Below are 57,671 nucleotides of genomic sequence, written 5' to 3'. Positions count from 1 at the left end.
ACCTGTGGCGACCCGCGGCGCCCCTCATCGCCGCCGCCCTGCTCCTGAGCCAACCTTTTGTCATGGTTGATACACCCCTCCCCCTCTGGTCCGCGCTCTGGCTCTGGGTCCTTCTGTGGGACGACTTCCGCACGCCGTCAGGCACTCCCCAACTGCCGGAACGCCGGATATTTCGCGAATTCTTCGGGTTTACCCGCGTTTTGGTTCTTTGTTTCCTGGGCTACCGCATCAGCAACGATCCCTTCATCGGCTTCACCCTCGGTCCCTGGCTTTTTGCCGCGAGCGAATGGATGCGACACCGGGTCTTGCAAAAACAAGCCAACCAAACCCCGGCGCCCGATCCCCTCCTGCAGGACCGTGTTTTACGGAACCTTTTTCCCATCATGCTCGGCTGCCATTTGTGGTTTTGGATCGTTGCCCTACAAACCTCGCGGGCTCAGCCGCTTGCCTTACTCCCACTCTACGGCTTGCTCCCCCTGGTATTCCTTACCGCCGATCGGCTGGCGAGCCGGGCACTTTTCACCCTGGGTCTGCTGGGTTTCGCCTACGCCAACATCGCGGCGGCGGTTCAACTCCAACCCATCCACTTTCCGAATTTGTCAAGCGGGCACCTTTTGACAGTCGCCCTGGTTATGACCCTAACGGCTTTGGGCCTGGCCGCCCGACTGCTGCACAAGGAGGCCCGTTCATGAACCAAGCGCCCACCGTTCCGGGATCCCCCGATCTGCACAACCTCTTGCAGCGTGCCCTCACCCTTTGCGGCTTGCTGATTTTGCCATTGTGCTTCGCCGACCTGCTCCTCAACGGAACCCCGAACCAAATCCTTCGCGGCGACCGGCTCCTCGGCCTGGGCTCGACCTTGACAACGTGGGTTGTGTTGCGGCTGAGCCTCCCGCGCACATCGAAAACGGCCGGCTTCCTCCGACACGCGGTCGCCACCCTTTGTCTTTGGAACCTCGGCCTGTTCTTGCTGCCCGGGGAATCCACCTGGTTTTATGTGTTGGTCACCCCGGCTTGTGTGTTTTTGTTGCTGAGCGAACGTCACTCCAAGGTCGCGGCAAGCCAAGGTGACCGGTTTGCCGCGGTCGCCGTATTCGCTTGGGTTTTGGCCGTGTTCGCCGCGGACGCCGTTTGCCGCCTATGGCTCGGCGCACGTTTCATCAAAGCAAGCCCCTTTGCCCACGACACACCCGTGGTTCTGTTGTGTGGCTTGGGCCTGCTCCGCCTCGCGGGTCGCCTGGGTCGCGTCGGCGTCGCCCGCATTTCTCACGAGGATTCGTCGCGAGAAGCTGAAAGCCTTGTGAGTACGAAGATTACGACCAAGCGCAAACGGAGCGGGGCCGACCTTCGGCGTAGCAGCGCTACGTCGAGTATTGCTCGACAGAGTAAAGCGGATGGCCGCCCCCCTCGTAATCGCATGGGTTTCATGCTTCGCAGCAGAATTCCTTGTGAGAAATGCGGGCTAGCCCTGCTGGGTAGCGCGCTGGTGGGTTTGGCCGCACTGCTCACCGCGGTTTCGCTGTCCGGCGGTGTGCTCTCCGCGCCCATCACCACACTCCTGGTGGTGGTGATCTTACACGCCCTGACGGCGCCGCTATTGTGGCCCGAAACACCGCCGTCCTGGTTCACCAGGTTCACCCATCTCAACCATAACGAAGCGATTCGTTTCCGAGGCCTGCTCTACGGCCTGCTCAATACGGTTCTCCAAAGCGCCGCGGTTTTGATTTTGGTCAAGGGCGCCCCCGATCCGCTTAACGCCCCAATCTTGGTTCTGATCGCGGTGGGTTGGCTACACGCCTACCGCCACCTTTCCCTGGCCGCGGCCGTATCCCAAACGGCGCTCTTTTTGTTCCCCGCGGGTCTCTGGCTTTTTCCCACAATCCCCATCACGCTGCTTTTCCTCGCTTGGTGCGTCCTGCTGGGCACCTGCCTCGCGGTACGCCGCCACCCCCGCCCGGAGATCCGACGACGTCTGGTCAACCCGGTGATCAGTTTGGTCTTCACCACGGCCTTCATCCATTTGACGGTAACGTCGTTCCCATCGCCGACGGCGCTGTGGATTGGCGCGGTTTTCGGGATGATGTGGTTGGCGTTACCCGAACGCCCCTTCGCCACAATCCCCTTGCGATTCAGTCTCCAGAGCTGGACTTTGATCACCTGGTTCGCGGTTAGCTGTCTGTTCCGCGGCTTTAACGCGGACCAGCTTATGCCTTGGTCCATGGCACTCGCGTTGCCACTGTTGCTGTTGTTGGTCCCCGCGCCCCCGCGTTTCGCGGCCTTAGGCGCCGAGGCCGGTCGCGCCGGCTTCGGCCTCGCGGCAACCGCGCTCCTCATTGCCGCGGCAGCTTTCGTGCTGCAACCCCATCGGTTTGAAGCCCGCCTCCTCCCCTTGCTGCTGCTGTTAACGGTGCCTGCCATCGCCGTCGCCTTTTTCCTAGGCCGCGCGATGGAAGAACAGGGTCGTTGGCAGCGAGCCGCCGCCTGGGCGACGGAGATCAGTTTGTGGCTGCTGTTCGGCGCCGTTCGCCGCTACCTGGATGTGCAGCAGCTTCTCGCGCTCGGCACCCCGCTCGACGCCTACCTGTTACTCGGGATCGGCGCGGTTGCGGCGGGCATTCGCGAGGTGTTGCAGCGCCAAAAACACGCCTTGCGCGGCACCCTGCAACGGGCCGCCCACCTCTATGCCTTGCTCGGCTGGGTGGTGGTGATGTGGATGGGTTTCACCCAGGACGCGTGGCACCACGGCGCCATGGTTTCCCTCCTGCTCGCGGGCATGTACTTCGCCTACGCACGCACCCAACACCGTCGTTTGATCCTGGCGGCGGCGGGTTTCGCCAACCTCGGCCTGGGTATCTTCCTCTCCAATCAAGGCATGCATCACGCACTATTTTTTGTGGTTCCCGCGGCCGTCACGGTCCTCGCGCTCACCCAAGTGCTGCGCGACGAACTCGACGAAAACCAGGTCAAACTGATTCGCCTGATCACCTGCTTGGTGTTGTTGTGCACCTCGGCCTTTTTCAACCTAATCGACTTCCGCGATTCGCCGTGGTTCCCCGTCAGCGCCGCAATCATCGCCGCGCTGGGTGTGGTTGCCGGCATTAGCCTGCGCATCCGCATCTACCTCTACCTAGGGGTGGGCTTTTTCATGCTCAACATCGTCACCACCCTGGTCCATATGGTGATGCTGCAACCACCCGATGCCGTCAAGTTGGCGGTCGGCATGGTGTTCCTGGGCTTGGGTTGCCTGTTCACCGGCAGTTTCCTGCTATTCCAAATGAAACGCCGCGAACTCCTGCGCCGCTACCAAGCCCTGCGCCTGGAACTGTCCGGCTGGGAATAACCCCGGTTATCGATTCACCCCGATAAGCCGGTCTTCCTTGGGCGCGAAAACCTTTGTCCAAAGCAGTGCAAACCTTGAGTAGCTCGAAACTTGGGTTTCCAAATGCTACAATGATGTTTCCCACGGATAACCCTCTAAGGAAGAAGCATGAGCGGAGCAGACGCGGACAAACCGCCCGTCATCGGCTCGCGCGTCGGCCCCTATCGCATTGTGCGCGAATTGGGCTCGGGCGGCATGGGTGCTGTTTATTTGGCCGAACGCGAGGACGCCGTCGTGCACATGCAGGTCTGCGTCAAGCTCCTTCACGCCCATCGCACCACCCCCGACCTGCTCAACCGTTTCCAGCAGGAACGCCAACTCATGGCCAACCTCAACCATCCCCACATCGCCACGCTCTACGACGCGGGCCAAACCGAGGACGGCCGCCCTTACATCATCATGGAGTACATTGAGGGACAACACATCGACACCTGGTACCGGGAAACCCGCCCCGAACCCCCCGTCCTACTTGAAACCTTCCATAAGGTTGCCGAGGCCGTCGGCGCCGCCCACGCTCAAGGCGTGATTCACCGTGACATCAAACCTCAAAACATTCTGGTGACCCGCCAAAACATTCCCAAGTTGCTTGACTTTGGTATCGCCCAACTCGCCGACACCCCCGCCGCGGCAACGCTTCAAACCCATTGTTTCGGACCCATGACCCCGGCTTATGCGGCACCGGAACAGCTTCAGGGTCTTGCCGTCTACCCCACCACCGACATTTACGCGCTCGGTCTGGTCCTCTTGCAACTGCTCAGCGGAAAAACACCGTACGAACTAGGGTGCAGCCCGCGCGAAGCCGTCGACCACCTCGCGCAGGGCCGTTGGCGGCAAGCCATGCCCCCCAATGGAAAAGACGCCTTGGACATGATTGCCCAGGCCTTATTCCCAACCGTGGATTCAGGCGCGGCCGGCCCATCGCAAACCCACACCGCCGGCACCTCCGAAACCGAAACCAAGGCCGAAAAAACCGATTCGTCGGATCACGCCTTCCCCGCGGCGCTCGCTTACGTCCTGCGTCGCTGTCTCGCCGAATGGGGCCACGCCCGGTTTGTGGACGGCAACAATTTGGCCACCGCGCTGAAGCAATTACAAACCCAGTTACTGCAAAAAGGTGGTCTGGCAACAACACCGGGAAAAACCTTGGACGCGGTCTTTTGGTTCCACGAACGAGATGCTCAATCGGTGGCACGCATCGCCGAACAGCTCAGAACACGGGGGGTAGCGCGGATTTGGCCCTCACCCAAAGAATCGGCGGGCGGCACGCCCAGCAACCGTGCTTGGGAAAACGCGATGGCCAAAAGTCAGGCCTGTGTGATTTGCCTGGGGCCGGGATCGCACACACCGTGGCAAGCCCAGCCCGCTTTACGCGACGCCCTCGCGTTTTACGCCCACGAACTGTTCCTTGTCCCCCTGCTCCTGCCGGGAGCCGCATTTCCAAGGAAGCAGAGTGCGTTGCCTGGATTTTTGCGGGACAGGCAATGGTTGCGTGCCGGCGATGCCGGTGAAAGAAACTTGGACGCGTTGGTCGCCGCCGTACGCGGCGGAAAACCGGCCCCGACGGCGGCGCGACAACCAACCGGGATTTGCCCTTTTCGCGGCTTGGAGGTCTTTCGCGAGGAAGATCAGCATCTCTTCTTTGGCCGCGAGGCCGTCAGCCAACAAGTCTTCGAGCACCTCGTCGCACAAGGTTTTTCGGCCGTGATCGGTCCATCTGGGAGCGGCAAGTCCTCGATTATCCAAGCCGGGGTGGTCCCCTTGCTGCGCGAAACCGACACCACAATTATGATGACCGCACCCGGCGCATCGCCCCTTGCTGAAATCGCTTTTGGTTTTAGTGCGCACCTCCGTGACTTGGGCAAATCCGCCCCAGTTGAACCGCTGCACCAACGCCTTTGCGCCTCCCCGGAAGCCTTGTTTTCCATCACCCGCGAAATACTTACCGCGAGCGGCAATTCCCGATTCTGCCTGGTCATCGACCAATTCGAAGAATTGTTCACGCTGGCGGCACCAGAAGAGACAGGTGCATTTTGCGAGGCCCTTTGCCAAGCCGTCGCCAAACCCGAGGGCGGCTTTCAGGTCTTGCTCACCATGCGCGCCGATTTTTTGGGCAAATGCGCCGCCTACCCGGACCTCAACAAATACGTTGTCGAGCACCTGATCCAAGTCGAAACCATGCATCGGAACGACCTCATCCGTGCGATTGAGGAACCCGCCCGCCTGGGCGGCTTGCAATTGGAGACCGGTTTGTTGGACCACATGCTCGACGACCTCACCGGCGCCTCTGGAGAGTTGCCACTGCTGGAACATGCATTGTTGGAACTGTTTGAGCGACACGAGGACGGTTTACTTACCTGGTCGGCCTATCAGGCCGTCGGCGGGATCGCGGGCGCACTGGCACGCAGGGCGGAACAGGCCTTCGCCGCCCTATCCCCCGAAGCACAACAGGGCCTGCGCAAAATGTTCACCCTCTGCTTGGTCCACCCCGGCGAAGGCGCCGAGGATACCCGTCGCCGCGCCACCCGCGCCGAATTAATCGCGGTCGGCGGCGCCGGCGCGGAAACCCTGATCGACCGCTGGACGGCCGCCCGGCTGCTGTCCGGTACCCACGACGCCACCCGTGACATAACACTGGTCGATGTCGCCCACGAGGCCCTCATCCGCAATTGGCGCCGTATCGGCGAATGGATGACGGAAGATCGCGAAACGGCGCGTCTGTTCAACCGATTGCGCCACGCCGCTGCTGAATGGGACGCGGTCGGGCGCGACGACGACCACCTTTGGCGCGGTGGTCTGCTGCTCCCCATGCGTGACTTAGCCACGAGTCACGGCGATCTGTTCGGGCCGATCGAAACGGCGTTTGTCAAGCGGTCAATTCAAGCCGAAGCCCAAGAAAACCAATGGAAACGCCTGCGGTGGATGATGATGAGTGGTTTGGGTTTGGCGAGCACGGTCCTGGCCGTTTTTGCATTTTGGCTTTTTTTCAAGTCACAGCGATCAGAAGGCGACGCCTTAGCCGCCAAAGAACGCGCGGAGTGGGCACACACCCAGGCCTTGATGGAGAAACAGCGGGCGGAGGAGCAAACGCTGACGAGTCACTACCACCTGGCCCTGGCGTTTAATGAAAAAGCGGGCATCGCCTTGGAAGACGGGCACACGATGGAAGCTTGGCTGTATACACTGGCCGCGCTCAGCCAAGAAATCCCGAGCCACCAAACCCTTCCCGAACCGGTCGGCCGCTTCGGCGACCCGCGTTTGGCAACCAACAATCCACTGCTGTGGACCACCCCGGCGGCACCGCCTTTGGCCAAGGTCGCGGCCGATTCGGCCGGACGGGATTTGGCATTGGCCGACCGACAAGGTTTTATTCGCTTGATGGACCGCCGCACGGGTCGCCAACGCGCCTTGCTTGACCAAGCGCATCACGGCATCTCGGTGTTAGCCTTTAGCCCCGGCGGCACCACCTTGGTTGCGGGTTCACCCCATGGCGAGCTGTACTTCTGGCACCCGGACCAAAACGGCATCCACCTCTTTCCCGGTCGTCACGAGGGCCGGGTTACCGCGCAGGCCTTCACGGAGGACGGGCGCCGGCTCGCCTCCGGCGATGAATTAGGCACCATTTTGATCCACAACGTGGGTGAAAACATCCTCCAACGACGCTATCAAGCCCAGGGTCCCATCAACCTGCTCTTGATCACCAAAAGCAGCCTGTTTTTCACAAACAAGGCCGGCGAACTGCTTCACCTCAACCAAAACGCGCCGGAAACCCAAGAACCGAAAGGCCTGAAACGACCGGGTTCGGCGCCGGTCGTCGGCCTTGCCCGCAACAAACACGGCGGTGTGTTAAGTGTCGATAAACACGGAGGCCTCGCCCATTACAGCGCCGCGGGAACCCTGCAAAAAACCCAACAGCTCAACTCCTCGGTGACATCCACCGTCACCACGGGCTCGGGCCGGTTGATGGCTATGGGAGACGGCCCGGCGGGCCCCTGGCTGTGGGACGGTCGCACGGGTGAGACACGCCCCGTGACCGTCCCCCACGGTCTACAGCCGGCGGCGTGGCGCGACAACACCCTGATCGGGCTTGACGAAGACGGGCGCTTGCACCAGATCGATGCCGACGGAAAAGAGGTCACGACCTTGATCGGCTTCACCGACACGGTTTGGGGTGTCGCCATTTCGCCGGACGGCGCCACCTTGGCCGGCGCATCTTGGGATAAAACCCTGATCCTGTTCGACCTAAAAAGCGGCCGCCAACGCGCGATCCTGCGCGGCCATAGCTCCCACGTGGTTGGGGTTGCCTTCTCCCCCGACGGTACCCGCCTCGCCTCCGCCTCCGCCGATCACACGGTGCGCCTGTGGGATATCACAACACCGGGAAGCCAAACAGCGCCGGTCGTCCTTCAGGGCCACACGGGCGCGGTGATCGAAGTGGCTTTTTCACCCGACGGCACCCGCCTCGCAAGTGCATCACGCGATCACACCATTCGTCTCTGGGATCCAAGGGTTCCCGCCGAACGCGCCGCACGCGGGGTCTTGCGCGGTCACCAAGGTCCGGTGGTCGGCCTCGCTTACGCCGTGGACGGTACCCGGCTGGCTTCAGCCTCCGCCGATCACAGCGTCCGCCTTTGGGATGCCGCCGCGCCCGCCGAGCACGCGGCACGCCAGGTGTTTAAAGGTCATACCTCGAGCGTGGTCGACGTCGCCTTTGCCCCGGACGGCCATCGGATGGCCTCGGTTTCGGCCGATCAAACCATTCGCCTCTGGGACACGCGTCGCCGCGCGGAACGCGCCCTACAGGCGGTGTTCGAGGGCCATCACGCCGGTGTATATGGGATCGCTTTTTCCCCCGACGGCAGCCTGCTCGCCTCCGCTTCCGCCGATCAAACCATTCGCCTTTGGGACCCGGACGCCCCCGCGGCCCAAGCGGCGGTCGCGGTTTTGTACGGGCACGGCGGCAGCGTTTACGAGGTTGCCTTCTCGCCGGACGGCGCCCGCCTCGCCTCAGCCTCCGCCGACCATACGCTGCGCTTATGGGATACGGCGCCCACCGCGGTTCGCAACGAGCAGGCGGTACTAGGCGGACACGAGGCAAGTGTCTATGGAACCGCGTTCTCGCCCCGGGGCAACCAACTGGCCTCCGGTTCAGCCGACCAAAAAATTCGGATTTGGGACCTCGACCTGGCCGCTGACACCAGACCGCGGTTGCTGCGGGGCCACAAAGCAGAGGTTTGGGGCCTTGAATTTTCACCCGACGGCACGCGGCTCGCCTCAGGCTCCGACGACACCACGGTGCGCGTGTGGGACCTCACCACGCCGCCGGAACATGGGAAACACCAGGTTCTGCGTGGGCATACATCCAGCGTCTACACGGTCGCCTTCTCACCCGATGGTACCCAGCTCGCTTCCGCCTCAGAGGATCACACGGTTCGCATTTGGAATTTGGCCGAACCGGAAGCAGCCGCGAAGGTCCTGCGCGGGCATTCCGATTCCGTGGCGGGTGTCGCCTATTCGCCGAGCGGTCGTTTGCTTGCCACGGCTTCCAGTGACCATACGGTCCAACTTTGGGACGTCGCCGCACTGGCCGGAACCAACGAACCGAGCGTCTTACGCGGCCACAGCGCCAGTGTTTACGGGGTGGCTTTTTCTCCAGACGGCACGCGTCTGGCCTCGGCTTCCGCGGATCAAACCATCCGCCTTTGGGATCCCACCGCCACCCCGGACCGGGCGGAACGCGCGGTCCTGCGCGGACACACGGCCAACGCCTACGGGGTGGCCTTTTCGCCAAACGGGCACATGTTGGCCTCGACCTCGGCTGACTTTACCGTGCGCCTGTGGGACGCGCACAGCGGCCGCCTGCTGGCGGTCCTGGCCGGTCACCAAGGCGAGGTCAATCTGGATCCTTCTTTCAACGCCGACGGCACCCTGCTCGCCAGTCCGTCGGACGATCAAACGGTACGTTTATGGCGGCTGGACCGCCTGCGCCTACCGCCGCCGGATGTGCCGCCGCACCAATGGTACGGCGACCTTTTAAGCCGCGCGCTTTACCAAACCGGCATGCGCCTGGACGGATTTCAACTGGTTCCGCAACCGCGATTGCGTTTGCAAGGGGTCGCACGTCCCTTGCAGCCCTCCTCCTGGGAACACCTTGATCGCCCCTACCCGCCGGGAGTGGACCGGGTGCGCTGGCTCCTGGAGGGGGAAACCAACCCTGAAGATCGCCGCCCCGAATCAAACTAAGGCATTTCAAAGGTTTGCGGTTCGGGAAACACCAGGGTGAAATCTTCAATGCGAAATGCGGCGAGCACCTGGCGCGCCGGCATATCGGGAAAATGATCACCATCAAAAAAGATCGGTTCGAAATGGACAAGCCGCGCGCGGCCTTCGCCCGACAGAGAAAACACAAAGGTGGTGTCGTTGAGAACTTGGCCCAAGGTGCGGAAAACCGGGGCAATCCAGAAGGTGTTCACGGGAAATCGTGGGCCAAAAGGGGTGAAACGCATTTGGGCAAAGGTTTGGCCGGCGGAACCCACGGTTACGATTTCCGAATGCAAGCCGTCTTCTTGAAAAGAAAAGTGCGCCAATTCCTTGGGGATGCCCCAATTGCGACGACCGTCTTCCAGACTTTGTTGAGAATCCACGAAAATCTTGGTGATGCTGAAATGCCGCCACCCATCCATAAAACGAAAATTGCCAGGCATATAGAGAAGCTCACCATAGGGTCCCACCGGTGATTCGCGGTAGTCGACGAGCAACATCAGGTTGATGTCGTTGACGTAGGAATCCAAAAGCTCAGCCGGAATGGCGGCGTCGTCTAGGTTCGTTGCGGTGCTTGATTTGGTCACGATGAGGTAACCGTCACCGCGCAAGATCCAGGGTGGATCCACCCCCACCGTGATCGCGGTTTCACCACCAAAAACCAAAAAAACCGGGGCAAGAAACAGGGCAAAAAGGACGGAAGAGAACCTGGGACCGTTCATGTGTACCTCCCGAAAATAACCCGCATACCAACCGCATGAACAGCTTCCAGAAGGCGTTGGTTCCGCGGGGCACGTTTATTTAAGCGGGAGGCCGCGGACGGCACAACTGAAATTTGACGCACGTGTCAACTAAAGAGGCTCCTGAGATAATTAGGACGGTTCATCATCCCAGGATAAGGCGCTCATGCGCCAACCGTCGATGGCGCGAACGAACTGAATGGTTTTCATGCCCTCGGCTTGGAAGGGGGTGCCGTTAAGCAGGCCGGCCTTGCGGTAGCGGCAAAAGCGCTGGGCGATCCCGCCGAAGATCTCGGTCCGTTCCCAGAGTTCCTCCTCGGTAAAGGCCTCGAGACCGCCGCCACCCAGCAAGGTTTTGCGTGGTTCGACAAATTGCTGTACGTTCATAATTTCCGGTTTGGGTCCAACGTTTTTAATGATCAAACCTTGGGGAATAAAGAGGTCGTAGATGACGTCCAGGTCGAGTTCACCCTGTTCGTTCCGAGAGAACGCGAGAAAAAACCGGCGCACGAGATCGTCGAGGATCGGTTTCGGGTCCATGCCGGGCTCCTTCATTGGCAAAAGCGGTTAAACACGATATCGGCGAGGTCTCTGTTAAAAAACAGCTGTTTAAAAAGACACACTCAAACCCAGCTGCTTCACTTGAAAAGTAAAAACACCTTCGCCACATCGAAAACGAAAAACAAGTGCGCCCGGAGGGATTCGAACCCCCGACCTATCGCTTAGGAGGCGATTGCTCTATCCAGCTGAGCTACGAGCGCATATCGGTTTTTAAAGTTGAAAAACCATAGCGCGCACCGTGGGGGCTGTCAAGTTGAGATGACGGAGCCGCCGAGGCGCCGCCGTCATCTCGCGGTACGCCGCTTAGATTTGGGCAATCGCCTCGATTTCGACCAGTACATCCTTGGGCAGACGCGCCACCTCAACGCAGGAACGCGCGGGTTTGTGGTTACCGAAAAAGTCGGCGTAAATCTCGTTGATCGCACCAAAATCGTTCATGTCTTTAATGAACACCGTGGTTTTAATCACATGGGCGGGGGAGGCGCCGGCTTCTTTTAGGATCGCGCCCAGGTTGGCGAGGCACAGGCGCGTTTGCGCCGCAACGTCGCCTTCGCCAACCAGTTGACCGGTCGCGGGATCAAGGGCGATCTGGCCGCTGGTAAACAAAAGTTGGCCGGTTAGGTTGACTTTACGGGCTTGTACGTAGGGGCCGATAGCGGCGGGCGCCTGATCGGTGTGGATTGCTTCTGACATGATGTCTCCTCTTTGCTCGGGTTCAACAACTGCCGCCACGCGCATCGCGGGCGGGTTTGGTTACCGTGGATTTGTCCGGGGGAACAGCGCAAAATCGGCAGATTTTACCATGCATTCCGTGCAAAAATCAGGCGCCCCCCACCCAAACCGGGGGATGCTCGAATTGCCATTGGAGGAACTTTTGTCGACGCCCATTTCCAACCCGACCGAACACCATGCCGCCCGACGCGCCGCCTTTCGCGCCGAGGCCGCCAAACTGGACCGCATCGACACCGCCGTATATGCCGAATACGGCAAAGATCCCCTCGAGCCAATCATCGGCGGCGGCCCGCGCGACGCCCCCTTCGCCGTGTTCGGTCGCGATCCCGGCCGCGACGAGGTGCGCCACGGGGTTCCTTTTATCGGGGCCGGCGGCCAGAAAGTTCGCGCCGAGTTGTACCGCGCCTGTACCGGCGAGGACCTGCCCGATTTTGAAGCCTCACGGGTCGTCGGGGAAAGAGTATTTTGGGGCAACACCTGCCCCTACAAACCGCTGGGCAACAAAGCCTGGTCGGTGAAGGTCAAAAAAGCGATGTGGCCGCTGATGGCTTCCGTTCTGCTCGAGGACTGGGACGGACATAAGGTGATCACCTTGGGCCGCGAGGCCTTTTTCTGGTTTGGGCTGATGTCCGACCGACCGACCCGTCAATCACTCGAGGCCTTTTGGGCCCGCGAGGATCGCTTCGAAAGCGCCTTTCCCTTTGAACTGGTCTTGGGCGCGCAACGCAAAAAGCTCGAAATACAACCCCTTCCCCATCCCTCACCGCTGAACGCCACCTGGTACGGGCGCTTCCCCGGCCTCCTACAAGCACGCTTAAAAAAAATGGGCTGGCCTGGCAATCGCTCGGTTTAAAGGCCACAAGAACAGACACTCGATCATAATGAAGGACGCGTCGATCATTTTGATAAACTAATTTATTCAACAGGCATCGACCAAACCCACACCCAGTCGACAGACCACTCAAAACAAATAACTTAAGTCGAAAAAACCAATCCTGGCACAGGTCTTGGTATTAGGGAAAGCGTTCGAGACATAAACCACGGAGGTTTTCCCCATGAAACGCTGGACCCTTTCCCTTCTCGCTTTCCTTTCTTTGGTAACCGTACCCACCCTCGCCGCCGATTACGCCATCGACGAGCACCATGTGTTCGCCACCTTCAAAGTAGAGCACCTCGGCATCGGTTACGTGGTCGGTCGCTTTAACAAAATCACCGGCAACGTCAATCTTGACAAAGGACAGATCGACATCACCCTGCACGCCGACACGGTCGATTCCGGGCACCCCAAACGCGACCAACACTTGAAAAGCCCCGACTTTTTTAACGCCAAACAGTTCCCCAAAATTACCTTCAAAAGCAACAAGGTCACCAAAACCGGCAAAGACCGTTACCGTGTCGAAGCAACCATTACCCTGCTCGGCAAAAACAAACCGGTCACCCTGGAACTGAAAAAAACAGGCGAGGGCAAAGATCCCTGGGGCGGTTACCGCATCGGTCTCGAATCAACCTTCACGGTGAAGCGCGGCGACTTCGGCATGACCTTCATGGCCGACGGCATCGGCAACGAGGTCGAAATGTACTTCTCCGGCGAAGCCATTCGCAAATAACCAACCACCGGGCGGCGCGGTACCACCGCCCCCGGCCAATCATCCCACCTTTTCTTCCTTGAATCATCCTCGGCCGCCTTCCCCTGCGCGGGGTCGGCGGCCCATTTTTGATGCAAAAAGGGCGTGTAACCCGGAAAACCAGGTACACGCCCATGCGTTACGTTAAAGCGATCAGGCCGGGTACTACAGCTCGGCCAAAGTGTACTTGCGGCCCTTGTTCTCTTTTTTGAGGTAGTCCATCAGCGGCGCGAAGTAGGCCAGCATGGGTTTGGCACTGATTTCCTCGCCCAGGTGATCCCGCATGACCTTGCGCCAATCCACCACCGCACCCGTTTTGAGAATGCTGTTAATGAAGGCGCCCACTTCTTTGCTGCCGTAGTAGTTGGTCGCGCGGGGATCCTGCTTCAGGATCTCTTTGGCGATGTGGGCGTGCAACTGGTGCAGGATGATGTAGGAAATGGCGTAGTCATAATACTGCGCGGCATCGTTGTTGATGTGGGTTTTGGTCGCGGCGTCACAGTACATTTCGCCACGTTCCGCGGGCGGCACAATACCTTGGAACTTTTTAACGTAGTCCCACCACCGTTTGTTGTATGCGTCTTTCGACAAATCGGTCGCGTACAGGTCATGCTCAAAGTGGGTCATGGTACCGGCCGAGAAGGGAATGAATACCACCATACCCAAGGCTTCCTTGAGCAAGATCTTAACCTCGTCGGTTTTGGCGTTGCCGTCAATCAAATTTAGGTTGGCCAAGAAGGGCTTCTGCATGGAAGCCATACCGAGCAGACTGCCAACCGCCTCGTGGAAACCGCGGTTGGCACCGCCGCGCAACAGGGGCGGTACATCGGGGTTGGTATAGGCGATGTAGTAATAGATATGGCCCAACTCGTGGTGGGTCGTTTCGTACCAGCGCGCGTTGGGCTCCACACTCATCAAGCAGCGCACGTCGTTGTCGAGGTTCATGTGCCAAGCAGAGGCGTGGGTGTTTTTCTTGTAGGGCGCATCAAGGGGCAGCGGGTACAGCGACGATTTGGTGTAGAAGGATTCGGGCAGCGGATCGAAGCCCAGACTGACGTAAAAACGCTCGGCCTGTTTGATCAACCATTCCGAACCTTTTTCCTTCAGCACACCGTCCAAATCAATGCCTTCCACCTCGACCATGTTGGCCCAGTCCTGACCCCAACGGTTGGGCAACCAGTGGGCGGGCAACTGATCGGGTACTTCCTTGGCGCCGTACTGTTTGGCCAGTTCGTAACGCGCCCAGGTGTGTAACTCGCGGTACAAGGGACGCAGTTCTTTCATGAACTGGACGTTCATCTTCATCATTTCGTCGCGGGTCATGCCGTATTCAGAGACCTGGTAATCAAAGTAGTTGTCGTAGTCGAGCGCCTGGACCGTTTTGTTGCGCAGTTCAACCAGGTCCACCAAACCGGATTTCAGCGTCTTGCCCACTTCCTTTGAAGCGTTCCACGCCTTGAGGCGTTCGGCCAAATCGTCGCTGGTGGTCAAAACGCGGTCGATATCGTTGGGCGACACTTCTTTGCCGTCAATGGTGAAGCTGAAACCAAACAACGCGCTGTTTTGCGCGGTTTCGGCGGCGATGCGTTTGGCGACCAAATCGGGAACGGTCTGCGGGTTGTTGCCCGCGTTGTAGAGAATCGCCTCGAGCTGGGTGACCTGCAGATCGGTAAGTTTGTCTTTGTGTTTCAAAAAGTGGCGCGTCCGTTCGATCACTTCAACGGACCCGGTGTGACGGGCAAAAGCTTCGCCGGCGATCTGATTGAGATCGTCGATGACCTTAACCCCTTCAAGGATCACGGTATTAGACGCCCACTGGGCCTCCGCGCTCAACTGGTAAATATCCACATAGGTTTTGGTGTACTGATCGATAAACGCTTGTGCCTGCTTGGACACATCTTGTGCCTCAGCGGCAAAACCGGAACTGAGCGTGCTCAATGCAAAAAGCATCATGATAAGCAAGCGGGACAACATAGATGGCTGGTGCATGGAAAAATCTGCCTCCCATAGTGACTTGGTAAACCCCTCATTGCGGGGAGAGCCGGCAAAATGCGGCAATGACTTTTTTTCTTCTTTTCGCGGCTGAAAAAGCGCGGACGCATCCAGGGGAACCCCCGAACAACGCGGAACAATGGAACGGGCGGTGTGAACCACACGGCGCGGACCAAACCGGTACGAACGATGGCTAACCGGTGATGGTATCGATACATGCCTCGGCGGCGAAAGTCGCCACAGTATAGCACCAAAGCGCGCCCACCAAGGGTTTACTTGCGTGGCGGCGCGTGTCGCCGACCTTGTAAAACACGGCGTTTCAAACGGCGCGCGTCCGTCGAACGCCTCCCCAGTAATCACCGCACCGAAACCCACCGGGAAGTGTTTTGATTTCAAGCCCGTGTCTCGTTTCGACGATGTCAACTGAGGCGGCCGCCCCCTAATTTGTTCCCAAGGAAGCCACAAAGCACACGCGGTTCCACCACAATCAATGATATGATTGAAATCACGCTTTCCCAAAAAAGACGAACCATCGCCCACAACTTTTCGGACCGCTCAGACCCGCGAACAACCATAATTCACACCGCATCTGCAAACACTGCTCGCATCGTAAAGCCTTTTCCGGGAACCCCTTTTCCCGACTTATGCCGCGATGCCGCGCCGGTGTGGATGGGTTCAGGGTGACGGGCGGCCCTTAACGCGGCACGGGTTACAAGAAGGGGTCCTCACTTGGTTGAACAAAAAGCGCTGGACGAGAAACTGGAACAGCTTCGCCATGAATACGAACGCTTGTTGCCGCGGAAGCTCATGAAGATCAAAGAGGCATGGCAAGACCTCAGGACCATCCCCCTTGAGGAAAGCAACCTCAAGCTGCTTTACCGGCTGGTCCACAGCTTGGCCGGCTCAGGTCGCACCTTTGGCTTTTCTCTGTTAAGCGAGGTCGCCCGCGAGGTGGAAGGTCTGTTAGTTGAAGCCGAGGAAAAGGGCTTACCGATTACCGAGGAACTCAGCCGCCGTATCGAAAACCGCCTCCAAGCCCTCGGCCAATCGGTTCAGCACAAGGACCCTCATGTCGAGCCGATCAACCTCGCCAAGCTCCAGCTCCAACAAGACCCCATCGGCAGCCACGCCCGTTTGTTCCTGATGAGCAACGACGCCATCTTCTCGCAGCGCCTGCGCGCCCAGCTCAATTATTTCGACTTCGATATCTCGCTTTTCCCCGATACCAACAGCTTGTTGGCGGCCTGTAACGAGGAACATGGTCCCGCGGCCGTCATTTGGGACCTCGGCAACAGCGATCTCGGTCAGTCACCCGCGCCCACCGTCAAAATCGGCAACCGCACCGTCCCGTCGATTGTGTTGATCCCTCGCGGCCCGGACGCCGGCCAATGGCTGCAAGCGATCCAAGCAGGCGCCGCGGCCTGCTTCGCCAAACCCCTCAACATGGGACGTTTCATCGAAAAACTCCACGAAATGGTCAGCCCACGCCAAGAGGAACCCTACCGCTTGTTTATCGTGGATGACGACAAAGTACTTTCCAGCCACATCGCTACCATCATGGAGAAGGCGGGCATGGTCGTCCAAGTCCAAAACGAACCGAACAAGGCCCTGCAACCCCTCTACCGCTTCCGGCCGGATCTGATCCTGATGGACCTGCACATGCCGCAATGCTCGGGCCTGGATTTGGCGCGCGTGATTCGGCAACACGAAGAATTCGTGTCCACCCCCATCGTGTACCTCTCCAGCGACACCCAAATCAACAAACGGCTTGAGGCGCTTGATTTGGGGGCCGACGACTTTCTCATCAAACCCATCCCCTACCGTTACCTTTACTTTTCATTGTCGTCACGGATGCGCCGCGCCCGCGCCTTGCGACGCTACATCGAATGCGATTCCTTAACGGGCCTGGCCAACCACACCAGTTTGTGGCAACAAATGAGCCGGGCATTGGCCAAAGCCGCCGGCAACGAACAAAATCTCTCCTTCGCCCTTCTCAATATCGACCATTTCCACGATATCAACGAGGACCACGGCCACGCCGCGGGTGATCGCGTCTTACGCAGTTTGGCGCTGCTCCTGCAACGCCGGATTCGCACCTTCGGTCGTATCGGCCGCTACGGCGGCGAAGAATTTGCCATTGTCATTCCCAACCAAAGCGAACGCGCCACTTTTGAGATCATTGAGCAAATTCGCGAAGACTTTAGCGAAATTGTCCACGACCTCGATCTGCACGCCTTCCACACCACCCTCAGCGCCGGCATCGCCAGCTTTCCCCGCTTCAAATCGGCCCGTCAAATCTCCAAGGCCGCCGAGATTGCGCTGATTACCGCCAAAAAAACAGGCCGCAACAAAACCCTCATCGCCCCGCGCAACCTGGACGAACTCAAAGAGCAATGGCCGGAGAAAAGCGCACGGGAGGAAGAGGCGGCGGGAACCTCCTTCCTGTCCCAACACGGCGAGATCTCCTTAACCAGCGACGACAGCGCCAATTTCACCCCTTTCTCCTTGAGCGCCGACGACGATACCTTCTCCTTCGACAGCGTGGCCGTTCCCTTGGATGAACACCACCAGATCGTAGAGAACCCGGACCCCAAGCAACCTACCCCGAAGACACCACCCATGCGCAACGGCGAGGGCGACCCCATTCGGGTCGTGGTCGTCGACGACGAACGCGAAATTCGCGAAATGATCGCCACAACCTTGAGCGAACTCGGTTACGACGCGGTGGCCTGCGCCGACGGCGACGCCGGTTACGACGCCTGCATGGAGCACAAACCCCACGTGCTCATCACCGACTTACTCTTGTTTCCCGGCATCCATGGTTTCGAACTCTGCAGCCTCGTCCGACAGTCACCAGAACTCAAGGACACACGCATTTTGGTCATGACCGGCGTCTATAAAAGCTACCGCTACCGATTGGAAGCACAGGAAGCCGGCGTGGACATTTTTATGGAGAAACCGCTTAATATGGAGCAGCTCCTCGGAAATGTGAAGCAGCTTGCGACCCATCAAGCAACCCCTCACGGACGGTGAACTACCCGTGTCAGCATTGCGAAACATATTATGTATAGAAGACGATCCCGACATTCAGATGGTGCTTAACTTGGCCTTAACCGAGCTAGGCGACTTAACCGTGGCCTTTTGCAATACGGCAAAAGCAGCGCTCGAAACCCTTGCTAAAACGCATCCAGACCTGATTTTGATGGACTTGCGTCTGCCGGACAGCGACGGCCACGATCTTTTCCACAAAATCCAGGCGATGACCGAGAGCAACCCGGTCCCGGTGGTGGTGATTACGGCGGCCCGTGCCTCCCGTCTCTCCGAGGAGATCGCGGGCCTCATCCACAAACCCTTTGATCCGATGATCTTGGCCGAGCAGCTCGAGACCTTTTTTCACGCCTTTCACAAAGCGCGATAAAGATTACTTATGCCGGTAAAGAATGATCGAGATATTGTCGGGTTTGGTATAGAGCGGTGAGCCCGAGGTATTCCACTTGAGATTCGCCTCGATGCAACGGTTGTACAAGGCGTTGAGCACCTCGCGGTCGTCATCGAACTCTTCAAATACCTCGAAAATTTCATTGGGGTGAAGGGTTTCCAAACCGTCGGAGGCCAGCACCAATACATCGTCTTTCTTCAGCGTTAGAAAGGCGGGCATCCAATAAGGATCGTAGTTGCGGCCGATGGCGTTGGAGATGATGTGCCGTTGGGCCAGGTACTGCTCGTCGGCAAATAATTTTTTCAGTTTCTCCAAATCGAGCCACTGACGGTTTTGATCCAGCAGACGCAGTTCACCGTCACGCAGGTGGTACAGCAAGACGTCGCCGACCTGACCAATTTCACAGCGATTGTTTTTGATGCTTACCGCGGTGACGGCGGCTTGGCTGATCTCATTAGGGAAGGTCGCAAACTCGGGTACCTCGACCTCGAGTTTCTCACCCAAAGCCAAGAGAACCTCAACACTTTCGCTAAACACTTCTTGAATGGTTTTCTCCGGGTGACGGTCAAACAGGCTGAGGATGACAAAACTGGCGACCTCGCCGACCAGGCAATCGCCGACCCCGTCGCAACCGACCAACAAAAGTTCGTCCTCGCGTTCGAAAATGCCGATGCCGTCTTCGTTGACGGACTTGTAGTTCACACCACGAGAGGTTAAGCCCTCGGCCAATTCACCGATCACATAGCCGTTCTCATTACCCGCGCAGTAGCGGTCCGCGGGCTCTCGCTCCATCATGCGGTACAAAATCCGCGTGGCCATACGCTTAAAAATCAGGTTTTTCGATTCACTTTCAACAAAGCGAAACCAAGTGTAACTGTTCATTTTAGAAGCGATATGTTTGAGATACACCTGGGAATAGTGACCGAACAACTCGCTCAGACTCGGGTAATTCATGCTGGGAGGCAGGATCTTGGAAAAGTCTTCGGACGATAGCGTGGGGATTTGAATGGGTGTTTTCCGCATCCTGACTCCAAAGTAAATGTCATAGTAGATGAAGCAATGGGCTATTCTATCTGCCGACAACCAATTTGAAAACGAAAATCACCGTTTTCTGTGCAGGGACATTGCCGAAGGTTCGGTTCTTGCCTGAATTCAGACCCCGGTCTGAAATCCGTGTGATTGCTTCGTTTGCCCTAAAAACCTCGCACCGGCCCGCGGCCGCGACAACGCCGTCGAGTGCATTCGAATTGCGCACACACCCGCGGCGTATCCGATCCCGAAACGACCCGACCAACCGGGTCACCTCGGCGACCGGTCATCCTGGTGAGGACCGTGGGCAGGCGTTCACCCATGTAAACGAAACCCCAACACGCGACGCGGGTTTAAGAAAGACGGCGCGACAACCGATAGATGCACCATACCCAAAAATCACTGCACGATCAGGAAGGGAGCCCCCATGTCCGAGGACAAAAATCTCATTACCCAAAACGAAATCGACGAGCTCTTCAAAATCCATGAACTCATCGCCGACCAGGAAGACGCGGAAAAAAGTCTCTCCCTGGTGGAGGAGATCAAGGGTGCCATTCTCGATTCCGGCAAACTGACCCTTAAAGAGTGGAAAAGCCTGCGTGAACGCATTCGCGAAATTGAGGTCTTAATCCCCGCCATCGATATGATCATCAGCCTCAAGGATCCGCGAACCACCGCTAAGAAGTCCTAGGAACCGGAAAAACGTGGTAATCCGCCACGCCGTGGGAGCACGCCGATGCGCGCTCCCCGGCGGAGCTGTGTCCCGACCACGAACCCGCATTTCTCACGAGGATTCGTCACGAGACGCTGAACGCCTTGTGGGTACGAAGATTACGACCGAGAGACGACACAGGGGTTCGACCTTTCGCGGGGCCGACCTTTCGCGGGGCCGACCTTTCGCGGGGCCGACCATTCGGCGTAACAGCTGAGACGAAGGCGGCTCGACCGAGTAATGCGGAAGACCGCCCCCTCGTTCTCGCATGGCTTTCAGCTTCGCAGCAGAATTCCTTGCGAGAGCCGCGGGCTAGGCCAGCTTTTTTTGGATGACCCCTTTGGCCAACAGCGCTGTGACCACGTTTAACCCAATCAGCACGCCGAGCGCGCCCGTCATCGACAGGTTAAACAGCGGTGTTTCCAGGAGAACCGCGCCCATTTGCCATTCCGGCTGAAAAAAGACGGCCCGCAAGGGCTCGACGGCCAGCGTAATCGGATTGACCGACACAAAAAACACCAGCCAGCTCGGCATGTAATCAATGGGTGCAAAAGCGGTCGACATAAACATCAGCGGCAGCGAGATGATCATGATGATCGAGATCAACTCGAAATGGTAACGCAGCACAAAAGCCAACATCAGGCTAAAGGTGGTAAACAGCATCGTAATCAGTGCCAGCACCAACAGGAAAACGCCGACACCGCCGATTCCGCCCGCAAAACGGACGCCCATCACCCCGGTAACCAACACAATGACCAAACACTGGAGCAGGGTCATCACGAAGATGTGGAACCCGGTCGCCCAAATGATGGAGAACCGCGAGCGCAGCGGCGCCGCCAGCAAACGGTCGAGAAAACCCAATTCCCGGTCGAAGAGGATGGGAACGCCGCCGTTCAGCGCCCCGGTAAACGCCGTAAACACCAGCGCGCCGGGAGTGATGAACCCCATGTAACTGTCGGCGCCTACCAGCGCTTGCATCGGGCTGTTTTTGAAAACCGCCGAAAACAGGACGAGCCAAATAAACGGCTGGAACAAACCGGCAATCAACACAACCGGGCGGCGCTTGGAATGAATAAACCAGCGCATGGCCAAAGCCTGAATTTCCATCATCATGGCGTTCATGCGTCACCTCGCAGCGAGAAACGATAGACATCTTCAAGGTTGGGGTGTTGGATGTTTAGTGAGAAGACGGGCAAACCCGCATCAGTGGCCGCGGCGAAAACCTGTCGGTGAATATCACCCATATCGGCCTCACTAGAACAGGCCAGCGCCAGACAGGCCGTTTCCTGTTCCAGTACACGGTAACCCGGCTGCTCGGCAAACACCGCCCGAGCCGCGTCAACCGCCGCTTTGTCCATGAACTCGTGGGTGCTCAAGCGGACGATCCAGCGGCCGAGCGCTTGTTTGAGTTGGTCCGGGGCGTCGCTCTGCTTGACGACCCCTTTCTCGAGGATCAAGACGTGATCGGCGAGATGTTGCACCTCTTGGAAATCGTGGCTGGCGAGAATCACCGCGCCACCGTCGCGTTTAAATTGCTCAATTAAGCGCCAAATTAATTCGCGCGCTTCAATGTCCAGCCCGGTGGTTGGTTCGTCGAGAATCAGCACCCGTGGGTTATGGAGCAATGCCGTGGCCAGGTCCAGGCGGCGCTTCATGCCGCCGGAGTATTCACCGACACGACGATCTTGGGCCTCGCGTAGGCCGAGTTGGTCAATCAGCGCCAGCGCGCGTTCGCGGTGGTCGCGCCACTTTAGGTGCAACAGACCCGCCGTAAAACGCATAAACTCCACCGCCGTCAACACCTTATCCATGGCGATTTCTTGCGAGACATAACCGACCAGATCACGCAACGCGGGTGGATCCTTGAGCAGGTCTTTGCCGCCCCATTCGATGCGCCCGCTATCGGGGCGAACCAAGGTGGTCAAAATCTTGATAGCGGTACTTTTGCCGGCGCCGTTGGGGCCCAAAAGCGCAATCGACGAGCCGGGTTCCAGTTTGAAACTCAAGCCGCCCAGGGCCTGGACCTCTTTATAGCTTTTCTGTAAATCCGTAACCGTTAATGACATAAAAACATCCTCATCGTTGGAACCGATTCATATGGGTCCCTCCCGACGTTGTCGCCTGAACCGAGGGGTACCAACCCGCATTTCTCACAAGGCCTCGTCGCAAGAAACCGTTACACCAGGACGTACGACGGTTACGACCGCAAAACAAAGGTAGCGACCCGACCTTTCGGCGCGGCAGTGCTGGGTTGGGGCCGGCCCACCGTTGCTGTGCAGCGGTGGTGCCGAATAAAGCGGAAGGCCGCCCCATGGTAATCGCATGGGTAGCCCCACGGCGGAACACCTTGTGACCAATGCGAGCGAGCCCGCGTCGTGCATCGGCATGCACAAGGGAGGGATCATACCATAATCGAGCCGTTCCACCGGTCAGCAGCACGTGAGCCCGCGCTGGACATTCGGTTTTGTCGCCACACCGTTGTGGCCTCGCTTCGGTTTTTACCTAAGGGGCGCGATAAGCGTGCGGGATTTTGACTAAAGATCCGGAGCGAAATGGTTTGGAAAAAGCGAGCCGGGGTCGCGCCCGACCGCACCCGTTAGCCCTGATCATTTTTACAGGCCGTAGCAGCCCAGAGGCTTAGCCAAAATCCCCGCGTCAGCGCTTCTTAGGTTTTAGGGACCTTCTTCCAATTCAAGCGAGCGGGCTACCGCCATCTGCCGAAACCCATACCACAGCGTTACCGTATTGAGCAAAAACACAATAATCGCGGTAACCACCATCCAGGGCTGGACAATCATGCGGCCCGCCGCACTTCCCGGCCCGGGTTTGTAACCCGTCAGCATGTCCCAAAAGGCCTGAGACTTCTGATAAAACCCATCCTCCGGCCCCACGATGCAAAAAACGACCGAGGCTTCCTGGGTTCGGCTGCGCACAAAGCCGACCAAGTAATCCTGATAGGCCGGGTCACCCGATAGGCGAAAAATGAGGGTCCGACGACTGAGTTCCTGCTCCGGTTCCTCCACCGGTGTGAGCTGCATTTCCGAGACCTTCAGTACCCGCTTGAGCATTTCCGCCAATTGTTCCGCATCCTCGTCACCTTCATCAAAAACCGTTACTGTAAAAAAAACAGCGTGCCGTTCGGAGGAACCTTTCAGCAATTTGTGGTCGTTGTGATCCATCCACGTCAGAACCGGGAAAGCGCGCGACATCGGCAAGGTCGCACCGTTGGTGAGCACGATCCGAATCGGCTCGTCAGCCACCAGCGTTCCCGGAAAAAAAACCCCCAGCAACAGGGCCGTGCGCATCAGCAGGTTAACGATTTTTTCGCGCCTGTACCAAGGCATCCATGAATTCCTTTTCAGAAATAACACGAGGGTTCGTGGTTTTCTGCTGGTATTTGCCGGGCGTTACCAAGTGGGTTTCCACCAAGCTCTGGTACAGTTTCTCATATTCTCGGAAGGTAATATCAAACTGAGCCGCACGAACTTTTAAACTGGCCTCACGCAAGGTGCGCAAATGACTGACACGATGGTCGCTTTGTTTGCCAGGTCCTTTGGTCGTGCGTGTCGAGCCGCTGTCCCGAATGAGATCGACCAGCGAGGTACCCAACACATCCGCGATGCGGTTCAACGCCGCGATAGAGACGTGGGTTAGCTGCTCCAGTTGGTGTGGGGTTAGCTGAATCAAGCCCAGATCCAAATCCGCCTCATTGTGGTAGGCCTCGAGTTCCTTGCGGATCACATCAAACGGCTGTTCTAATAAAGACAACTGGGCCGGCCGCAAGCCCGCGCGATTGGCCAAGGCCTCACGGGTCATGTTGTGTTTGGTCCGCAACTCTTTAACCCGACGACCAATATCTTGAAAACTGAGACCGGGCGGGCGTGGCGCCTGGAGGTCCGGCAACAAGGATTCGATCATCTCGAGCAACGGCCCTTTCAGATCGCGCCAATCGCGGTATTTAAGGTAATACTGCCGGCCGTCGCGACCATGCACCGCATTGGCGGGCGTGCCGATCAGGAACCGCGACAGCGTGTCGTCTCGGGAAAAGATAATTACCGGCTTCCCCAAAGAGGTCGCCATCTCAACTTCACCACCAATCCCAAAGCTGGTGTGATCCGCCGCCACCAACATGTAATCCGCTTCCACGACCCGGATTCGGTCCAGCAAATATACGTGCTCCGGCAGCATTTGACCACGAACTTCCGGGGCCGTAACCTGTGAGGGAATGTAGAGCCGGGTCGCATAGGGCGGGGCGAGAATGGCTTGTGCGATTTTCGCCACCAAATTCTTGAGACGTCCTTTCTCACGAGGCGGACAGCGCGTAATCGGTTCACTGATATATGCGGTATACAGGGGCTCGTGAGCCGCACGACCCGTGCGCCCGTCGTGACGCTGCATGGCCACCTCCCGTTCGGCGGTTCCCGGTAGCGGGCAAAAACGCCCGGCACCGTGTCTAATTGTGAGACAAAGAATCTTAAGCAAAAAAAGAGCCGGCACCAAACCTCATACCGCCAACCACTTGCCGAATCGGGCAGGAACGTCTGCCAGCGCCCGCCCTCGTCCGCCTTCATCCAACCAAACAGCTAGAAGATTATTCTTCCAATCAGCCTGGTAAAGGTGTCGAGCCCGCACCCCGCATCAAGCACTTTTATTCCAGCTATCTATCCAAAACAAGAACGGATGAAACGACCAAACCTGTCAGACATTTCTTCGCTTGCTAAACCCACCCCAAACCACACAGTCTAAACACCTGCATCAAAACAATTTAACTAAACAGCCGCGGTCCTTTTCCGGCACAGCGCTTGCACTTCAACCAATCCGAAAGCGAAAGGGTTTTTACTCAACGCTTTCGATTCAGGTGGAGGACGCAGCGCAATCCTTAGCGCCGGCCGCATCCCAGAAAGCAAAACCTGGCCGCAACACTTCTGCCTTCCGTTGCGACCCAAGAGATCGCAGGATCTCACCACCTCGAAACGATCATTTTTGTTGCATTTCGAAAGGACGAACCCACTACCGGCGAGGGCAACCCCCTTGCCGGACCTCTTGCTCAAAAGGACCCGAAATGGCATCTCACACCACAAGCCGGCATCCCAGCCGGCCGGCCAGAGGTTTCAGCATGGCGGAACTAATGGTCGCGCTCCTCATCCTCTCCCTTTTAAGCGTATCCGCCCATCATTACTTCATCACCCCGCTGCGAGACCACCAATTCAGCACCTTTGCCGCCTGGATGTGCTCCGACTTCCAGAAAACCCTTACCCACGCACAAATGACTTACCAACCTTTGCGCATGAACCTCAGCCGGGAGGCCGGGTTTTTCTATCGCGTTGAAACGCGGGTGGAGAACCAGTGGCTCACCCTTTCTTCGCCCCTCAAACACAACCGTTACCTGCGCTCCATCACGCGATCCGTTCCCGCCTCGCTCCCCCACCCTCATGATTCCGGTCGCACCCTTGACCACGCTTTTCGTTCCAATCACGCCCCCTACCTCTATTTCCGACGGGTCGGCTCCAGTTCGGGGACCGTCGCATTCAGCGACCGCGACGGTCGTACCCTCTGCTTCATCCTCGCCGGTGATGCAAATCGTCTGCGGGCTTATCTCTGGTTTCCCAAATTCAAAGACTGGCAACCCATCCTTTAACGTCTCACCGACCCAACCCACAAACCCGCGAGCCATCCGCCAACCCAATCTGGGGCCCATGGTTTTGACAACAAAAAAGGGTACCCCTTTGGCGACCAAATTGGGCGCCATCCCCCCTCAGCATTTCTTCTTCCCAAAACCCTTTCAAAAAAAGCGTAAGGGATTTGGGAAGAAAATCGCCAGGGGCCCCTTTTCGGTTGTCATAGACCTAAAGGTGGACCCCTTTTCGGCAAGCGTTACCAGGCCCGACCGCGACAAACTCATTTCTCAGGAAAAACAGCCCATGCGTATTCATGCCACATGGCCCAACCCAAGGAGCCCTGCCGTGACCCTCCTCGACTTTGACCTAACCGGAATTTTGGCCCCCAACGATTGCCTGCTCTGCCAAACCCCCCAAGGCGCACCACTTTGCTCCAGTTGCCAGGTAGCCCTTGAATGTCTCTCGAGCGGATGCCGCTTCTGCTGCAATCCACATGTTTCACCGAGCACCCATCAATGCGCCTGGTGTGAGCGTCTGGCATTCCAGCCCCAATCGCTCGAGGCAGGCCTTCTGCTCCGCAACCAAACCCGCAAGGTCTTTCACTTAGCAAAATTCCAGGGATACTGGCCACTCATTGACTTCCTGTGCCAACGTGGGCTCAACCGCTTTTTGAAACTACCCTTCACCACCTATGACGGCCTTGCCTATGTTCCTTCCAGCTTCTTTAAGCGACTCCATCGGCCGGTCAATCCCGCTTATGCCGTCGCCAATTTCCTACACCGCAAAACCGGCATACCGCTTTTCCACTTGCTGAGTCATCGCTTATCGCGGCAAACCCAAATCGGCCTCGACTATCAAGCACGGCGACGCAATGCCCAAAACCGGTTCCATGTTGTCACCGGCGCCAAGTTACCGCGTTCTTTGATCCTGGTAGATGATGTACTCACGACCGGGGCGACCCTAACCGCCTGCTCGCAACAACTTCATCAAGCCGGCGTTCAACGCATTGCATGGTTTGGCCTACTCCGCGCGGTTTAACCCGCATTGTTTACAAGGATTCGTCGCGAGAAGCTGAAAGCCTGGCGAGTACGAAGATGACGACCAAGCCACGGCACAGGGGGCCGACCCTTCGCGGGGCCGACCTTTCGCGGGACCGACCTTTCGGCGAAGCAGCTGAGGCGAAGGCGGCTCGACCGAGTAATGCGGATGGCCGCCCCGCGGAAGGCAAACCCTCGTCATCGCTTGGGTAGTCCCGTAGCAGCATTCCTTGTACGCAATGCGGGCTAGGTATAACGCCTTCGGAACGCATCGTCTTCATACGCAATCGGATCAGCAAGTCCGGCCCGCGCGAACCCCCGCAAACGCAAAGCACAGGAATCACACACACCACATGCCTTATCTACATTCTGGTAACAAGACCAGGACAACGCCAAGGGGGCTTTTAACGCGCTACCTCGCATCACAATCTCTTGTTTGCTCAAGGAAATCAGCGGCGTCTCAATACGAACCTCTGTCTCTGGTTTGGTTCCTTGCTCAATCACCCGGTTAAACGCCTCAATAAAGGAGATCCGGCAGTCCGGGTACCCCGAGGAATCTTCCTCAACCGCGCCCAAAAAAATCCGTGAGGCGCCGATCACTTCCGCCCAGGACGTAGCAATCGACAACAAATGCGCGTTGCGAAAAGGTACGTAACTGCTGGGAATCCCCTCGGCCGTCAAATCCACTTCACTGACCGCAATCCGATCATCCGTTAACGAAGAACCACCGATTTGCCGCAGATGGTTGAGGTTGGTCACCAACCGTTCCCCAACCCCATAATGATCCGCAATCGCTTGAAATGCGCGCAACTCGCGGACCGCCGTTTTCTGACCGTACTGAACATGTAACAGGGCGACCTCGTAATCCTGGGCGGCAATCGCGGTCGTCACACACGAATCCATCCCTCCACTTGCTAACACAACCGCTTTCTTCATTTTCCTGGCAAATCTCCCCACAAAACCTTATGCAACTGAACTTGGAAACGAACATTTAACCCGCTTTCGATGACCTTGTCGGCAAATAACGCTTTCTCTTCACTCGCCGCGATCGGCGAAATCAGAACCTGAAAACGCTCATCTAAACGGTGCTCGCGAATCACCGAAAAACTCCAGGCCAAATCGTCCAAAGAACAACACACAAACTTAACCTCGTCGCTTGGCTTCAAAAGCGCCAAGTTCTCCCAACGCATGCGATCCAACTCGCCACTCTCCGGCGTCTTCAGATCAAGCACAACATGCGCCTTGGGATGAAGCCCCGCAATGTCCACCGCCCCGCTGGTTTCAATAAGCGGCACAAAACCCTCGTCCACCAGACGATCAATAAAGGGCCACACCGCTTTTTGGTGCAACGGCTCACCACCGGTGATCTGCACGTAACGCGCACCGTGTTGCTTCACAACCGCCGATAACGCATCAAAGGATTGCCACTGACCTCCGTAAAACGCATACTCCGTATCACAGTAGGTACAACGCAGCGCACAACCTGTAAGCCGCAAAAACGTACAGGGGTAACCACTGTGCAACCCCTCGCCCTGCAACGAAAAAAAGGTTTCGGTCATTTTCAGCCGCGGTCGGTAGCGGAACGCCAAACCACGCGCCTCGTACAACTCACTCAATCAGTCGCTCCATCGCGCTACAAACTGGTGTTGGGACCGAACAGAAAATCCATGCGGTCACTCAATTCAAATTCTTCTGGGATGTCGGTACTAAACAAGGCGGCGTCCAGCTCAGGGTTAATTGTCGCTTCCGATAGCTCCAACAAGAACACATCCCCGTCCGGCGCGGTTAACTGCACCTTGCTAATCAAAAACGTCTCGTCAAACCAAAGCTTTAACTCGCGAACCTTCTTTTTCGCCTTGCGCTTCGTGGGCGTGAGCGTCAAAGTGCGCCCAATCTCACCCTCCGCCGTTCGGGTGTAGGAGACCTTGAAATAATCCAATACCACCCGCAGGTTCTTGATAAGCAGGTCATGGGCTAAAAACGACCGCCGCTTCTTCAACGGGATCCGCGCCGCCTTGCCGGCTTCCGGTGACAAAGACACCATCTCCTGGTCCGAGACCACCAAAATCAGATCTTCCTTGGGCTCAAACTCAAACTTCACACCCAACTCGCGATCAAGGTAAAAAACACCTTTTTTGATGATCGGCTCCTTCAACAAACTCATATCTCGGCGTTCCACAAAGTTCGCCTTTAATCGCTGCACTTCTTGGTTCCGTGCATCGATTTTATTGATGATCTCCTGAAGTTGTGGGTCGATTTCGGAAGACTTGCCGGCACTTGCCGCGGGAAGCGTCCCGAGCAACAGGCACACTAAAAAGAACGATCGCATACTACCTCACTTGTACTTGGTCCGAGTTTTTCAGTCGTGCGATGGGCGTAAAACCACCACCGACCCACCAAAGTGGGGACGGTAGGATAACCGCGTGGGTTGTTTCGAACGGGGTTGATACCCCGAGGCCGGAAAACCCGCGTAGGGCGGGGCAAAAATCGAGCCGTTTCAATCGTCATCAACCAACAGCACGGGGCGCCGGCAACAAACCCAGGCCAAGCTTGAGCGCTATAGATTACCAACTCACCCCATCCTGTTCAATCAGGAACCGTGCCGAAACCCGCCGAAGGAGGCACTTCCTCCCCGCGAACGCCTCGCCGTAAGCCGTCCAAAGGTTGCCGACCATCCCTTCCCCGCCTGCAACAGCAACCAACACCGGACATTGAACGAAACAAATTAAGCCTCCTTTTTCCAACACCTTAATAAACAAACACCCTCTATTCATCACGCACTGTTATTCGCGTAACCACAAAGCCGACGCCCCAGCCCGCATTTCTTACCAGGATTCGTCGCGAGAAGCTGAAAGCCTGGTGTGACATGCGGGCTAAAACACACCTCATGAACCGAACCCATGCCCCCGACGCCGACCAAAACCCACAAGCGACTGAAAAGGGACAACTTAAAAAATACACCAACGAAGATTTACCTTTTTCAGGTTAAAGTAAACGGTTGCCGCATGCCTTTGTTTTCTGCACGGCATGATCGCAAGCGCGATGCTTTGCCTCGGTTTACCCACATAGGTTTCACCGCGGCCCCAAAGCAAAACCCGCTCAATCCCCGCGGGATCGTCGCGGCGTCTCCCTTTAACCAGCCTTGTCCCTGGCGGACGCTGCCCGTCCGCGGCCTTCTTTGTCCTATCATGAGGACAGCCCAACCCAGGCGCACCGCCGTCAACAAGGACCATCGCAAAAGGAAACCACCCCTTTGAACCAAACAGCATTCTTGAAAAGGATTTGGATTGGTACCTTGCTGATCCTCTGTGCCAACTGCGGCTACAGCTTGGTGGATTGGTCACCGGATCAATTCCAAACCATTGATATCCGCCCCGTATCCGGTCCCATGGAGCGCAACACCTTGCGCGTCCGCATGCAAGACGCCTTGATTACCCGTTGTTTGGCCGGCTCTGGATTGAGGCCGAGCGATAATACGGAGACGGATCTACGCTTAACCGGCCAACTGTTGAATTATGAAGAAAACGTCATCGCGACCGACCCCGATGGTCGAACCAAAACCATTCAATTCAACTTTGTGGTTTCCTTTAACCTCCAAGATCGGAACGGGAAAACGTTGTGGTCCTTAAATGGGTACCGCTATTCAGACCAATTTGATGTTTCAACCCGCCAAGCGGCCTTCCGCGACGAGTCGGTGTTCCTCCAAGACGAAGCCCTGCGCGCCGTCGCCGATTTGGTGGTCACCAACATCACCCTGGCCGTCAGCGAACAACCCGCGCCGACACCGCCGGCGGAAGAGGCCTCAAATGAGTAACCAGGTATTGCGCGAAGAAGCCAAAACCATTCTTTCCGGCAAGGTTCCCGGCGTTTACATTCTGGCCGGCGAGGAGTTGTGGAGCCGTGGCCGCTTTGTTGATTTCCTCAAGAAAAACCTCGTCGACCCCTCCCTGCACGAATTCAATTTTGAACAGGTCAGCGCAACCACCACCTCGGCGATCGCGGTCGCGGATAAAGCCGGTATGCTGCCGATGATGGCCGACCGCCGCTTGATTTTGGTTGAAGACTGCGAACGCTGGCTTGCCAAAGATTTTAATGCGATGGCCAAATACCTTGATTCCATCTGCGAAAGCACCTGCCTGGTGCTGTTGTTTCCCAAAATCGACAAACGCCGCAAACTGTTCACAAAGAAATCACCGCTCATTCGCACCCTCGAATTCCCCCGCCCCAAACCCTGGGAGCTCCCCGAATTCATCGCCGAGGTCGCCTCGGGAATGAAACTCAACCTCTCACGCGAAGCCCTCGCCATGGTCGCCGAATTGGCGGGCGACGACTTACCCAAAGTTCACCGGGAATTAGACAAACTCTCTATTTTTAAAATGGATTCCGGCAAAATTGAAGCCGCCGATGTGGCCGCGCTCATGGGCCGTACCCGTCCGGTCACTCGCTGGGAGCTAGGCGGCTTAATTGGGAAGCGCAACCTTCACGCCGCCCTCGTAAAGGCCCACGATATTATGGCCAGCGGTGAGGACGTCATCGGCTTGCTCTCCGCGGTAAACATGGTCGTCAAACAGTTGTTCGTCGTTAAAACCTGTGTCAACCGCGGCATCCGCGATCAATACAAGGTCGCCAAAATGGTGGGGGTGCCCCCGAAAATTGCGGCAGACCTGCTCGCCCAGCAGCGTAACTACAGCATCAGCGATCTCAAAAAAGCCCTGCAGCTTATCCGCGACGCCGATTACCGTGCCAAATCATCCGCGGTCAACCGACACCTGATTATTGATCACCTGCTCTGCCAAATGATGCAACGCGAACCCAAAAAAGCAGTACGCTAGTCCGCACACCTCATCAGAATTCGCTGCGAGACTTTGAAATCACTACAAGTAAACAGGTTACAACCAAGACCGAACGTAGCGGGGCCGACCCTTCGCGGGGCCGACCCTTCGCGGGGCCGACCCTTCGCGGGGCCGACCCTTCGCGGGGCCGACCCTTCGCGGGGCCGACCCTTCGCGGGGCCGACCCTTCGCGGGGCCGACCATTCGCGGGGCCGACCATTCGCGGGTCCGACCATTCGCGGGGCCGACCATTCGCGGGGCCGACCATTCGCGGGGCCGACCATTCGCGGGGCCGACCATTCGCGGGGCCGACCATTCGGCGTAGCAGCGCCACGTCGCGGCTGTCCCACCGTTGCTTCGCAACGGTGACACCAAGTAACCTAAGTAATCGCAGCTATTTCAACCCAGGATCAGAGTTTCTGGTGAGAACCGCGGGCTAGTTCCCCAAAGCCGAATTTCGATCCACCCATTTCCTCGGCACGCACCCGGTTCACCAGTCACCAAAACCAAAAAATTAGAGACGGATCGAAGCAGGCCAAAGACCACACGGGCGCAGCCGGTGTAGAATGAGGAACCCCTTCATTCTTCACCCGTTTTGCACATGACCGCCCCATATGTCGTGGTCCGAGGTTCGATCAAAAGCCAAAATATGGCATGTTTTCGATCCGGCGCGAGGCGGTTTTGAACCAAACGCGCTCAGCCGCCCTTGGAGTTTCGCGATGACCTTTCCTTCCTGTCCAACGCACGGTCCTGCTCGATATCTGCACCTGGTCCTTCTGCTGATGACGGCGATCTTGAGTACGCATTGCGCCACCATCAAGCTGAGTAAGGCGGATCCGGTTGCCACCATGACGCGCATGACCCACGATGTGCTGGGCACAGAAAAAATCAGCGAAGACGCGCTTCAAACCCTTCGGTTACAAAATCTTGCAAAAAACTGGAACCGGAATCCAGTCGGCATCTTAGCCGCCTTAAAAGCCGATTACGCGGCCAACAGCAACGAACAGTTGCTGGCGGCGATCACGGAAATCGCCTACCTGCAAGCCCGCAACGCGGACCGTGAAGACAATCGCTCAGACGCGGCCATCTTTTACATGATGGCCTGTGTGCACGCCTACGATTACCTCTTCAAGCGTAGCGAACACTGCATCCGCTTGGCGTTCGACAATCGTTATTACCAAATCCAACGCATCTATAATTTCGCACTCGGTCGCTATCTGTCGATCCATCAAGCAACCACCGGACGACTTGACGACCACCAAAGCGGTTATTTGTTCGAGGAGGTAGCCGTCCAAATTTCAGACCGTTGCGGCAGTCGCCCGCGCGATTACTACGACCAGCTGATGTCGGCCACGGAAGTGAATATCCGCGGCTTACGCAACCGTTATATTCATCACGGCTTAGGCGCCCCCCTCATCGCGTTCCGCGCAAATAGAAACAGCGACCCGCTGGAAGCCTATTACCCACCCGAGGGCATCGTTCATCCGATCACCGCGGTCATTCGTTTCGACCACGGCCATGTCACCGGCAGCGGGGTACCGCGCCGCGCGATGGTTCATTTCCTTAATCCCTGGGAACAAAACAGCCTAGAATCCGGCAGCGGCACCATTCCCCTTGCCGCCGATCACACGGCCCCTTTTGCCTATTTGCTGGACCTTGCCGATTTCAAACGCATGTCACTCGGTCAGTTACGCAATGTCAAAGCCATGGAAAAACGCCAAGGCCTTTTTATGTTGGAGCCGTACGATCCCCAAAAAACGCCGGTGATCATGATCCACGGGTTGGGCGCAACCCCGGCCACCTGGATGGAACTCACCAACGACATCTACGGCCGTCCCGACCTGCGCGACCGTTATCAGGTGTGGCATTACATTTACCCTACCGGGTATCCCTTCCTTTATTCCGGCGCGGTTCTCAGAAAAACCATCAAGGACTTTCGCGAGGGCGTCGATCCCGAGGGCGACGATCCGGCGATGGCCTCCTGGGTGGTGGTAGCCCACAGCATGGGCGGCCTACTTACCCGAGGCCTGATCAGTGATAGCGGCAAGAAAATTTGGAAAACGGCCTTTACCCAACCCATTGACGCACTGACGTTAAGCCAGGAAGAAAACGAATACCTGTCTAATACCTTTACCTTTTTTCCGGCGCCGTTCATCAGCCGCGTCATTTTTGTAGCGGTCCCGCACCGGGGCAGCCGAATCGCAAAAAGTTTTATCGGCCGCGTCGGCTCATCCTTGGTCCGACTCCCCGGCGATTTCTTGGGGATGCTCTCCGGTATTCATGCCAAAAACCGGAACGCATTCCAAGACAGCTTGGCCGCGGTGTTAACCAAACGCGGCCCGACGAGCATCAAAATGTTGTCACCGGACCAGCCTTTAATTCAGGCCATGGCGAACTTGCCCATCAACGCGGGAGTGGTGGTTCACTCGATTATGGGTGACCGGGGCCGGAACCAATTGGAAGGCGGTTCAGACGGTGTTGTGAAGTATGAAAGCAGCCACTTAGCCGGCGTCGCCAGCGAATTGGTGGTCCCATCGGGACATGATGCACATACACACCCTTTGGCCATCGCGGAGATCCAACGTATTTTGGTAGAACATCTTGCCGAACCCGGCCCAACCAAAAAACAGGTTGCGGCCGCTGCCGAGGAGTAACGAAAAGGGGCGGCATTTAGCGCCCCTTCAAAAGAGAAACTACTTAACGATGGCGTCAATGGTCGCGGTGGAAATCGGGTGGTACCCGGCCCGCGCCTTTTTGTAAACCTCTTTGGCCATCGCCTCGGTTTTGGGATTGGCCATCATGGCTTGGTAAAGCGGTTTCAAGAACTTACGCCGCCCCTGACGCAACAAGAAATCCTGCAACGAGGCAAATGCCGGCTCGTACGTATTGCGAATACAAACCATTTGCCATGCAAAGAGGATTTCCGCGTTACCCGCGTTGGTAAGCCCCGCGAACGCATCGAGCGTTTTTAAACGGTCATGATCGACCTTTTCCGGGAGGCTGTTGAGAAAGTCCAGCCATTCCTCGGTGTTCCAACTGTCTTTTTTGACCACGCCGGTATCGCCTTTGGCGGCAAATGCTTTGGCGGCGGCGCGGGTTTTCTCAAAGTTTTGGGACTTGGGAATCACGATATTTTTGGGAATCCCGGGATCGTTGATCCAGGCATCGATTTGAAGTTTCTCCCAAGCCGCCTGATCATCGCCGAACAGGTTCTTGCGCATGAAATCCAGAAACTTATCGGTGGTCATGGTTTGGAAGGCGTGTTGGTCGAAGTAGGTTTTCAGGAAGGTATCAAACTTGGCGCGGCCAAAGTGCTGCTCCAATACCAAGAGGAAGTTGGCACCTTTGTCGTAAGGTACGGAGGAAAAAGCGGCGTCGGGATCGTGCTTGCTGAGGTCTTGATAGAGCTTTGCAAATTCCTGATCGATCCCGGCCATTTCCACAATTTCGTGTTGCAGGTCGCGCTGGCCGAGCAGCCACTGCATTTCGGCGGTGTCTTTCCCATACAGGGCTTCGACAATGCGACGCTCAAAATAGGTGGTAAACCCTTCATTCAGCCAAAAATCCGACCAGGTCGCGTTGGTGACCAGGTTCCCGGACCAGGAGTGCGCTAATTCGTGAGCCATGACGTTCACCAAACTGCGATCACCGGCCAAAAGGGTCGGGGTCGCAAAGGTGAGCATGGGGTTTTCCATGCCACCAAAGGGAAAGCTAGGTGGCAATACAATGGCGTCCCAACGATCCCAACGGTACTTGCCATAAAGCTTTTCGGCGGCGACCACCATTTTTTCCATGTCGGCAAATTCCCAGGCGGCTTTTTCCACCACGGCCGGTTCGGCATAAACGCCACAACGGTCGGAAATGGCCTTGAAGGCGATCTCACCCGCGGCCAGGGCGATGAGATAAGGGGGAATAGGGTGTTTCATGTCAAAACGGTACACCCCGTTTTCCGGTTCGTGTTTGCCGTGAGCGGCACTCATCACGGCGGTAATGCCTTTGGGAACGCGAACGACCGCATCATAGGTCACCCGAATCCCGGGGCTGTCCATGCAAGGGATCCAGGTACGCGCCAAAATCGCCTGACTTTGCGTCAACAAAAACGGTTTTTTCTTGGACGTCGTTTGAGCGGGGTCGAGCCATTGCAGCGCACCCGCGGAAGGATCGGTCACGTAGGTCACTTTGACGGCGGGCGTTTTGGGATTTTTGAGGAAGATGCGCAACTTCGCGCCCATGTAATCACGGGCATCCTTGTGTAATTCATACTTGAGCGCCGAACCGTCGGCGGGATCGGTGACCGATTCGATGGTTAAAAGGCGGGTATCGAGGTCGACATGAGGCGCGCCTTGTTTCGATTGATAAGCCAGCTTGACGACACAACTGCCTTTCATAATTTTGCGCTCGAAGTCGAGGGTCAGATCAAGTGACAGGTGGCTGGTACGGACTTGGTCCACATTACCGAAGGTGTGAACATCCGAAAACGAAAAGGCAAACATGGTTAAACATCCAATGATAAGCATGAAGGTCTCCACTTAATTGGTGAGAAGGTGCGTGTCAGATACGCAACGGCCCGGTCGCGAGCATAGAGAAACGCGGAGCAGGTGGGCTGCTTACAGGCCGGCCACCGGCAAGAGAAAACAAGACCACGCCGAGAAACCGGCGCCGGCGCGGGATTTGCCGAACACATTTGACACACACGGGTTTCGCCACATGCCTCATTGCGTTTTAGGGAAAGTCCAAGGCGCGTCCCGGCAAGGAGCGCCGGTCATTGAAGCATGCAGGTTCAGTGGCTGCGATTGTACCCCAAGACCTATTGCTGATTCGAAGAATTCGAACACAGGGTCCAATCACCTGGTAAAAAGCCAAGAACGTAAGGCCTTGAGGAGCCGCAAAAGCCTTGATCGTTCAAGCAAGGTAAGAACACGGGTGGCGGCGCCAAATCAAAACAACAAGGATTCAGGCATGAGAAAACCCTGGACGGAAAAGTCTCTGAAGCAAGACGCCGCCCAAACACAAGCAAGGCAAATTCACAGCATCCAACCGTTTAACGCGTCGCAAAAAAACAAAACCCAACGATAACTTTTTCTGCACCGTTACAAATTGACCTGGTTACTGTGCCTAAAGCAGTTATCAAAAGCCAGGGGGATCGTGTTAAACTTTGGGTCTCAAAAGAAACCATACTGAGGAGATACCGTGACTTCACTTTTGCTGATGGTTCTGCTCGCTCAGAAAATCGATTTTGAGGCGCGGCCCCGTATTCTGCTGCAGCGCTCTGATCTCAAGTTTGAGCGTATCTCTGTATCCAGTGACCACATTTTCGTCCGCGACGAAGAAAACAGCAGTGTTTTGGTATTTGACCACAAGGGTCGCCTTACTTCCACGCTCGGCGAGGAGACCTCCAACAATCTCCAACTTCCCTATCAGGTTTCCTGGCTGGAAGCACGCAAGGAACTTTTTGTCTACGATGCGGCCACCCGTGGTTTCCTGATCTGGAAACAGAACGCGGACGGCACTTTTGCTTTTACGCGTCAAAACGACACCGAGTTTGGGCTTTTCTTCGAAGTGGGCCACCTCATCCCTATTAGCGATATAGGTTTTGCCGCACCGGTTTCCCTGGTCAAGGAAAAGTACCTCGTCGGCCGCTTCGACGCCGGCTTCACCCCGATCCGTTACGGCTACGAAATCATGAACCGGCAGCTTACGACCCTCTCCCCGGTGCTTCGTCAATCGTTTATGGCCAAGGTCAAACCCAACGGCGGGGAGCGCTTACTCGCGATCCAAAGCCTCAGCCCCGAGGTTCAGGTGTTCGACACCAATCTCACCCAGCTCACGACCATTTCCGTTAAGCCGCCTGGTTGGAAAGACCCGAATATGCGCAAGCTTAAGCGGGTCTCCAAAAACCCTCGTGAATTAGAAAAACTCAAATCATCCTATAGTGAAGTGATTGCGATTTACGGGCTAGACGACACCTTATTTCTCGTCGGCTACCGCAATGTTCGCGCACCCAATTTGTACACCTACCAGTGTTACGACGCCAACACCGGCCAACCGGTGGGACAAGCCTTCGAAACGGCCTTCTGGCTGGTGGCCAACCTAAACACCACGGGCTACTACTTGGACAAGGCCTCTTCTAAACCGGAACTCTACCCGATTGAAGTCGTCAAACGTTAAGCCGAAGGGACGGAACACCAAAAACAGAAAGGCCCGTGAACCGAACCCCAAGTTCAGTTCACGGGCCTTTCTTCTCATCAATCCTTATTAAAGGTTCTTGGCCTCAAGGAACGCACGATCAATTTCGCCAAAAGAACCGGCCTTCAAGCTCGCACCACCGACCAAAAAGCCATGAACATCGTCAATCGCTGCCAACTCAGCGGCATTCGCGGGTTTCACGCTGCCCCCATACATCAGGGGAACATGACCGAAACCGCGTTCCGCGAGTGTTTCCCGTAAAAAGCGGTGCGCATCGGCAACATCGGCAGGCGTGGCGGCGACCCCGGTACCAATCGCCCAAACGGGTTCGTAGGCAACGGCAAAGGAACTGTCTTTGGTAAAAATGTCCAGCGCGGCCAGCTGAGCCAACAATACCTCGTGGAGGCGACCCTGGTTGCGCTCATCAAGCGTTTCCCCCACACACAAAATGGGATAAATCCCACTTTGCTGGAGGTTCTCGAGTTTGGCCCGTGTCTGCTCAACGGTTTCGCCCATTAAATGACGCCGCTCCGAGTGGCCGACCAGCCCAAACTGGGTCCCTAACTCGCTTAACATGCCACCGGTAATTTCGCCGGTATAGGCCCCGGGTGGAAAGGCGGAAACATTTTGAGCACCAACCCAAGCCGAACCAAAGTCTCCGGCCTGAATGAGGTGGTAGGGAACGGCGATCCCGGTGCGGTAGCCGTCGATCAGCGCCCGATTGACGGGTGAAAATTCCGCCAAAAACGCGGTTAACGCTTTTTGATCGCCATTGGATTTCCAGTTTCCGAGTACAAGATAGTTCATTCGCCAACCTCCAAAGCAACAACACCGGGTAAATCGTGACCACCCAACAGTTCGAGCGAAGCCCCGCCACCGGTGGAAATGTGGGTCATGGCGGCCTGCAAACCGACCTTGTTGACGGCGGCAACAGAATCCCCGCCGCCAATCACGGTTAAACCGCCGTTTTCAGCCATTGCCTCGGCAACCGAAATGGTGCCGGTCGCAAACGTCTCCCATTCAAAGACGCCCATGGGTCCATTCCATACAGCGGTTTTGGCCTCGCGAACGTGGGTTGCGTACAAATTAATGGTTTCCGGTCCGATATCCAGCCCCATGTACCCCTCGGGAATGGCGGCGTCCAGGGTGATTTCGGCGGCGGCGTCGGCTTTAAACTCGGCCGCAACCAGGTGATCGAGCGGCAAGGTAAGCGCGACACCTTTGGCTTCGCACTTGGCTTCCAGCGCCTTGGCTTCCTCCAGAAAGTCGTTTTCCACAAGGGAAGTCCCAACTTCCAAGCCCCGAGCCTTTAAGAAGGTATAACTCATGCCGCCACCGATAATCAGACGGTCGACTTTATCCAGGAGGTTATCGATCAGCTTGAGTTTGTCGGAGATTTTGCTACCCCCGAGAATGGCGACAAAAGGTCGCTCGGGCGCCTTGAGTGCATCTTTGAGGTAGTGCAGTTCTTTGGTCAGCAGGTGACCCGCGGCTTTGACGGAGAACAGCTCTGCCACGGCGGCAATCGAGGCGTGGGCTCGGTGAGCCGCACCAAAAGCGTCATTAATGTATACCTCGCCGTAGGCGGCCAAGGTCTTGGCAAAGGCTGCATCATTTTTGGTTTCACCGGGTGAAAAGCGCAAGTTCTCAAGCAACTGAACGGTTGCATGCTGCCCACCGTCGGAAAAATCGGTAACCAGGTGGACCGGTTGCTCTAAAAGTTTGGCCAAGTAGGTCGCCACCGGCGCCATGGAATATTTCGGGTTAACCTGCCCCTTGGGGCGACCCAGGTGGCTCATCAGTGTCATTTTGCATTGGTTTTCCAACAGCGTTTGGATGGTCGGCAATGCAGCGCGAATGCGCGAGTCATCGGTAATTTCACCGGCATCATTCATTGGGACATTGAAGTCAACGCGCACCAGCACGCGTTTTCCTTTTAGGTCAATCTGATCAAGCGATTTCACAGCCATGTTCAGCCTCGTGGTTATGCGGCGGGCGCGGGCCGGCCGCGAGATAAGGTTCGTCCGATAAGGTCAATTACACCACAAGGAAATGGGGAAAAGAAGTAGTTACCAAAGCAGGACGCGGCTTTGTTTAGGCGGCGGCCCGAGGCAGCACCGGGCGTCTCCCTTTTCCAAGGAATAAAGGTTTGGTTCGAGGATGCGGATGAGCAACGCAACCCTTGGCGGGCTCGGTCTGATCGGTTTGTAGCATTGAATGCCGTTTCATTGAGGCGTCTGTTATACGAAGCCGCCAAGCCCATCCTCAAGCAGTCTACTTAGATACGCGGGCCGGCCCGAAGCCCTTTTGCCCGAAACGACGGTAACCCTCATGAATCGCTCGTCTGGTGCATTCAACTAATTAATCAACTCAGGCCCCATCCAGTCGAGGAGACCACCTAAAAATGTGCTTGCATCGATTGATATATCAGTGGTACAACATTTCAACGACATGAGTATTCCCTCGCTTAAGGAGTTTCCTATGTTCCCCAAGTGGCAAGGCGTTTTTCCCGCAATCACCACCAAGTTCTCGCCCGACGGCGCGCTTGATCTTCAAGCGTTTACCAGCCATCTTCAGTTCCTGCTCGATCATGGCGTCGACGGCATTATCACGCTGGGGACGCTCGGCGAACACAGCGTGTTGCAGCAAGATGAAAAGCTGGAAATCGTCAAAACAGCGGTTGACGTTTGCGCGGGCCGGGTTCCGGTATTGGCTTGTGTCGCCGAGGCAACCACCCAGGCGGCCTGCCGCTTTGTTCACCGCGTCCAACAAGCAGGCGGCGACGGTCTCATGCTGCTGCCACCCATGCTGTACCACAGCGACGCACGCGAAACGCAAACCTACCTGCGGACCGTTGCGGCAGCTTGCGATTTACCCATCATGCTTTACAACAACCCGATTGCTTACGGCGTCGACATTACCCCGGACATGTTTGCCGAGCTGGCCGATGTTCCCCAGTTTGTCGCCATCAAAGAATCCAGCGACAACGTCCGTCGCGTGACCGATTTACGCAATGCTTGCGGTACCCGCTACCAAATTTTCTGCGGGGTTGACAACCTCGCCCTGGAAAGCCTCGCGGTCGGTGCCGACGGTTGGGTCGCGGGTCTGGTTACGGCCTTCCCCCAAGAGACGGTGGCCATCTATCGCGCGGCCCAACAAGGTGACTGGCAAAAAGCCCGCGCCTTGTACCAATGGTTTATGCCGCTCCTTCATCTCGACGTTTCTACCAAGTTGGTACAGAACATCAAATTGGCGGAAACCATGGTGGGCGTCGGCAACGAACACGTGCGCGCGCCGCGTTTGCCCCTGGCGGGTCAAGAACGCGAGCAGGTAACAGCGATCATCGAAGAACGCTTGGCCTGTCGCCCCAAGCCCGACACGGAAACGGTCGGCTAGCACGCGCTTCCCTCAACCGCTTATCGCGGTGGCGAGACGCTTGACGATCACTCGTTTCTCCCCCAAAACAGCTTACCGCCATCGCGATTCCCCACCCTTCGCCCACGCATCCCCTCGGCCAAAACGGCCGTAACCGCGGTTGGGCAGCCCACGCGAACGCCCCCCACGTGTCGCGTCCACGGCCGGCTTCACCCCGGCGAACCCTCGTTTTTAGGAGACCCTGATGAAGGCAAATTACATTAACGGGCAATGGCGCGAGAGCGACGCAAGCCTGCCCAATATCAATCCTTCGGACCTCGCCGATAAGGTCGACGATTTCGCCGTTGCCACGGGCGACGATGTGGCAGAAGCCGTCGCGGCGGCCCGCGAAGCCGCACCGGCCTGGGCCGGCCTCACCCCTCAAGCTCGGGCAGATATCCTGGAAACCATCGGCCGAGAAATCGTGGAACGCAAACAAGAATTGGGTGATCTACTGGCCCGTGAAGAAGGCAAAACCCTTGCCGAGGGTATCGGCGAGGTCAATCGCGCCGGCCAAATCTTTAAATATTTCGCGGGCGAAGCCTTGCGTTGTGAAGGATCCATCCTCGACTCAATTCGTCCGGGCGTTTCCGTGGAAGTAACCCGCGAACCCCTGGGTGTGGTCGGCGCCGTGACGCCCTGGAACTTCCCATCGGCCATCCCCGCGTGGAAAATGGCACCGGCCCTGGCTTTCGGGAACACGGTGGTCCTTAAACCGGCCGAATGGGCACCGGCCAGCGCCTGGGCACTCATCGACATTTGCTCGCGAACCGACATGCCTGCCGGCACGGTCAATCTGGTCATGGGTAGCGGGATCGATACCGGCGCGGCTTTGGTCGGCAACCCCGATCTCAACGCGCTGAGCTTTACGGGCTCACGCACGACCGGAAACCATATCGCCAAGACCTGCTTGGCACAGAACACCAAGTTCCAGTTGGAAATGGGCGGCAAAAACCCGCTTATCGTGTTGGATGACGCCGATTTAGACCAGGCGGTTAAGGTCGCGGTCAACGGCGCCTTTTTCTCCAGCGGTCAGCGCTGCACGGCCTCCAGTCGGTTAATCGTCACGGAGGGTATCCACGACCGTTTTGTAAGCCACCTGAAGGAAGCCCTGGCGGGTTTGGTCGTCGGCGACGCACGGGATCCCAGCACGCACATCGGCCCGGTTATCGACGGTCGTCAACTGGAAAAAATCCTGGCCACCATCGAAGAAGGCCGTCGCGAGGGGGCACGCCTCGTGTTCGGCGGCGACCGCGTGAAAGCGGCGAAGGAAGGACACTATCTTTCGCCAACCTTATTCTGCGATACGCATAACACTATGGTCATCAACCGCGAGGAAATCTTTGGTCCGGTAGCGACCGTTCAATGCGTTAAAAACTACGAAGAGGCCTTGGCCGTCGCCAATGACAGCGAATACGGATTGTCCGCCGGGATTTGTACAAATTCATTAAAATTCGCCAATCACTTTAAACGCCACGCACAAGCAGGTATGATCATGGTGAATTTACCCACGGCAGGCGTCGACTACCACGTTCCCTTTGGCGGTACCAAACAGTCGAGTTACGGCCACCGGGAACAAGGTCGGGAAGCAATCGGCTTTTATACCAGCGTGAAAACGACTTATTTGGGTTGTTAGCGCTATGTCACGCTTCATGACCCTCCCAGCCGCGGATCAGAGCGAACGGGTTCTAGACATGCAAAAACCACCTTTGAGTCTGGCTGATAAAGCCTATACCGTCATTGAAGAAATGATCGTTACTTTAAACCTTGCACCGGGAACGGTGTTTTCGGAGGCCGAACTAAGTCGGCAGATCGATATCGGTCGCACGCCCCTGCGTGAAGCCCTTCAACGCCTAACGGCGGAGCGCTTGGTGGTGACCATGCCCCGCCGCGGCATGATGGTAACCGAGCTGAACATCACGGAACAATTGGCCCTCCTGGAAACAAGGCGCGTGTTGGATCATTTGATTGCCACGCGGGCGGCCAAACGGGCGACGGCCAAACACCGCGACGAACTGAAAACCCTGGCCCAAGCGCTTACCTCGGCCGCGGCGGATAAAAACACGGCCGAATTCATGCGCCTGGATCGCGAATGTGACCGGGTTCTCGAAGAAGCCTCGCGCAACTCATTTGCCGCCCAGGCTTGCGCACCCTTGCACGCCCATTGCCGCCGCTTTTGGTATGCCTACCAAAACAACGGTGACCTCAACCAATCGGCGGCACTGCACAGCGCACTGATGACGCATGTTGCCAACGATGACCCCGAAGGCGCGGGCAAGGCCTCCGATACCCTCATGAACTATTTGGAAGAATTCACACGTTCGGCACTTGATCTTTACTAACCCGCCGACATCACCGTGCCCCGCCTAACGCGGGCACAGCTTGCGTTTTGCTCTTTTCTCGCGGGAACCGCGAGGCGTGTGCTTCAAGTCTAGGCCTCCCGTGAGAGGCACCAGGGGTGCTGAAGCGCCCAAGGCATTGCTGTACCCATTTTCAGGCCGCCATACGATAAGGCCCCTCACAATCAGACCCCATTCAACCCTAATGAAGGTGAAGTCATGGCAAGAACAACATTCTCCTGTATCGACGCCCATACCTGCGGCAACCCGGTTCGTGTCGTTAGCGGCGGCGCGCCCTTTCTTGAAGCATCCACCATGAGCGAACGACGCCAAGAGTTTATGGCACGGTATGACTGGATGCGCACGGCGCTAATGTTCGAACCCCGCGGCCACGACATGATGTCCGGCTCCATGCTGTATCCACCCAGCGATCCCGCCAATGACGTGGGCATTTTATACATCGAAACCAGCGGTTGCCTGCCCATGTGCGGTCACGGCACCATTGGCACGGTTACGGTCATCATCGAGCACAACCTGGTTCGCCCGAAGAAGCCGGGCGTCTTGCGCTTGGAAACACCCGCCGGTTTGGTGGTTGCCCATTATCAGGAACACAACGGTCGCGTTGAATCCGTTCGCATCACCAACGTGCCCTCGTTTCTTTTTGCCAAGAACCTGGCGGTCGACTGCCCCGAGTTGGGCGAGCTTCGGGTTGATGTCGCCTACGGCGGCAATTTTTATGCGATTGTGGAACCTCAAGCGGCTTATGCCGGTCTGGCGAAAACACCGGTGGGCGATTTGATCCGAATCAGCCCCAAGCTTCGGGCCGCACTCAACCAGCGCTACACTTTTCAGCATCCCACCGACGAACGCATCCACGGCTTAAGCCATATCCAGTGGACCGGCGCGGCGAACCACGAAGAGGCTGACGCACGCAACGCGGTTTTCTACGGGGAAAAGGCCATCGACCGTTCCCCTTGCGGCACCGGCACATCGGCGCGTTTGGCCCAACTCGCGGCACGAGGCGTATACAGCGAAGGCGACACCTTCGTCCACGAAAGCATTATCGGCAGTTTGTTTCGGGCAAAAGTTGAGGGGGTAACCCGTGTTGGTGATTACGAGGCGATCATCCCCAGCATTGAGGGTTGGGCCCGCGTTACCGGCATCAACACGATTTTCGTCGATGACGAGGATCCGTTCGCCCACGGCTTCCAAGTTCTTTAAAACGAGGAACAACCTTCCACCGGGGATAACCCGTACCATTTCATCTCATGGGGTCGAACGTTATGCCACATATCATTGTCATCGGGGCCGGGGCCGTCGGGGTCTGCTGTGCGTACTACCTGCGAAAAAAAGGATTCCACGTGACGGTTGTCGACCGGGGCCGAATCGGCGCGGCTTGCTCGGCCGGAAATGCCGGGCTGATTGTGCCAAGCCATGTGATCCCCCTCGCCGCACCCGGGGTCGTCAGCCAGGGCCTCAAATGGCTTTTTCGCCGTGACAGCCCCTTTTATATTCGCCCCCGGCTGGATCCCGCTCTGTGGTCGTGGGTATGGCGCTTCACCCGCCACTGTAATAACAGCGCTGTTGCCAAAAGTACCCCGGTCCTACACGACCTCCTACAACGCTCTGCCCACCTTTTCGACGAGTTGTTTCAAGCCCATGAACAAGCTTTTTATTACCGTAAAAAAGGCCTGTTAATGGTTTACCGCCAGGATAAATACCGACGCGCCCTGCAACAAGACGCGGATACGGCGGCGGCACTGGGGATCGCGGTTCGCCACCTTAGCCAACAAGAACTGGTTCAGTTGGAACCCCATGCGCCTGCCCGGTCGGCCGGCGCCTTCTACTATCCAAACGACGCGCATCTCGACCCGACCCAATTCATCCAAGCCCTTGTGGACCGTTTGTCCGATCAAGGGGTCACCTTTCTGGAAAACACCGAGGTTACCGGCCTTGAACAAGAAAACGGGCAGGTCACCGGTATTGCGGCGGCATCCGGCCCGTTAAAAGGAGACATGGTGCTCATCGCGAGCGGCTCTTGGTCCCCCTTACTGGCCGGGCCAAAAGTACTCCCACTCCCGGTAGAAGCCGGGAAAGGTTACAGCATCACCCTTGACCAACCGAAAATTACGCCGACCTTTCCCATGATTCTCAGCGAAGAAAAAGCCACGATTACGCCCTTGGGTGATCGCATTCGTTTCGCCGGAACCCTGGAATTATCAGGGCTCGATCATCGCGTTAATCGTGCTCGATTTGAGTCAGTGGTGGCCGTGGCCCCGCAATACCAACCGGACTTTCAGGTAGACCGATTGGATGAAAGCCGGATATGGCACGGGTTCCGACCCTGCACACCCGACGGCCTCCCCATCATCGGTCGCAGCAAACGCCATCCCAACCTATTGGTTGCCACGGGCCATGCGATGCTCGGCATCACCCTGGCCCCGATTACAGGCAGTTTAATCGCCAACTTGGCGGCAGAGACCGGCGGCGAACAGGCGATTACCTTAAACGCATTGTCGCCGTTCCGCTTTAGCCATTAACGGGGTTGCACCTCAATTAGGACGCGCGTGATTCCCAGCCTGTTAGGCACATTTCTCACGAGGATTCGTCGCGAGAAGCTGAAAGCCTTATGCGTACGAAGATAACGACCGAGAGACGGGTCCGACGATTCGCGGGGCCATTCACCGTAGCAACTGAGTCGAAGGCGGCTCGAGCGCGTAAAGCAGATGCCACCCCGCGGAAGGCCGCCCCGCGGAAGGCAAACCCTCGTATTCGCATGGGTTACTCCGCGGCAGAATTCCTTGTGAAAAACACGGGCTAAATCTCGAGAAACCGAATGCCCTTCTCCGCAAAGGAGCGGCAGTGATTTTCAGCCAAGGCTTCAAAGCCGGGTACCGCGCTGGATGCATTGCGGATAAGAACCATTTTTTTCGCCAACCCAGGCGCATGGGCCAAACAGTCTTCGACTGTCGCGGCGACGCAATGGCTAAGCGCTTCTCCTGCGACATAAACCGTCTCAAATGCAGGATCGAGGAGAGAATCCAAAAGCGATTGGTTCACCGAGGTATGGTCGTCCCCCCGTTGCGGTACCTCGGCTCTAACCGCACTGTAGTGTTCTGTCAGGGGATTTAGCCCTTTGAGGTGGTATTGAACCGGTTTTAAGCGCCGTTCCTCAAAGTCGCGACACAACTCAAAAATAGGGGCTGCTACATTATGCCCCCAACTACCGATGAGGCAATGTTCCGGCCAAACGGTGTGCTGGTAGCGGCCGCCTTCCTCTAACTGGGCAAGGTAGGTAAGAACGGGTTCCATTAAGTGTTTGTGAACGGGACGAACGCGACCCGTTAAAACATCATCACGCACGATTTGCGAAAAGGGTGCAGGCAAGGCGCCTTGCCGGTCCCGCCAAAACAAGGGATGACTGATATCCCAGGCACGATGACTGTCGAGCGTTAGGACCAGTCGCTGAAGCGCCGCGCCCTTGGCCCTTGCCCAAGCAGCAAGCCGGTTCATGTCCTCTTGCGCACCTGGCACGAACAAGCTGCCGGCCGGATCACAAAAATCGTTTTGCGGGTCAATGATAAGTAGTGCTTCCATATGTCACCTCCCAACTTAGTGTACTCCAGACACGAAGAGAATGTTTCAGGAAGCCAGAAATTAAAAAAGGCTCCTCAGAGAGGAGCCTTTTCCACTGAAAGAATCAGTGATTAAACTTCGCGACGACGACGCATCATCACAACAGCAGAACCCATCAGCAAGGTGATGAAGGCGATCAGGCCCCATTCACCCAAGGTGGGTACGGTGAAGATGGTGTTGCCGTTTGCAACAGAGATGGTGGCATCCAGAGGGTACTGGATGGTCGCGGTGCCGACACATACGGGATCGCCGCAATCGGGGATTGCAACGGCAACAACCTGAGGCGTAGCCAAGGCAGGTGCGGTAACCGTAACGTCGTAGGAGCAACCACCGGTACCGGATACGGAAACCGTACCCGTGCCGCCCAAGGTGCCGGTAACACCGAGGATGGTGGGGTTGATGCAGTTAACTTGGATGTCAAATGCAGCAGTACAGGTAACTTCATCGCCGTCAGCACCGGTGATAACGGCATTAACCATTTCGTTGGTGGTAGCGGTGTAGCTAGCGGTCCAGTTGGTGTCAGCACCGGCAGTGCTAACTTCAGTCATGTTAACACCATTGATGGTAACAGACACGGCGTTGGTGGTGGTCAGGGTCAAGGTGAAGACCGTACCAACATCAACTTGGGTACCGGCTACAGGATCCTGAGCTTGGGCGCCGCAAGTAGGTGCAACGAAGTCCAAGGTACAGGTTTCAGCAACGAAGGTCGCAACAGGCGGATCGTCATTGGTGAAACCGTTGGCGCGGATTTCTACAGAAGTCGCGGTGCCGACAATGGGACCAATGGTGACTTCAGTAGCAGAACCAGGCGCGGTTACGGTCGTACCGTTGTAGATCACACTCCACTCAGTCACGTTGGCACCGGCAACAGGAATCGTCAGGTTGCTGCCGATGGTGGCTTGAGGGATGTTGGCGCAATCGGTGTTGTTCTGAGGCGGCTCAAGCGCCAAGCTGTAGGTACCGGTTGCGGTTTGGCTGTTGGGGCCGGTAACTGCTGCAGAGTAGGTACCGATGTCGTCAGCGTCAACGCTGGCAATGTTGTAAACATTGGTGTAGGTCAACTCAGTGCCGGCAGTAGAGGTAGGCGCGTTCAATGTTTCGTCACCACCGAAGCCGGTTGCGTTGGAAGTGAATACGGAGAAACGAGAGTTGCCCGAATCGTAAACAACGTTACGCAGAACAACGCTGAAGTCGGTAGAACCACCGGAAATAGGCGTTGGGTTAGGCGTAATGGTTGCGGTAGGAGGGTTCCATGCAGTTTCAATGGTGCAATCAGAGCCACCGGCCGCTGGTAAAAAGGTACCGGAACCCGGGGGGAATTCTACCTGGTAAGTAACCGTGTAGGTGTTGTTGCTTGCCGCTGAAGGCGAACCGTTACCAGCAGTATTGATGGATTGGTTCAAAGAAGCAGCGTTGCCGCCGTTGTCGATGTTGATCGCGGTAGCCAAGCCACCACCACTCAACACAATGCGGTCAATGTCCGTGGTGTTGGCGAACGTGAAGTCCAGAACACCACCGGTACCGCCAACTTGAGGGTCAAGCCAGTCAACACCCACGACACCGCCGTTGTTTACGTCGGAGTTGGGGTCGTCAACGGTTACGTTGCCGGCCACACAGGTGGGCGCTTCGAAAATGCTGATGGTACCGGGGTCACCTACGGTGAAACCAATACGGGTCAATCCGTCGTCAAGCGTGACGAAGTTATTGGTAGGGTTACCGCCGCCTTCAGGAACCGGGGTAATGGTGACTTGGCCGTTGCGAGAAGCCGTACCCGTGGAGATGGGAATCTCCAAAACAGCAATCAGGTACTCGGTGCCCGCGGTAGGTTCGATCAAGGTACCTACCAAAGAAGCGTAACTCGCGCTGTGGCGCTGAGGGTTACCACCATCGGGGAAGGTGAAAACCTGAGGACCGCCGGAGCCCCCAACGAAATCAACCGCGGCGCCGCCTTGGGTCGCTTGGTTGAAAATGCCGCCGGAGCAAGTAACGGCACCGGTGGAACCGGTACCAAGGTTATTGAGGTCAGTGCCGGGGTTGGTAAGACCGGCTTGTGCAGTGGCCTGGAACGCGTTGGCGATCATGAAGGAACCGGATACGCCGCCTTCGATCAAGCCATCCGCATCCGCCACATCAAAGGTAACTGTAACTTGGGAAATTTGACGGTTGTCAATGGTATCGGACATAAAGACCGGTACCTGAACACAACCGCCACCCGTAATGTCACCGGGCGCAATGGTAATTTGGCCGATTCTCAGGGCAGGCTGACTGAAAGCAGGGGTGCTTACCAGCGCCATAACCGCGAGAAACAATGGCAAAATAATCTTTGTTTTCATTGATTTACCCACCATCTCTTGAATTGAAATTATCGGTATTGAAGGTGATGACACACCAATTCATCATCCTTGATTTCCACCTGTCTCTACAAGGGAACAAACGCCCTCGCCATCCGAACGGTGGAATTGAAACAGCCTAGGTCAACAGGAAAGACAAAAGCAAAAAACAAGCCAACCTCTGTCTCTCAAAAAAAGACAAAGGTTGGCTCTTTACTGACTCAAAGCTCAGCTTACTTTTGGATGGTTTGGAAAGAAACTTCAGAAGTGTCGAAGCGCACGGGCTTGTTGTCATCGCTGAAGGTTTTGGTGTTTGCCATGTAGTAAGACATGTTTTCACCGGCTTCGTAGCTCACTTGAACTTCAGGAAGCGCTTGCTCACCGTTCAGGTTAAACAGGGTGATGTTCAACTGGTCGGAACCCGCCTGTTCGGTAGCCAGGATGTTCCAACCTTTGTTGGTCGCTTCTTCGGAGATGGATACTTCACCGAAGGCACCATTGCGAGGAACCAAAGAGGTGGTGAACAATGCACCCACGGCTTCAGCAGGCTGCAGAACCAAAGTACCGGCGCCGGCACCCAAGTCGTAGTGAACGGTGTTTTTGTTTGCGCGAGTTTGAGAGCTGGTCAAGCGACGTACGCCGGGCAACAAGTCGCCTGGGTCTTTGGAACCGTCGCAGTTGGCGTCCATTTGCTGGATCTGGTCATCACCAGTCAAAGCGCAAGTCACGTTGAACAAGCAGCGCAGGAAAGGCAGCAAGTCACCGTTGGTCAAGCGGTCGTCGCCGTCCATGTCCAACTTCTTACGGGTGGTGGTGGCGTTCACCAAACGAACGGTCAAGTTCGCGTCGTCAAAGGTGACCTCGGTAGAAGAAGCGGCGGTGGCGTCTTCTTTTGCGATGATGTGACGGTCGGTAGAAACGTTGTTGGCTACAAAACGAACGGTCTCTTCGCTGGAGATACAGGTGCCGACGTCGCGGGTATTACCCACGGCATCGTGAAAACGCGCGGGGTACAAGCGCCAGCGGCCCAGGATCAGGGTGCCGGTATCGGGACGTTGTTCAGCGTTCAAAATAACCGCACCGCCGCGGAAGGTACCGCGACCGTTGTTGCCGGTGGTAACCGTGGGTTGACCGGCTTCATCGGCGGGCAGAATTTGAGAAGTAGGCAGACCGCCTACACCGGTAACCAGTTCAAACGGGGCGTTGGCGGCGCCAACATTTTCCAACGGAGAGTAGAAAATGAACGAGCCCCAAACGATGCTGCCTTCCCAGCCGGCCAAACGGAAGGTACCGGCATCGTTGAAGCGAAGCTCCAAGTCGAAGATCGCGTAGTCATTAGCGGTATAACCGGCAACGTTGATTTCAGTCGGGCTAACAAAGCCCGGGGAAGCCGAGTTGGCAACGAAGTGAAGTGAAGGTTGGGCAAACGCGCAAACGCTGAATGCGGCGGCGAGTAAGCACAAGATTGATTTCAGTTTCATGGAAATTCCTCCTATCCTTGAAAACCTTATTGCAATGGTGAATTAACTAGTACGGCCAGGCGACAAGCGCGCCCATCGTTTGGCTTCCGCTGCCGTAAAGAACAAATCCAGCAATGTTTTCACTGGATTCTATCAAGATGACGTCGCCCGCGGCAATGTCACTATCAAAGAGGTTGGAAGCCAATTGAACCAATTTAACTTTTGGGTTTAGGGTTTCAGTTTTGGTTGCCTTAATCGTACCATCGGCCGCAACCAAACGCAGTTGAATGTTCGCGGTCTGGTCGGCGGGATTCACCAGGGCAACCCCGGTCCAGCCACCGGCGGACACACCATTTTCAGTGTGGGGAATCGCCAAGCGGTTGGACAAGTTGGTAATCGTCTCAAAACCGGCAAATTGGTCGCCGGGCGGCAGGGTGCCAAACAGTTCGTAACCCGTCATCGGCTGGTCGGCAACCACCCGAAGCCAGGCGGCACCTTCGCCGAAATCGAAACGCCCGGCACTCACCAAAAAGGTGCGTTTCTCACCGGCGTTAAATTCGAGGGCTTGACTGGTTACCAAATCACCATCGGCACTGTAGGATTCCACGGTTACGTTGGTAACGACGTCCCCTATATTAATCAGAACAATGCCGGTCCAAAAGCGACTTGTATCACCGGCGATGTGAACAAAATACAATTCTTGGGCTGATTGTTGATTGAGTCCCACACCAACCGATTGGCGAACCCCGGTATCGGGAACCAAACCGAACACCTCGGCACCGATCACGCGATCCGTACCGGAGCCGTCCAGGGTGATATCACCCCAGCCCGGACCTTGAATGGTGCCACCCATAACCTCGGCAAAGTTGAAAAATGCTTGACCGCCGGGATCGACCGCACCCAAGGTAAAACCGTTTGTTTCCGCGGCACCAAGCCGCAGGGTTTGGTTCGCATCAGACAAATTCACCGCGGCACCCAAGGTATAAAACTGGTTCACGTCTTGGGCGATGTGCGGCACGTAAACGAAGGGTTCTGAATCAGATACAGGGCTTAGGGTGTAAAGTTCTTCTCCGTCCACGGATCGAACATTGGCGACCCCGGAGAACAACGGGCTCGCAACCCCGTCAACGGTTAACGTGGCCACGGCCCAGGCTGCCGGCTCGGCGTCAAATTGAATTTGCGCACCGGCCAAACCGGCCAGAGTTTGGCGGTTGGGGCCCTCGAGGAGCCCACCTTGCTGATCAAAGATCAGGACGTCCAAAGTGGCAGCTTCGTTATTCAGGTTGGTAAAACCCAAGTGAGTCATCTTGTCGCTTCCACCTTCTAAAAGCGGGAAGAACAAATGGTGCTCCCCTGATTTAGAAACAGGCCGCGACAGCGTAATAGGTACAGAAACATTCGCAAGACCCGCGGCCGAGAGGGTTAAGGTTCCGGCCATTTCCTGGCCGGGGAAAAGGTAGGCGCGATCAACCAACAATCGGACCGTATCGGAATCACCGGCGGCAACCTCGCCTTCCTCGGGTAAGGTTTGCAACCAATCCGGCTTGCTCGCCACCTGCCAGGAAAAGGCTTGCGCGTTGCTGGCCGAAAGGCGAACTTGCAAAGCCGAGGTCTGATCACCAAAAGGCACCTCGTCTGTGTTCAACCGAAGCGATGCCGGGCCTTCAACGTTAACGGTGGTTTCAGCGGAAGTCGTGCCACCGTCGCCGGTCACAGAAAGCCTGTAGGTTGTGGTTTCTCCCGGGCTCAGCGTCAAGCTCCCGGAAGTATTCACGTTCAAGTTACCTGGCTGAATTACGGCGGTGTTGCCACCCTCACTCGCCCATGTAAGCTGAACCGATTCACCCACGTTGATGGAATCGCGGCTCGCGCTAAACGAGCTGATCACCGGTGCGGTAACCACACGGAGACTGGCGGTAGCGGTGACGCTGCCAAACTCATTTTGGGCCAGTAAGGTAAAAACCGTGTCCGCGTCGGGAGAAACGGTGGCACTGCCTTGCCCGGAAACGCGACCGATGCCCTGGTCGATATCGATGGTCTCGGCACTTTCCACATTCCAGCTCAAGGTCGCATTATCACCTTGGACGATTTCGGTAGGTGAAACGGTAAAAGAAGAAACAACAGGGATGCGCGCGGTCGTTACCGCGATGGTGACCGTGGCGGAAACACTGCCGCCGCCATTCGATGCGATCAAGGTATAAGTCGTGTTATTGGAAGGCGCCACGGCACGGGAACCCGTCGAGGACACCGTGCCGATGTTGTTATCAATGGTCACCGTGGCGGCGTTGCGCACACTCCAAGAAAGGGTCGATTCATTCCCGGATACAACGGTGGTTGGGTTCGCGTTAAAGAAGTCGATAACCGGGGGGTCCTGGGTATTCGTTTGAACATTCACGGTAACGCTGCGTTGGATCGAGCCCGCGTCGTTGGTAGCGGTAAGCGTGTATACCGTGCTTTGCGAGGGCGAAACGTCGAAAGAACCACTGGTCGCGACCGTTCCAACCGTGGGCGAAATCGAGACCGAATCCGCATCCGTCACGCTCCAGGCCAAGCGACTGGAATCGCCTTGATCAATTGTTTGCGGGGTGGCGGTAAAACTCTGTACGGACGGCAAACCGCCGCCGGTGCCGCCGACATTCACGGCGCCCACCGAAACCGTTAGGTTCCCGTCTTCAATTCGTTCCTGCAAAAAGCCCGTATCGTCGCCCAATATATTGGCGCCGGGCGAATTCACGACCGAAAAAGCAATAACCCGTCCGTCTGCGGCGCTCGAAGGAACGACCCGCAAAAGACCAATCAGGTCGCCTGGCGCGGCCGCACCTAAGGTAACGGGAAAAGGAACGTTGAGGTAACCGGCGGCCAAATTAACGACCCCGTCTCCCTGAATGGCGATAAACACGTCAGGGTTGTTCACACTGGTAACGCCTGCTTTCACAAACTGTATCGAGTCAACCAGGCTTGCGTCAAAACTAAGACGGACAGCCATTTGGTGAATCACATTGCCAACCGTATTGTCGGCATCGAGCAGCGTACCTGGAATGTCGCGGATGTAAACCGGCATGTCGGCGGGTTGGCCGACTTCACCACCGGCGCTGCCGATGGTAACGGAATCTTGAGCGGAAAGGGGAAACAACAAAAAGAAGAGCGTCAAGGCGAACAGTTGGGTCGTCATTAGGGTTTTCGTCATGTTTCGCCGCGTCCTCCTGAACTTTATATTTGGGCCTCATTTCACTAAGACCGGAAGACGCGGGATTGCTCTCAAAAAAAATTAAAATATTATTCGCTTCCCCTTCCTCGGTCGACAGACGTGACAAAGCTCACATAAAATCAGCCTTGCTCAAGGGGGTGACAGTCGGCGTGAACCGCGCGCAGGCGCTCTCGCGCCACTTCCGTGTAGATCTCGGTGGTCTTCAAATCACGGTGACCCAACAGCGCTTGGACCGCGCGTAAATCCGCTCCGTGATTCAGCAGATGGGTCGCAAAACAATGGCGCAATACATGCGGCGTTAATTTGTCGGCATCAATGCCCGCCACAAGTGCATATTTCTTCACCATCTGCCAAAATGCCTGTCGGGTCATGGCCCGACCGAAGCGGTTTAAAAAGACATCGTCGCTGGATCCTTTGACCAGAGCAGGCCGGCCTTCCACCAGATAAGTTGTAAGTCGTTCACGAGCCGAGCGGCCGAAAGGAATCAGCCGTTGTTTGCCGCCTTTTCCAAAAATCAGCAAAATCTCTCGGTCTAATCGCAGTTCTGTAAACCGGAGTGAGACCAATTCACTCACCCGCAAGCCACAGGAATACAGCAACTCCAACATGGCGGCATCTCTCAAACCAAAGGGTTTCGACACATCCGGCGCGTTGAGAAAATCGGTTACGTGGGCTTCACTAAGAACCTTGGGCAAGCGTTTCCCAACGAAAGGCGCTTCCAAATGCTCCGTCGGGTTGACGTTGATACGCCCGCGACGGTGGAGATAGCGGAAAGCTGACCGTAGCGCGGAAAGCCGCCTCGCCCGCGTTCGTGCCCCAATACCCCGGGTGGTTTCATCAGCTAGAAACCGTTGAATGTGCTCCCGGTTCGCCTGGATCAACGCGGTTTCCCCTAGGAACTGGAGAAATAAAGCAAGATCGGTGGCGTACCCCTGCACGGTATGCTCTGAATTTTTGCGTTCTGCTACCAAGTAACCGACAAATTCATCGAGAAATTGTTGATTCACGGCCGACAGCCGTCGCTCTTCAGCCACGTCCCCTCCCTGTTAAGCAACCAACCCTAGCACGTCGCAAACAGGAGAGCCGTAAAGAAGCGGGGAATCCCGCTCAATGCGGCCTACTCAAAAAAAGGACGTCGAGCCTTGTGTCGGACCCACGATCACGCCTGCTCGGTTCGTCCACAAAATCGCGGTTGGCCCAGGGGCGTCGTTTTCATCACCGATGTGGTCCCGACCATCGCGACCCGGTTCTTTCCCCCATCACGATTGGCCCTGGGGGCGTCGTTGCAACCACCGATGTAGTCCCGACCATCGCGATCCGGTTCTTTCCGTTCGTCCTGAAGGGACGAACACACCGCCATGCCGGGCCCACCATTGATTTAAACGTTCGCCGAAGGCGGACCACAACCCGCTGTCCTGTAGGGACTAACTATGACAGCGAAGGGTCGGGCCCTTTGAGAAGTGTCTTCATTCCTAAATCTAACGGGAAGCTCAGACGACTCGGGATTCCGACCATGAAGGACCGCGCGACGCAAGCGCTGTACGCCATGGCGTTACTACCGGTCGCCGAGGCTACGGCGGACCCACATTCCTATGGGTTTCGACCCAAGCGCGGGGTCGCCGACGCGATTGCGCAGTGTCATATCAACCTGTCACAGAAAAATCGTGCCACATGGGTCCTGGAAGGAGACATTAAGGCGTGTTTTGACAAGATCGATCACCAATGGCTCCTGGATCAGATCCCCATGGATCATAAGGTCTTGAGCCAATGGCTGAAAGCAGGATACCTCGAGAAAGGAACCCTCTTCCCGACGGAAGCAGGGACACCGCAAGGCGGCATTATCTCGCCCATCCTCGCCAACATGGCGTTGGACGAGATTCAGGAAATGCTGGCAAGCACGGTCCCGAAAGGTTCCAAGGTCAACTTCGTCCGGTACGCCGATGACTTCATCTGTACCGGAATAAACGAGGAGATTCTGCAGAGAACGGTAAAACCGGCAATCGAAACCTTCCTCCGAGAACGGGGTCTGATGCGCTCACAAGAGAAAACAAAGATCACCCACATCGAAGAGGGTTTCGACTTTTTAGGGTACAACCTAAAAAAGTTCGGGGAAAAGATGTTAATCAAACCCGCGACGGGCAAGATCAAGCATCACCGCCTCAAGCTGAAAACCATCTGTCGACAGCTACGATTCAGAAAGACGTTCCAAGTAATCGCCGCGCTGAACCGGGTTCAGCGTGGCTGGGGCAACTTCTACCGTAACTGTTGCGCCTCAAAGGTATTCAGTCAGATCAATCATGACCTTTTCCAAATGGTGAAACGGGAATTGAAACGGAGGCATTCGAAAAAATCGGGCAAATGGATCAGGAGAACCTACTTCAAAACCATTGGCAACGACCATTGGATTTTAGCAGGCAAAGAGAGAAGAGAGGACCAGGAAAGAACACACTATCTGTTCCAACTGGGCCGGCTCCCCATCCGACGTCACGTGAAATTCCTGATGGCGGCGCACCCGTTCGACCCAACGTTCAACAAGTACATCCGTAAACGGAAGGCCATGAACATGGCGAACCGCTTAAAGGAAAGCCACTTGAAAGGGCGGACGCTCACCAAATGGACCCGTTCGAAAAACACTGCCGGGTCGCTTTAACACGCGACCTTTTCATTGCTTGAGCCGTATGTGGGGAAACTCGCACGTACGGTTCTTAGAGGGGGAGCGTGCCGTAAGGTACGCTCTCTACCCGACCAGCGGGAAGAGGTTCGTCGCCGCCTCACGTTCAAATAAACCATGGGCCCCGCATGGCGGTGTGCGTGTACGTTTAGCACACGCCGGATGAATCACCCCGCCAGGCATTCCGTTTATCGGAAAACCATGGCCGCCATACGCCCGATCAACCACCCCGCCATGCATTTCATTTTTTGGGAAACCACGGCCGGTACACGCCGGATCGACCAACATGCATTACCTGTTCCCAGATCGTCAACGAGCCCGCCCGCTGGGAACCAACAAACAGCCGGAAATAAGAAAAGCCCGCTTTCGCGGGCTCTTCAGTGTGTGGCTCTGGCAGTGACCTACTTTCCCAGGGTCGAACCCCAGTATCATCGGCTCTATCGGACTTAACTACGGTGTTCGGAATGGGAACC

Annotated in this window: 40 protein-coding genes, 1 tRNA gene and 1 rRNA gene (1 of these 42 running past the window's edge); 20 read left to right on the top strand and 22 right to left on the bottom strand. The window is 56.7% G+C overall.

Going from position 1 to position 57,671, the window contains the following annotated elements:
• The 3 genes from J3U88_RS30675 to J3U88_RS30665 all read left to right on the top strand — a co-directional run.
• Positions 1-692, top strand: partial view of a hypothetical protein gene (locus J3U88_RS30675; protein WP_207862839.1) — the final stretch only. It extends 3,556 nt beyond the left edge of the window; the window shows 692 of its 4,248 coding nt (coding positions 3,557-4,248); the start codon falls outside the window, past its left edge; it ends in the stop codon at positions 690-692.
• Positions 689-3,340, top strand: coding sequence for a hypothetical protein (locus J3U88_RS30670; RefSeq protein WP_207862838.1), 2,652 nt, complete (start codon positions 689-691; stop codon positions 3,338-3,340). The genes J3U88_RS30675 and J3U88_RS30670 overlap by 4 nt, the downstream gene beginning before the upstream one ends.
• 147 nt (positions 3,341-3,487) lie before the next feature.
• The gene (locus tag J3U88_RS30665) at positions 3,488-9,619 is read left to right on the top strand and encodes an nSTAND1 domain-containing NTPase (protein ID WP_207862837.1); all 6,132 of its coding nucleotides are present in this window, start codon (positions 3,488-3,490) and stop codon (positions 9,617-9,619) included.
• Here J3U88_RS30665 and J3U88_RS30660 read toward each other — a convergent pair.
• From J3U88_RS30660 to J3U88_RS30645, 4 genes are all read right to left on the bottom strand, one after another.
• Positions 9,616-10,359, bottom strand: coding sequence for an acetoacetate decarboxylase family protein (locus J3U88_RS30660; protein ID WP_207862836.1), 744 nt, complete (start codon positions 10,357-10,359; stop codon positions 9,616-9,618). The two genes, J3U88_RS30665 and J3U88_RS30660, sit on opposite strands and share 4 nt — an antisense overlap.
• A gap of 150 nt (positions 10,360-10,509) precedes the next feature.
• A complete protein-coding gene (locus J3U88_RS30655; RefSeq protein WP_207862835.1) occupies positions 10,510-10,917 on the bottom strand; it encodes a hypothetical protein in 408 nt (135 codons plus the stop codon).
• Positions 10,918-11,064: 147 nt separating this feature from the next.
• Positions 11,065-11,138: transfer RNA gene (locus J3U88_RS30650), tRNA-Arg, on the bottom strand.
• Positions 11,139-11,241: 103 nt separating this feature from the next.
• On the bottom strand, positions 11,242-11,634 hold the full coding sequence (locus J3U88_RS30645) for a RidA family protein (RefSeq protein WP_423842098.1): 393 nt from the start codon (positions 11,632-11,634) through the stop codon (positions 11,242-11,244).
• Between the two features lie 178 nt (positions 11,635-11,812).
• Here J3U88_RS30645 and J3U88_RS30640 point away from each other — a divergent pair, with 178 nt between their 5' ends.
• Together J3U88_RS30640 and J3U88_RS30635 are read left to right on the top strand one after the other, a co-directional pair.
• On the top strand, positions 11,813-12,523 hold the full coding sequence (locus tag J3U88_RS30640) for a uracil-DNA glycosylase family protein (protein WP_207862833.1): 711 nt from the start codon (positions 11,813-11,815) through the stop codon (positions 12,521-12,523).
• A gap of 202 nt (positions 12,524-12,725) precedes the next feature.
• Positions 12,726-13,277: a YceI family protein gene (locus J3U88_RS30635; protein WP_207862832.1), complete on the top strand. Its 552-nt coding sequence runs from the start codon at positions 12,726-12,728 to the stop codon at positions 13,275-13,277.
• Positions 13,278-13,460: 183 nt separating this feature from the next.
• On the opposite strand, the gene J3U88_RS30630 is transcribed toward J3U88_RS30635, so the two are convergent.
• The gene (locus tag J3U88_RS30630; protein ID WP_207862831.1) at positions 13,461-15,284 is read right to left on the bottom strand and encodes a M2 family metallopeptidase; all 1,824 of its coding nucleotides are present in this window, start codon (positions 15,282-15,284) and stop codon (positions 13,461-13,463) included.
• A 732-nt stretch (positions 15,285-16,016) separates the two neighbouring features.
• On the opposite strand from J3U88_RS30630, the gene J3U88_RS30625 reads away from it, so the two are divergent.
• Both J3U88_RS30625 and J3U88_RS30620 read left to right on the top strand, forming a co-directional pair.
• The gene (locus J3U88_RS30625) at positions 16,017-18,320 is read left to right on the top strand and encodes a response regulator (protein ID WP_207862830.1); all 2,304 of its coding nucleotides are present in this window, start codon (positions 16,017-16,019) and stop codon (positions 18,318-18,320) included.
• Positions 18,321-18,327: 7 nt separating this feature from the next.
• Complete coding sequence (locus J3U88_RS30620; protein ID WP_207862829.1) at positions 18,328-18,705, top strand: response regulator; 378 nt, start codon at positions 18,328-18,330, stop codon at positions 18,703-18,705.
• Positions 18,706-18,708: 3 nt separating this feature from the next.
• Here the strand turns inward: J3U88_RS30620 and J3U88_RS30615 are convergent, their stop codons facing one another.
• On the bottom strand, positions 18,709-19,749 hold the full coding sequence (locus J3U88_RS30615) for a PP2C family protein-serine/threonine phosphatase (protein WP_207862828.1): 1,041 nt from the start codon (positions 19,747-19,749) through the stop codon (positions 18,709-18,711).
• 433 nt (positions 19,750-20,182) lie between these two features.
• Here J3U88_RS30615 and J3U88_RS30610 point away from each other — a divergent pair, with 433 nt between their 5' ends.
• Positions 20,183-20,446, top strand: a complete 264-nt coding sequence (locus J3U88_RS30610; RefSeq protein ID WP_207862827.1) for a hypothetical protein — start codon at positions 20,183-20,185, stop codon at positions 20,444-20,446.
• A gap of 333 nt (positions 20,447-20,779) precedes the next feature.
• Here the strand turns inward: J3U88_RS30610 and J3U88_RS30605 are convergent, their stop codons facing one another.
• From J3U88_RS30605 to J3U88_RS30590, 4 genes are all read right to left on the bottom strand, one after another.
• Entirely contained in the window at positions 20,780-21,589 is an 810-nt protein-coding gene (locus J3U88_RS30605) for an ABC transporter permease (RefSeq protein ID WP_207862826.1), read from the bottom strand.
• Positions 21,586-22,533, bottom strand: coding sequence for an ABC transporter ATP-binding protein (locus J3U88_RS30600; RefSeq protein WP_207862825.1), 948 nt, complete (start codon positions 22,531-22,533; stop codon positions 21,586-21,588). Before J3U88_RS30600 ends, J3U88_RS30605 begins: the two co-directional genes overlap by 4 nt.
• A gap of 606 nt (positions 22,534-23,139) precedes the next feature.
• Entirely contained in the window at positions 23,140-23,811 is a 672-nt protein-coding gene (locus tag J3U88_RS30595) for a hypothetical protein (RefSeq protein WP_207862824.1), read from the bottom strand.
• Positions 23,780-24,865 (bottom strand): helix-turn-helix domain-containing protein, encoded by a 1,086-nt coding sequence (locus J3U88_RS30590; protein WP_207862823.1) that lies wholly within the window; start codon positions 24,863-24,865, stop codon positions 23,780-23,782. The genes J3U88_RS30595 and J3U88_RS30590 overlap by 32 nt, the downstream gene beginning before the upstream one ends.
• Positions 24,866-25,529: 664 nt before the next feature.
• Here J3U88_RS30590 and J3U88_RS30585 point away from each other — a divergent pair.
• Positions 25,530-26,105 (top strand): prepilin-type N-terminal cleavage/methylation domain-containing protein, encoded by a 576-nt coding sequence (locus tag J3U88_RS30585; protein WP_279382652.1) that lies wholly within the window; start codon positions 25,530-25,532, stop codon positions 26,103-26,105.
• Between the two features lie 325 nt (positions 26,106-26,430).
• Positions 26,431-27,123, top strand: a complete 693-nt coding sequence (locus J3U88_RS30580) for a ComF family protein (protein WP_207862821.1) — start codon at positions 26,431-26,433, stop codon at positions 27,121-27,123.
• Between the two features lie 245 nt (positions 27,124-27,368).
• Here the strand turns inward: J3U88_RS30580 and queC are convergent, their stop codons facing one another.
• From queC to J3U88_RS30565, 3 genes are read right to left on the bottom strand one after another with little or no spacing between them, the layout of a single operon-like run.
• The gene (gene queC / locus J3U88_RS30575; RefSeq protein WP_279382651.1) at positions 27,369-28,058 is read right to left on the bottom strand and encodes a 7-cyano-7-deazaguanine synthase QueC; all 690 of its coding nucleotides are present in this window, start codon (positions 28,056-28,058) and stop codon (positions 27,369-27,371) included.
• Positions 28,055-28,738, bottom strand: a complete 684-nt coding sequence (locus tag J3U88_RS30570; RefSeq protein WP_207862819.1) for a radical SAM protein — start codon at positions 28,736-28,738, stop codon at positions 28,055-28,057. Before J3U88_RS30570 ends, queC begins: the two co-directional genes overlap by 4 nt.
• Positions 28,739-28,755: 17 nt before the next feature.
• Complete coding sequence (locus J3U88_RS30565; protein ID WP_207862818.1) at positions 28,756-29,451, bottom strand: LolA family protein; 696 nt, start codon at positions 29,449-29,451, stop codon at positions 28,756-28,758.
• Positions 29,452-30,375: 924 nt separating this feature from the next.
• Here J3U88_RS30565 and lptE point away from each other — a divergent pair.
• The 3 genes from lptE (at position 30,376) to J3U88_RS30550 (ending at position 34,608) form a co-directional block, all read left to right on the top strand.
• Entirely contained in the window at positions 30,376-30,936 is a 561-nt protein-coding gene (lptE, locus tag J3U88_RS30560) for an LPS assembly lipoprotein LptE (protein ID WP_207862817.1), read from the top strand.
• On the top strand, positions 30,929-31,954 hold the full coding sequence (gene holA, locus J3U88_RS30555; protein ID WP_207862816.1) for a DNA polymerase III subunit delta: 1,026 nt from the start codon (positions 30,929-30,931) through the stop codon (positions 31,952-31,954). Before lptE ends, holA begins: the two co-directional genes overlap by 8 nt.
• Before the next feature lie 794 nt (positions 31,955-32,748).
• Entirely contained in the window at positions 32,749-34,608 is a 1,860-nt protein-coding gene (locus tag J3U88_RS30550; protein WP_207862815.1) for an esterase/lipase family protein, read from the top strand.
• 39 nt (positions 34,609-34,647) lie between these two features.
• On the opposite strand, the gene J3U88_RS30545 is transcribed toward J3U88_RS30550, so the two are convergent.
• On the bottom strand, positions 34,648-36,471 hold the full coding sequence (locus J3U88_RS30545) for a M1 family metallopeptidase (protein ID WP_207862814.1): 1,824 nt from the start codon (positions 36,469-36,471) through the stop codon (positions 34,648-34,650).
• Between the two features lie 673 nt (positions 36,472-37,144).
• Between J3U88_RS30545 and J3U88_RS30540 the strand changes: the two genes are divergently transcribed.
• Positions 37,145-38,122 carry an NHL repeat-containing protein gene (locus tag J3U88_RS30540; RefSeq protein WP_207862813.1) on the top strand — a complete coding sequence of 326 codons (978 nt, stop codon included), beginning with the start codon at positions 37,145-37,147 and terminating at the stop codon, positions 38,120-38,122.
• Between the two features lie 87 nt (positions 38,123-38,209).
• Here J3U88_RS30540 and tpiA read toward each other — a convergent pair whose 3' ends face one another.
• Positions 38,210-38,947, bottom strand: a complete 738-nt coding sequence (gene tpiA, locus J3U88_RS30535; protein ID WP_207862812.1) for a triose-phosphate isomerase — start codon at positions 38,945-38,947, stop codon at positions 38,210-38,212.
• Positions 38,944-40,116, bottom strand: a complete 1,173-nt coding sequence (locus J3U88_RS30530; protein ID WP_423842097.1) for a phosphoglycerate kinase — start codon at positions 40,114-40,116, stop codon at positions 38,944-38,946. Before J3U88_RS30530 ends, tpiA begins: the two co-directional genes overlap by 4 nt.
• A gap of 505 nt (positions 40,117-40,621) precedes the next feature.
• Here J3U88_RS30530 and J3U88_RS30525 point away from each other — a divergent pair.
• The 5 genes from J3U88_RS30525 to J3U88_RS30505 all read left to right on the top strand — a co-directional run bounded on the left by J3U88_RS30525 (position 40,622) and on the right by J3U88_RS30505 (position 46,433).
• Positions 40,622-41,536 carry a dihydrodipicolinate synthase family protein gene (locus J3U88_RS30525; RefSeq protein WP_207862810.1) on the top strand — a complete coding sequence of 305 codons (915 nt, stop codon included), beginning with the start codon at positions 40,622-40,624 and terminating at the stop codon, positions 41,534-41,536.
• 223 nt (positions 41,537-41,759) lie between these two features.
• Positions 41,760-43,190 (top strand): aldehyde dehydrogenase family protein, encoded by a 1,431-nt coding sequence (locus J3U88_RS30520; RefSeq protein ID WP_207862809.1) that lies wholly within the window; start codon positions 41,760-41,762, stop codon positions 43,188-43,190.
• A gap of 58 nt (positions 43,191-43,248) precedes the next feature.
• The gene (locus J3U88_RS30515) at positions 43,249-43,896 is read left to right on the top strand and encodes a GntR family transcriptional regulator (protein ID WP_207862808.1); all 648 of its coding nucleotides are present in this window, start codon (positions 43,249-43,251) and stop codon (positions 43,894-43,896) included.
• Between the two features lie 216 nt (positions 43,897-44,112).
• On the top strand, positions 44,113-45,114 hold the full coding sequence (locus J3U88_RS30510; RefSeq protein WP_207862807.1) for a 4-hydroxyproline epimerase: 1,002 nt from the start codon (positions 44,113-44,115) through the stop codon (positions 45,112-45,114).
• Between the two features lie 62 nt (positions 45,115-45,176).
• The gene (locus tag J3U88_RS30505; RefSeq protein ID WP_207862806.1) at positions 45,177-46,433 is read left to right on the top strand and encodes an NAD(P)/FAD-dependent oxidoreductase; all 1,257 of its coding nucleotides are present in this window, start codon (positions 45,177-45,179) and stop codon (positions 46,431-46,433) included.
• A gap of 277 nt (positions 46,434-46,710) precedes the next feature.
• Here J3U88_RS30505 and J3U88_RS30500 read toward each other — a convergent pair whose 3' ends face one another.
• The 5 genes from J3U88_RS30500 to xerD all read right to left on the bottom strand — a co-directional run bounded on the left by J3U88_RS30500 (position 46,711) and on the right by xerD (position 55,561).
• Positions 46,711-47,490 carry a cysteine hydrolase family protein gene (locus tag J3U88_RS30500; RefSeq protein WP_207862805.1) on the bottom strand — a complete coding sequence of 260 codons (780 nt, stop codon included), beginning with the start codon at positions 47,488-47,490 and terminating at the stop codon, positions 46,711-46,713.
• 110 nt (positions 47,491-47,600) lie between these two features.
• Positions 47,601-49,862 (bottom strand): IPTL-CTERM sorting domain-containing protein, encoded by a 2,262-nt coding sequence (locus J3U88_RS30495; RefSeq protein ID WP_207862804.1) that lies wholly within the window; start codon positions 49,860-49,862, stop codon positions 47,601-47,603.
• A 230-nt stretch (positions 49,863-50,092) separates the two neighbouring features.
• A complete protein-coding gene (locus J3U88_RS30490; protein ID WP_207862803.1) occupies positions 50,093-51,340 on the bottom strand; it encodes a hypothetical protein in 1,248 nt (415 codons plus the stop codon).
• A gap of 46 nt (positions 51,341-51,386) precedes the next feature.
• Positions 51,387-54,506, bottom strand: coding sequence for a hypothetical protein (locus J3U88_RS30485; protein WP_207862802.1), 3,120 nt, complete (start codon positions 54,504-54,506; stop codon positions 51,387-51,389).
• A 140-nt stretch (positions 54,507-54,646) separates the two neighbouring features.
• Complete coding sequence (xerD, locus tag J3U88_RS30480; protein ID WP_207862801.1) at positions 54,647-55,561, bottom strand: site-specific tyrosine recombinase XerD; 915 nt, start codon at positions 55,559-55,561, stop codon at positions 54,647-54,649.
• 110 nt (positions 55,562-55,671) lie between these two features.
• Between xerD and ltrA the strand changes: the two genes are divergently transcribed.
• Positions 55,672-57,177, top strand: a complete 1,506-nt coding sequence (ltrA, locus tag J3U88_RS30475) for a group II intron reverse transcriptase/maturase (RefSeq protein ID WP_207862800.1) — start codon at positions 55,672-55,674, stop codon at positions 57,175-57,177.
• Between the two features lie 409 nt (positions 57,178-57,586).
• Here ltrA and rrf read toward each other — a convergent pair.
• Positions 57,587-57,671, bottom strand: a 5S ribosomal RNA gene (gene rrf / locus J3U88_RS30470); the annotation flags it as partial.

It is taken from the genome of Acanthopleuribacter pedis, assembly GCF_017377855.1.
GTDB lineage: Bacteria > Acidobacteriota > Holophagae > Acanthopleuribacterales > Acanthopleuribacteraceae > Acanthopleuribacter > Acanthopleuribacter pedis.
This window is presented reverse-complemented; position numbering and strand designations above follow the sequence as displayed.

Excerpts from the sequence above, each read along its gene's own strand:
- J3U88_RS30615 (WP_207862828.1), bottom strand. The coding sequence starts at position 19,749 with ATGCGGAAAACACCCATTCAAATCCCCACGCTATCGTCCGAAGACTTT.
- J3U88_RS30590 (WP_207862823.1), bottom strand. The coding sequence starts at position 24,865 with ATGCAGCGTCACGACGGGCGCACGGGTCGTGCGGCTCACGAGCCCCTG.
- queC (WP_279382651.1), bottom strand. The coding sequence starts at position 28,058 with ATGAAGAAAGCGGTTGTGTTAGCAAGTGGAGGGATGGATTCGTGTGTG.
- J3U88_RS30585 (WP_279382652.1), top strand. The coding sequence starts at position 25,530 with ATGGCATCTCACACCACAAGCCGGCATCCCAGCCGGCCGGCCAGAGGT.
- J3U88_RS30545 (WP_207862814.1), bottom strand. The coding sequence starts at position 36,471 with ATGCTTATCATTGGATGTTTAACCATGTTTGCCTTTTCGTTTTCGGAT.
- J3U88_RS30485 (WP_207862802.1), bottom strand. The coding sequence starts at position 54,506 with ATGACGAAAACCCTAATGACGACCCAACTGTTCGCCTTGACGCTCTTC.
- J3U88_RS30655 (WP_207862835.1), bottom strand. The coding sequence starts at position 10,917 with ATGGACCCGAAACCGATCCTCGACGATCTCGTGCGCCGGTTTTTTCTC.
- J3U88_RS30520 (WP_207862809.1), top strand. The coding sequence starts at position 41,760 with ATGAAGGCAAATTACATTAACGGGCAATGGCGCGAGAGCGACGCAAGC.
- J3U88_RS30510 (WP_207862807.1), top strand. The coding sequence starts at position 44,113 with ATGGCAAGAACAACATTCTCCTGTATCGACGCCCATACCTGCGGCAAC.
- J3U88_RS30595 (WP_207862824.1), bottom strand. The coding sequence starts at position 23,811 with ATGCCTTGGTACAGGCGCGAAAAAATCGTTAACCTGCTGATGCGCACG.
- holA (WP_207862816.1), top strand. The coding sequence starts at position 30,929 with ATGAGTAACCAGGTATTGCGCGAAGAAGCCAAAACCATTCTTTCCGGC.
- J3U88_RS30565 (WP_207862818.1), bottom strand. The coding sequence starts at position 29,451 with ATGCGATCGTTCTTTTTAGTGTGCCTGTTGCTCGGGACGCTTCCCGCG.
- J3U88_RS30495 (WP_207862804.1), bottom strand. The coding sequence starts at position 49,862 with ATGAAAACAAAGATTATTTTGCCATTGTTTCTCGCGGTTATGGCGCTG.
- J3U88_RS30600 (WP_207862825.1), bottom strand. The coding sequence starts at position 22,533 with ATGTCATTAACGGTTACGGATTTACAGAAAAGCTATAAAGAGGTCCAG.
- J3U88_RS30630 (WP_207862831.1), bottom strand. The coding sequence starts at position 15,284 with ATGCACCAGCCATCTATGTTGTCCCGCTTGCTTATCATGATGCTTTTT.
- J3U88_RS30515 (WP_207862808.1), top strand. The coding sequence starts at position 43,249 with ATGCAAAAACCACCTTTGAGTCTGGCTGATAAAGCCTATACCGTCATT.
- J3U88_RS30665 (WP_207862837.1), top strand. The coding sequence starts at position 3,488 with ATGAGCGGAGCAGACGCGGACAAACCGCCCGTCATCGGCTCGCGCGTC.
- J3U88_RS30500 (WP_207862805.1), bottom strand. The coding sequence starts at position 47,490 with ATGGAAGCACTACTTATCATTGACCCGCAAAACGATTTTTGTGATCCG.
- J3U88_RS30490 (WP_207862803.1), bottom strand. The coding sequence starts at position 51,340 with ATGAAACTGAAATCAATCTTGTGCTTACTCGCCGCCGCATTCAGCGTT.
- J3U88_RS30505 (WP_207862806.1), top strand. The coding sequence starts at position 45,177 with ATGCCACATATCATTGTCATCGGGGCCGGGGCCGTCGGGGTCTGCTGT.
- J3U88_RS30670 (WP_207862838.1), top strand. The coding sequence starts at position 689 with ATGAACCAAGCGCCCACCGTTCCGGGATCCCCCGATCTGCACAACCTC.
- J3U88_RS30660 (WP_207862836.1), bottom strand. The coding sequence starts at position 10,359 with ATGAACGGTCCCAGGTTCTCTTCCGTCCTTTTTGCCCTGTTTCTTGCC.
- tpiA (WP_207862812.1), bottom strand. The coding sequence starts at position 38,947 with ATGAACTATCTTGTACTCGGAAACTGGAAATCCAATGGCGATCAAAAA.
- J3U88_RS30605 (WP_207862826.1), bottom strand. The coding sequence starts at position 21,589 with ATGAACGCCATGATGATGGAAATTCAGGCTTTGGCCATGCGCTGGTTT.
- J3U88_RS30525 (WP_207862810.1), top strand. The coding sequence starts at position 40,622 with ATGTTCCCCAAGTGGCAAGGCGTTTTTCCCGCAATCACCACCAAGTTC.
- J3U88_RS30610 (WP_207862827.1), top strand. The coding sequence starts at position 20,183 with ATGTCCGAGGACAAAAATCTCATTACCCAAAACGAAATCGACGAGCTC.
- J3U88_RS30635 (WP_207862832.1), top strand. The coding sequence starts at position 12,726 with ATGAAACGCTGGACCCTTTCCCTTCTCGCTTTCCTTTCTTTGGTAACC.